This window comes from Rhodoferax sp., from assembly GCF_044236835.1.
GTDB lineage: Bacteria > Pseudomonadota > Gammaproteobacteria > Burkholderiales > Burkholderiaceae_C > Allorhodoferax.
Window position 1 is genome coordinate 1 of the sequence record NZ_JBIIGC010000005.1, and the last position, 56950, is coordinate 56950.

52 protein-coding genes and 1 pseudogene (1 of these 53 cut by a window edge) are annotated in these 56950 nt (G+C 61.1%); 34 read left to right on the forward strand and 19 right to left on the reverse strand.

Going from position 1 to position 56950, the window contains the following annotated elements; all coding sequences use genetic code 11:
- Positions 1–413: 413 nt before the first annotated feature.
- The 7 genes from ACILRC_RS04940 (at position 414) to ACILRC_RS04970 (ending at position 5309) form a co-directional block, all read left to right on the forward strand.
- Positions 414–884: a hypothetical protein gene (locus ACILRC_RS04940; protein ID WP_395668246.1), complete on the forward strand. Its 471-nt coding sequence runs from the start codon at positions 414–416 to the stop codon at positions 882–884.
- A gap of 9 nt (positions 885–893) precedes the next feature.
- Positions 894–1490 carry an RES family NAD+ phosphorylase gene (locus ACILRC_RS04945; RefSeq protein WP_395668247.1) on the forward strand — a complete coding sequence of 199 codons (597 nt, stop codon included), beginning with the start codon at positions 894–896 and terminating at the stop codon, positions 1488–1490.
- Positions 1491–1558: 68 nt separating this feature from the next.
- Entirely contained in the window at positions 1559–1879 is a 321-nt protein-coding gene (locus ACILRC_RS04950; RefSeq protein ID WP_395668248.1) for an AbrB/MazE/SpoVT family DNA-binding domain-containing protein, read from the forward strand.
- Positions 1876–2334 carry a putative toxin-antitoxin system toxin component, PIN family gene (locus tag ACILRC_RS04955; RefSeq protein ID WP_395668249.1) on the forward strand — a complete coding sequence of 153 codons (459 nt, stop codon included), beginning with the start codon at positions 1876–1878 and terminating at the stop codon, positions 2332–2334. The genes ACILRC_RS04950 and ACILRC_RS04955 overlap by 4 nt, the downstream gene beginning before the upstream one ends.
- A 109-nt stretch (positions 2335–2443) precedes the next feature.
- Complete coding sequence (locus ACILRC_RS04960) at positions 2444–3103, forward strand: hypothetical protein (RefSeq protein ID WP_395668250.1); 660 nt, start codon at positions 2444–2446, stop codon at positions 3101–3103.
- Positions 3096–3776 carry a hypothetical protein gene (locus ACILRC_RS04965; protein ID WP_395668251.1) on the forward strand — a complete coding sequence of 227 codons (681 nt, stop codon included), beginning with the start codon at positions 3096–3098 and terminating at the stop codon, positions 3774–3776. Before ACILRC_RS04960 ends, ACILRC_RS04965 begins: the two co-directional genes overlap by 8 nt.
- Positions 3777–3794: 18 nt before the next feature.
- Positions 3795–5309: an N-6 DNA methylase gene (locus tag ACILRC_RS04970; protein ID WP_395668252.1), complete on the forward strand. Its 1515-nt coding sequence runs from the start codon at positions 3795–3797 to the stop codon at positions 5307–5309.
- 81 nt (positions 5310–5390) lie between these two features.
- On the opposite strand, the gene ACILRC_RS04975 is transcribed toward ACILRC_RS04970, so the two are convergent.
- Positions 5391–6827: a DUF3999 family protein gene (locus ACILRC_RS04975; RefSeq protein ID WP_395668253.1), complete on the reverse strand. Its 1437-nt coding sequence runs from the start codon at positions 6825–6827 to the stop codon at positions 5391–5393.
- Positions 6824–9658 (reverse strand): DUF2339 domain-containing protein, encoded by a 2835-nt coding sequence (locus tag ACILRC_RS04980; protein WP_395668254.1) that lies wholly within the window; start codon positions 9656–9658, stop codon positions 6824–6826. Before ACILRC_RS04980 ends, ACILRC_RS04975 begins: the two co-directional genes overlap by 4 nt.
- Positions 9659–9907: 249 nt before the next feature.
- On the opposite strand from ACILRC_RS04980, the gene ACILRC_RS04985 reads away from it, so the two are divergent.
- The 8 genes from ACILRC_RS04985 (at position 9908) to ACILRC_RS05020 (ending at position 17945) form a co-directional block, all read left to right on the forward strand.
- Complete coding sequence (locus tag ACILRC_RS04985; protein WP_395668255.1) at positions 9908–11029, forward strand: TRAP transporter substrate-binding protein; 1122 nt, start codon at positions 9908–9910, stop codon at positions 11027–11029.
- A 72-nt stretch (positions 11030–11101) separates the two neighbouring features.
- Positions 11102–11728 (forward strand): TRAP transporter small permease subunit, encoded by a 627-nt coding sequence (locus ACILRC_RS04990; RefSeq protein ID WP_395668256.1) that lies wholly within the window; start codon positions 11102–11104, stop codon positions 11726–11728.
- Positions 11725–13752: a TRAP transporter large permease subunit gene (locus ACILRC_RS04995; protein ID WP_395668257.1), complete on the forward strand. Its 2028-nt coding sequence runs from the start codon at positions 11725–11727 to the stop codon at positions 13750–13752. Before ACILRC_RS04990 ends, ACILRC_RS04995 begins: the two co-directional genes overlap by 4 nt.
- 52 nt (positions 13753–13804) lie before the next feature.
- Complete coding sequence (locus ACILRC_RS05000; RefSeq protein WP_395668258.1) at positions 13805–15028, forward strand: YjgN family protein; 1224 nt, start codon at positions 13805–13807, stop codon at positions 15026–15028.
- Positions 15029–15032: 4 nt separating this feature from the next.
- Positions 15033–16112 carry a M48 family metallopeptidase gene (locus ACILRC_RS05005; protein WP_395668259.1) on the forward strand — a complete coding sequence of 360 codons (1080 nt, stop codon included), beginning with the start codon at positions 15033–15035 and terminating at the stop codon, positions 16110–16112.
- Positions 16113–16310: 198 nt separating this feature from the next.
- The gene (locus ACILRC_RS05010; RefSeq protein WP_395668260.1) at positions 16311–16886 is read left to right on the forward strand and encodes a sigma-70 family RNA polymerase sigma factor; all 576 of its coding nucleotides are present in this window, start codon (positions 16311–16313) and stop codon (positions 16884–16886) included.
- A complete protein-coding gene (locus ACILRC_RS05015) occupies positions 16883–17110 on the forward strand; it encodes a zf-HC2 domain-containing protein (protein ID WP_395668261.1) in 228 nt (75 codons plus the stop codon). The genes ACILRC_RS05010 and ACILRC_RS05015 overlap by 4 nt, the downstream gene beginning before the upstream one ends.
- Positions 17111–17195: 85 nt before the next feature.
- Positions 17196–17945 (forward strand): GNAT family N-acetyltransferase, encoded by a 750-nt coding sequence (locus tag ACILRC_RS05020; protein WP_395668262.1) that lies wholly within the window; start codon positions 17196–17198, stop codon positions 17943–17945.
- On the opposite strand, the gene ACILRC_RS05025 is transcribed toward ACILRC_RS05020, so the two are convergent.
- From ACILRC_RS05025 to ACILRC_RS05055, 7 genes are all read right to left on the reverse strand, one after another.
- Positions 17935–18708, reverse strand: a complete 774-nt coding sequence (locus tag ACILRC_RS05025) for an NRDE family protein (protein ID WP_395668263.1) — start codon at positions 18706–18708, stop codon at positions 17935–17937. The two genes, ACILRC_RS05020 and ACILRC_RS05025, sit on opposite strands and share 11 nt — an antisense overlap.
- Complete coding sequence (locus tag ACILRC_RS05030; protein WP_395668264.1) at positions 18686–19228, reverse strand: hypothetical protein; 543 nt, start codon at positions 19226–19228, stop codon at positions 18686–18688. Before ACILRC_RS05030 ends, ACILRC_RS05025 begins: the two co-directional genes overlap by 23 nt.
- A gap of 23 nt (positions 19229–19251) precedes the next feature.
- A complete protein-coding gene (locus ACILRC_RS05035) occupies positions 19252–20379 on the reverse strand; it encodes a hypothetical protein (protein WP_395668265.1) in 1128 nt (375 codons plus the stop codon).
- A gap of 7 nt (positions 20380–20386) precedes the next feature.
- Positions 20387–20989: a DedA family protein gene (locus ACILRC_RS05040; protein WP_395668266.1), complete on the reverse strand. Its 603-nt coding sequence runs from the start codon at positions 20987–20989 to the stop codon at positions 20387–20389.
- Positions 20986–21471, reverse strand: a complete 486-nt coding sequence (locus tag ACILRC_RS05045; protein WP_395668267.1) for a DoxX family membrane protein — start codon at positions 21469–21471, stop codon at positions 20986–20988. Before ACILRC_RS05045 ends, ACILRC_RS05040 begins: the two co-directional genes overlap by 4 nt.
- A 41-nt stretch (positions 21472–21512) precedes the next feature.
- The gene (locus ACILRC_RS05050; RefSeq protein WP_395668268.1) at positions 21513–21971 is read right to left on the reverse strand and encodes a YHS domain-containing (seleno)protein; all 459 of its coding nucleotides are present in this window, start codon (positions 21969–21971) and stop codon (positions 21513–21515) included.
- A gap of 91 nt (positions 21972–22062) precedes the next feature.
- The gene (locus ACILRC_RS05055) at positions 22063–22491 is read right to left on the reverse strand and encodes a DUF4440 domain-containing protein (RefSeq protein WP_395668269.1); all 429 of its coding nucleotides are present in this window, start codon (positions 22489–22491) and stop codon (positions 22063–22065) included.
- A 388-nt stretch (positions 22492–22879) separates the two neighbouring features.
- Between ACILRC_RS05055 and ACILRC_RS05060 the strand changes: the two genes are divergently transcribed.
- The 3 genes from ACILRC_RS05060 to ACILRC_RS05070 all read left to right on the forward strand — a co-directional run bounded on the left by ACILRC_RS05060 (position 22880) and on the right by ACILRC_RS05070 (position 26372).
- Positions 22880–24391 (forward strand): S41 family peptidase, encoded by a 1512-nt coding sequence (locus tag ACILRC_RS05060; protein ID WP_395668270.1) that lies wholly within the window; start codon positions 22880–22882, stop codon positions 24389–24391.
- A 27-nt stretch (positions 24392–24418) separates the two neighbouring features.
- A complete protein-coding gene (locus ACILRC_RS05065) occupies positions 24419–25663 on the forward strand; it encodes an MgtC/SapB family protein (RefSeq protein ID WP_395668271.1) in 1245 nt (414 codons plus the stop codon).
- A gap of 64 nt (positions 25664–25727) precedes the next feature.
- Positions 25728–26372, forward strand: a complete 645-nt coding sequence (locus ACILRC_RS05070) for a formylglycine-generating enzyme family protein (protein WP_395668272.1) — start codon at positions 25728–25730, stop codon at positions 26370–26372.
- A 59-nt stretch (positions 26373–26431) separates the two neighbouring features.
- Here the strand turns inward: ACILRC_RS05070 and ACILRC_RS05075 are convergent, their stop codons facing one another.
- From ACILRC_RS05075 to ACILRC_RS05105, 7 genes are all read right to left on the reverse strand, one after another.
- Complete coding sequence (locus ACILRC_RS05075) at positions 26432–28513, reverse strand: sodium:solute symporter family protein (protein ID WP_395668273.1); 2082 nt, start codon at positions 28511–28513, stop codon at positions 26432–26434.
- The gene (locus ACILRC_RS05080) at positions 28513–28776 is read right to left on the reverse strand and encodes a DUF4212 domain-containing protein (protein WP_395668274.1); all 264 of its coding nucleotides are present in this window, start codon (positions 28774–28776) and stop codon (positions 28513–28515) included. Before ACILRC_RS05080 ends, ACILRC_RS05075 begins: the two co-directional genes overlap by 1 nt.
- Positions 28777–28847: 71 nt before the next feature.
- On the reverse strand, positions 28848–29522 hold the full coding sequence (locus ACILRC_RS05085; RefSeq protein ID WP_395668275.1) for a tetratricopeptide repeat protein: 675 nt from the start codon (positions 29520–29522) through the stop codon (positions 28848–28850).
- Between the two features lie 20 nt (positions 29523–29542).
- Positions 29543–29836, reverse strand: coding sequence for a hypothetical protein (locus ACILRC_RS05090; RefSeq protein WP_395668276.1), 294 nt, complete (start codon positions 29834–29836; stop codon positions 29543–29545).
- 371 nt (positions 29837–30207) lie between these two features.
- Entirely contained in the window at positions 30208–31395 is a 1188-nt protein-coding gene (locus ACILRC_RS05095) for an HlyD family efflux transporter periplasmic adaptor subunit (protein ID WP_395668277.1), read from the reverse strand.
- Positions 31392–33164: an ATP-binding cassette domain-containing protein gene (locus ACILRC_RS05100; RefSeq protein ID WP_395668278.1), complete on the reverse strand. Its 1773-nt coding sequence runs from the start codon at positions 33162–33164 to the stop codon at positions 31392–31394. Before ACILRC_RS05100 ends, ACILRC_RS05095 begins: the two co-directional genes overlap by 4 nt.
- Positions 33161–34540, reverse strand: a complete 1380-nt coding sequence (locus ACILRC_RS05105) for a TolC family protein (protein WP_395668279.1) — start codon at positions 34538–34540, stop codon at positions 33161–33163. The genes ACILRC_RS05100 and ACILRC_RS05105 overlap by 4 nt, the downstream gene beginning before the upstream one ends.
- A gap of 397 nt (positions 34541–34937) precedes the next feature.
- Here ACILRC_RS05105 and ACILRC_RS05110 point away from each other — a divergent pair, with 397 nt between their 5' ends.
- Entirely contained in the window at positions 34938–35636 is a 699-nt protein-coding gene (locus ACILRC_RS05110) for a DUF3047 domain-containing protein (protein ID WP_395668280.1), read from the forward strand.
- A gap of 95 nt (positions 35637–35731) precedes the next feature.
- Here ACILRC_RS05110 and ACILRC_RS05115 read toward each other — a convergent pair whose 3' ends face one another.
- A complete protein-coding gene (locus ACILRC_RS05115) occupies positions 35732–36295 on the reverse strand; it encodes a C40 family peptidase (RefSeq protein ID WP_395668281.1) in 564 nt (187 codons plus the stop codon).
- A gap of 185 nt (positions 36296–36480) precedes the next feature.
- Between ACILRC_RS05115 and ACILRC_RS05120 the strand changes: the two genes are divergently transcribed.
- From ACILRC_RS05120 to ACILRC_RS05150, 7 genes are all read left to right on the forward strand, one after another.
- Positions 36481–37089 (forward strand): isochorismatase family protein, encoded by a 609-nt coding sequence (locus tag ACILRC_RS05120; RefSeq protein WP_395668282.1) that lies wholly within the window; start codon positions 36481–36483, stop codon positions 37087–37089.
- Between the two features lie 213 nt (positions 37090–37302).
- Positions 37303–39249: a propionate--CoA ligase gene (locus tag ACILRC_RS05125; protein ID WP_395668389.1), complete on the forward strand. Its 1947-nt coding sequence runs from the start codon at positions 37303–37305 to the stop codon at positions 39247–39249.
- 204 nt (positions 39250–39453) lie between these two features.
- Positions 39454–42324: a 2-oxoglutarate dehydrogenase E1 component gene (locus ACILRC_RS05130; protein WP_395668283.1), complete on the forward strand. Its 2871-nt coding sequence runs from the start codon at positions 39454–39456 to the stop codon at positions 42322–42324.
- A gap of 17 nt (positions 42325–42341) precedes the next feature.
- The gene (gene odhB, locus ACILRC_RS05135; RefSeq protein ID WP_395668284.1) at positions 42342–43613 is read left to right on the forward strand and encodes a 2-oxoglutarate dehydrogenase complex dihydrolipoyllysine-residue succinyltransferase; all 1272 of its coding nucleotides are present in this window, start codon (positions 42342–42344) and stop codon (positions 43611–43613) included.
- A 153-nt stretch (positions 43614–43766) separates the two neighbouring features.
- Positions 43767–45194: a dihydrolipoyl dehydrogenase gene (lpdA, locus tag ACILRC_RS05140; protein WP_395668285.1), complete on the forward strand. Its 1428-nt coding sequence runs from the start codon at positions 43767–43769 to the stop codon at positions 45192–45194.
- An 11-nt stretch (positions 45195–45205) separates the two neighbouring features.
- Complete coding sequence (gene zapE, locus ACILRC_RS05145; RefSeq protein ID WP_395668286.1) at positions 45206–46309, forward strand: cell division protein ZapE; 1104 nt, start codon at positions 45206–45208, stop codon at positions 46307–46309.
- Entirely contained in the window at positions 46306–46668 is a 363-nt protein-coding gene (locus ACILRC_RS05150; RefSeq protein WP_395668287.1) for a hypothetical protein, read from the forward strand. The genes zapE and ACILRC_RS05150 overlap by 4 nt, the downstream gene beginning before the upstream one ends.
- A gap of 90 nt (positions 46669–46758) precedes the next feature.
- On the opposite strand, the gene ACILRC_RS05155 is transcribed toward ACILRC_RS05150, so the two are convergent.
- Positions 46759–47517 carry a PP2C family protein-serine/threonine phosphatase gene (locus ACILRC_RS05155; protein ID WP_395668288.1) on the reverse strand — a complete coding sequence of 253 codons (759 nt, stop codon included), beginning with the start codon at positions 47515–47517 and terminating at the stop codon, positions 46759–46761.
- A 193-nt stretch (positions 47518–47710) separates the two neighbouring features.
- Between ACILRC_RS05155 and ACILRC_RS05160 the strand changes: the two genes are divergently transcribed.
- Positions 47711–49744, forward strand: a complete 2034-nt coding sequence (locus tag ACILRC_RS05160) for an ATP-dependent DNA helicase (protein WP_395668289.1) — start codon at positions 47711–47713, stop codon at positions 49742–49744.
- On the opposite strand, the gene ACILRC_RS05165 is transcribed toward ACILRC_RS05160, so the two are convergent.
- Positions 49671–50474 (reverse strand): outer membrane protein assembly factor BamD, encoded by an 804-nt coding sequence (locus ACILRC_RS05165; protein WP_395668290.1) that lies wholly within the window; start codon positions 50472–50474, stop codon positions 49671–49673. The two genes, ACILRC_RS05160 and ACILRC_RS05165, sit on opposite strands and share 74 nt — an antisense overlap.
- Positions 50475–50489: 15 nt before the next feature.
- Here ACILRC_RS05165 and ACILRC_RS05170 point away from each other — a divergent pair, with 15 nt between their 5' ends.
- The 7 genes and pseudogenes from ACILRC_RS05170 to ACILRC_RS05200 all read left to right on the forward strand — a co-directional run.
- Positions 50490–51539, forward strand: a complete 1050-nt coding sequence (locus tag ACILRC_RS05170; protein ID WP_395668291.1) for an RluA family pseudouridine synthase — start codon at positions 50490–50492, stop codon at positions 51537–51539.
- A gap of 90 nt (positions 51540–51629) precedes the next feature.
- Positions 51630–52295, forward strand: a complete 666-nt coding sequence (scpB, locus tag ACILRC_RS05175) for an SMC-Scp complex subunit ScpB (RefSeq protein WP_395668292.1) — start codon at positions 51630–51632, stop codon at positions 52293–52295.
- Positions 52205–53578 (forward strand): annotated as a pseudogene (locus tag ACILRC_RS05180) (pseudouridine synthase); the annotation flags it as partial. The gene scpB and the pseudogene ACILRC_RS05180, both read left to right, overlap by 91 nt.
- A 73-nt stretch (positions 53579–53651) precedes the next feature.
- Positions 53652–54077: a nucleoside-diphosphate kinase gene (gene ndk / locus ACILRC_RS05185; protein ID WP_395668293.1), complete on the forward strand. Its 426-nt coding sequence runs from the start codon at positions 53652–53654 to the stop codon at positions 54075–54077.
- 9 nt (positions 54078–54086) lie between these two features.
- Positions 54087–55250 (forward strand): 23S rRNA (adenine(2503)-C(2))-methyltransferase RlmN, encoded by a 1164-nt coding sequence (gene rlmN, locus ACILRC_RS05190; protein ID WP_395668294.1) that lies wholly within the window; start codon positions 54087–54089, stop codon positions 55248–55250.
- Complete coding sequence (gene pilW / locus ACILRC_RS05195) at positions 55243–56067, forward strand: type IV pilus biogenesis/stability protein PilW (protein ID WP_395668295.1); 825 nt, start codon at positions 55243–55245, stop codon at positions 56065–56067. The genes rlmN and pilW overlap by 8 nt, the downstream gene beginning before the upstream one ends.
- Positions 56060–56950: the 5' portion of a helix-turn-helix domain-containing protein gene (locus ACILRC_RS05200; RefSeq protein ID WP_395668296.1), read on the forward strand. It continues 36 nt past the right edge of the window; 891 of the gene's 927 nt are visible here — the first part of the coding sequence; it begins with the start codon at positions 56060–56062; the stop codon falls past the right edge of the window. The genes pilW and ACILRC_RS05200 overlap by 8 nt, the downstream gene beginning before the upstream one ends.

A 56950-nucleotide genomic window follows, 5' to 3' on the forward strand; every position in this document is an offset into this window, starting at 1 on the left:
TGCCGCACTGCATCGCCAGTTAACTGGCGATGCAGTTCCCAAGAGCAAGACAGATACGCAGTTCAGTTAACCTTGCAAACCACGGACTTCTGGAATTTAGATTGGTACGGGGATTGGGGGCAGGTCACTCAGCATCTTCGTAGCCGACGGCAACCCCATCCGCCTCCAGCTTCACCACCACAGCTTCCATGCTTGTCACATGCGAATCCGGAACATTTGAAAAAATTCATATAAATCAACAGCTTACTATCACATGTCTGCTGGACATTGGATTCCTGAGGCGTTTCGGGGTAGTGACGTTTGGTCGAAATGAAAGAACTATTCAAAATTTACCAAGTTACCAAAACAATCTAAATGTACTAAACTTACGGCAGACGACCGGTATCACGGCCCTTCGGTGCACGGACCCACACATGAACACTTTGACCCTCACCTCACCAATTGCCCCCGAATCCACCCGACCGCGCAATGACGCTAACGCCAGCCCTTACGCCACCGCTGCGCAGACTGCTGCTGTGCTGCGCTCTGGCGCGCAATACCGCCGCGAGCGCATGGAGGCTGCCGACATGATCACCACCGACGAAGCCGCCACGCTGGCTGGCACCACACGGGTGACCATCAATGCCTGGATCAAGTCGGGCCGCTGTATTGGCGTTGCGCATTTGCGCCGTGGTTTCAAGCTGCCGCGCTGGCAGTTTGAGCCCGCGATTTGGCCTGCGCTGCAACCTGTTGCTAAGCAGTTGGGCACGACCGATGGCTGGCAGCTGCTGGCGTTTCTGGAGTCCCCCGCCACGGCGCTGGATGGCCAGACACCCCGCGCCGCTCTGGAGCAGGGCGCGCCGCTGCACCGCATCGTGGCACTGGCAACGGCTGAGGCACATTGACCTCAACCCATGAATTTCAAAACACCAACACTACTGGGCCACACACCGCCGATTCTTGAAATTCCCGCGCACCAGCTTTGGCATCGGGTACAACGCAAAACAGCCCTTGAAAACAGCGTGCGGCACAAGGGTTATGTACTGGCACCGCCCGGTGGGCTTGCCGGGCGCTTTGATCTGGCGGATGAAGCCACAGCTTATCTGGCCGACAGCCCGGAGACGGCGCTGTACGAAAGCCTCTTTCGCCGCGAAGTGCGCAGTTGCCACGTCAGCCGCATTGCGCAACGTGCGCTGTTGAGCTTTGAAACTACGTCGCCGCTGCGGCTGGCGGACTTGCGTGGTCTGGAGGCGCATTACCCTGTGCTGCAGTCCATGCGGTACGAGACGAGTCATGCGTTTGCAGCAGCTTGTCGGCAGCAAGGGCTGCATGGTGTGCTCTATGCGTCGGCACAGCACCCCAGCCACAGTTGCGTTGGTTTGTTCGGTACGGGCATTGACCGGACCAAGAGGGCGGCCGCTGTTGATCTGGTGCAGGCAGGCACCGGCTTGTTGCACAAAGCGGTCGTTCTGGCGGCGCGCGGTTCTCAAGTGCCGATACTGTCGGAATGAAGTTTCGCTGCTAGACAGTAGGCAGGCTTCTGGCTAAAGTAAGGAATCCTTACTTTAGCCAGAACACCATGCTAGCCAAGATCACTTCCAAGAACCAACTCACGCTGCCCAAGAGCGTGACGCAGGCCGTGGGTGCCACGGAGTACTTTGATGTGGAAGCCCGTGCGGGGCAGATCATCCTCACGCCGGTGCGCATCCAGCGTTCAGACGCGGTGCGGGCCAAACTGGCGGAGTTGAATTTGACAGAGGCCGACGTTGCCGATGCGGTGGCCTGGGCCAGAGCGCCACAGGCGGCACCCGCAATTGCTGCCGAGCCATTGGCCTCGTACGCGGTTGCCTCAGCCAAGGTCAAAAAGACCGCCGTCAAGAAACCCAAATCCAAGGCATGAACGCTCCACTGCGCGCGGTGTTGGACACCAACGTGGTCCTGTCGGCGCTGGTGTTTGGTGGAGCCGCCGCCGGGCAGGTGCGGCAGGCGTGGCAGCAGGGCGCGCTCTTGCCATTGGCCAGCACCGCTACCGTGCAAGAGCTGGTGCGGGTGCTGGCCTACCCCAAGTTCCGGCTTTCAGGCGAGGAGCAGAACGAGTTGCTGGCCGACTACCTGCTGCATACCGAGACAGTGCGCATTCCCCAGCCGCCACCCCAGGTGCCGGCGTGCCGCGATGTTTTTGACGTGCCGTTCATGCTTCTGGCACTGGCGGGTAAGGCGCAAGTGCTGGTGTCTGGCGACAGGGATCTGCTGGCGATCGCAACAGAGTTTGAGCAGGTAAGTCGTTGCCCAATTCTTGGCTTGGAGGCGTTTATCAGGCATCCGCTGGCGTTCGAGCTATTCCAAAACTTGTAACCCCTTGCGCAACATTCGCAAGGGCCTCGGATCAATTGCATTCTCAGCTTGCTTTTGCGCATCAACCCACTTACATTCAACATTCGCGATTCACGAATATTGAATGTAAGTGCAGCTCAAACCCCAAGACTTTCTGGTAGCCCTCAAGCTTGTCGCTTGGGGTGACCAACGCTGGACGTATGCGCGGCTGGCGCAGGAGCTCGGCATCAGCGTGTCCGAGGCGCATGCCTGCGTCAAGCGCGGGCTGCAGGCAGGGCTGCTTGTAGATACAGCCCTGCTGGCTCCACCGCCTGAGGCCTCCCCGGGAGTGCAAGAGCTTGTGGCGGTCTATCGCGTGCAGGCCAGGCCGCGCCGTGCCAAAGCGGCGATGGCCACCAATGCCGACAACCCGGCCCGTGTGCATAGTCGCAATTTGGCTGAGTTTGCAGTGCATGGGGCCAAATATGCATTCCCAGCGGACAAGCTGCCAGTCTCAGTGGGGGTGCCGACCAGCCATAGCGCGCCTGCCTTTGCGGGTGTGTTCGCCCCGGGTTCAGAAGATTGGGTTTGGCCGCACCCCAATGGCACGGTGCGCGGGCCGGGTGTGGAGCCTTTGCATCCCAGTGTGCCGTTTGCAGCCATGCAAGATGCCAAGCTCTACGAAATGCTGGCCTTGTTTGATGCGTTGCGTGTAGGCCGTGCGCGTGAACGCGGCATGGCGCTCAAGCGGCTGCCTATGTTGATCTACCCCGAGGGGCCTCGGCCCGCAGAGAGGCCCATGTATGGCTAACCCCAATACTGAATTGCTTACCTCCATTGCCTACGCGATGGGTGCGTTGCGCGAGCAAGTCGTGTTTGTGGGCGGTTGCGCTACCGGGCTGCTCATCACGCAGCCCTTAGTGGCAGACGCTCGGGCCACAGAAGACGTAGATGCGATTGTGGAAGTGGCATCGTTGGTCGGCTACTACGCGCTGTCCAGGCAGTTGATGGAGCAGGGCTTCAAGCAAACCATGGCCGACAACACGCCTCCCTTCCGTTGGTACTGGAATGGCATGCAACTGGACTTGGTGCCGCTCGACGAGAAGGTGCTGGGGTTCGCCAATCGCTGGTACAGGCCGGGGTTTGAATCGGCGGTCACGGCAATCCTGCCGTCCGGTCTGCAGCTGAGGCATTTGTCGGCCCCGTACTTCATGGCCACCAAACTGGAGGCATTTAAGGACCGGGGGAATAACGATGTTTACTTGAGCCACGATTTGGAAGACGTCATTGCCGTGGTGGACGGACGCGAAGAGTTGATCCATGAGCTCACCGCTGCGCGACCAGACGTGCGCGACTTTGTCGCACAAACCTTACTCGGCATTTTGCGTCAGCCGGATTTCACGAACGTGCTGCCCGGCATCGTTTCGCAAAGCACGCGCACCGGCTTGGTACTACAGCGGTTTACACAAATGTCAGAGCTGTAAAAAGCCACTAGAACACCTATGAACACCACCACCAACTCCCTCGTCCAGAAGCTCTGGAACTACTGCAACGTGCTGCGCGACGACGGCATGAGCTATGGCGACTACGTGGAGCAGCTCACCTACCTGCTGTTCCTCAAAATGGCCGACGAGCGCAGCGCACCGCCTTACAACCAGCCCAGCATCGTGCCCAAGGCATATGCATGGCCCACGCTCCTGGCAAAAGACGGCGACGAGCTGTTTGACCACTACCGCCATGCGCTGGAAAAGTTGGGGCAAGAAAAGGGCACCTTGGGCCTGATCTTCGGCAAGGCGCAAAACAAGTTCCAAGACCCGGCCAAGCTGCGCCGCGTCATCGTGGACCTGATTGACGCCGAAACCTGGACGGTGCTGGGCGCCGACGTCAAAGGCGACGCCTACGAGGGCCTGCTAGAAAAGAACGCGCAGGACACCAAGAGCGGCGCGGGCCAATACTTCACGCCGCGTGCGCTCATCCAGGCGATGGTCGATTGCATCGCACCGCAACCCGGCGAGCGCATCACCGACCCGGCTTGCGGCACCGGCGGCTTTCTGTTCACGGCGCACAACTACGTCACGGCCCACAACAAAAACTTGACCCGCGACCAACTCAAACACCTCAAAGAAAAAGCCTTCACCGGTTATGAGTTGGTGCAGGCCACCGCCCGCGTCTGCGCCATGAACATGATGTTGCACGGCATCGGCTCAGAGAAGGCGGTGCCGGTGGTGGTTGGCGATGCATTGGCCGCCGACCCCGGCGAGCGCTTTGAGGTGGTGCTGGCCAACCCGCCGTTTGGCAAGAAGAGCAGCACCGTCATCGTGGGGGAGGACGGCCGCACCACCACCGAAAAAGACACCATCGAGCGCGACGACTTTTGGGCCACCACCAGCAACAAGCAGCTCAATTTTGTGCAGCACATCAAGACGCTGCTGGAGAAAAACGGACGTGCGGCGGTGGTCCTGCCCGACAACGTTTTGTTTGAAGGCGGCGCGGGCGAAACCATTCGCAAGCGGCTGCTGCACGAATGCGATGTGCACACGCTCTTGCGCCTGCCCACCGGTTTGTTCTACGCCCAGGGCGTCAAAGCCAATGTGGTGTTCTTTGAGAAAAAGGGCGCCAGCGAAACACCGTGGACCAAGCAGCTCTGGATTTACGACCTGCGCACCAACAAGCACTTCACCCTCAAGACCAATCCACTAAGGCGCGCAGACCTGGACGAGTTTGTGGACCTGTACCAAGTGGGCAATCGGCAACAGCGGCAGGCCACCTGGTCGCCCGAGCCCAACGCAAGTGCGGGCAGTGGCCCCAACGGGCGGTGGCGCGCGTACAGCTATGACGAATTGGTGGCACGGGACAAAACCAGCCTGGACATCTTCTGGCTCAAAGACGACGCCCTGGCCGACGGCGACAACTTGCCAGCCCCCGGTGTCATTGCCGCAGAGATTGTGGAAGACCTGCACGCGGCCCTGGAGCAGTTTCGGTTGATTGCCAGTGACCTGGCCGAGCCAGCGGCGTAATTCCACCACGCTGACTCCCGCATCCGAAGCGTTGGCGGTGGTTGCGGCGTAGGACCGCCCACAACTCGCCATTGAATGTCTTCAGTTTTGTTTGGGTGTGTTGTCCTGGGTCGCGCCGGAACTGCGCAACAGTTGCAGTGCCACTGCGCCCAGCACCGCAGCGGCGGCGATCAGCACCGCCCACAGCAGTGCATTGCCTTTGTCAAAGCTTGTCAACACGCTGCGCCAGCGTTGGCCGCTGCCGGGCTCGGACAGTGGCTTGGGTAATTCCGTGAGCGTGGCCAGTGGCCAGGTCGATGCAGGCGACGCGGCTGCCAGCGCGAGTGAGGCTTGCGGCACCGCGCCCGGCGGGGCGTCTGCGCGCCCCACCGCCAGTGTGTAGGGCGCTTTGCCGTTGGTCAGCACCGCCAGTGTGACGGGCTGCACCCACAGCGTCGATTGCAGTCCGGCGATTTTTGGCGCGCCGCCCCCGGGCCATTCGGTGAGGCGCAGCGCGCGCCATTCGCCTGGCGGAAGCACGTGGGGCGGGTTGCGGCGCACTTCGCCGTTTTGCAGCACCTGGTAGACCACGACGGTGCCCAGCGGCTCCCAGGCAGCTGGGCGCTTTCGGTCGGGGTTGGCGCTGCGCTGACCTTGCAGGGAAAGCGTGTGCAGCTGGTTGGGTTGGTTGACACTCCATTGCATCGCATGGACCGACGCACCGACTGGCAAGGTCCACTGCAGCCCTTTGCTGTCCTGCGTTGCTGGGTCCTGGGGCAATTCCAGCGCCACCCAATCGTCGCCGGGCCGGTCGTCTACGGTGCGCACCCGCACGCTGCGCAGCGTCACACCGGGAACGGCGGGCCATTGCAGCAGCAAGAAGTTGCCTTTCATGGGTGTGGGGCTAGAGAGCCGAAGCTGCGAGTTGCGCGGCGCGCCTGGGCCTTCAAACACATAGAGCGGCCCCTGGTTGGACACGACTTGCCACTGCTGCAAGGTGCGGCTGACGCTTGCCTGCAAGTGCAGTGGTGTGTTCTGCGGGAGTGCTATATCTACGTCCAGTGCGCTGACCATGCCTTGCGTGTCCCGCAGGTCGAACAAGGCTGATTGCATGGGTTCGCCGGAGGCCGCAGGCGGCTCCCAACGTAGCTGCATGCGTTGGGTACCACGTTGGTTGTCGGCACGGACTTCCACGTTGGCAACCAAGGCTTTGTCGGTGGCGTTTTGGGTCGAACCCATCTGCAAGGCGCGCACAAGGGGGCCTTGTGTCTCGGTGCGGGGCGCAGACTCCTTTGCTATGACGGCGTGCGGTAGGGCGTTGCCGTCGGCATCAAAGACGCGAATGTCATCCAAGGATCTGCTTTGCAGGGCTGCCAACCCGCCGGCGGGGAGGTTGACCCGGATCAGCGGTGCATCGGCGGGAGCGTGCAGGGTGGCGTTCCAGGAAAAGCCGCTGGGCTGCAAAAGCGGTTGGGCTTGGGCATGTACCCCCGCCACCAGCACGCTGGTCCATAGGGTTGTCCATAGTTTGTGGTTCATGGCTGTTTTTCTTTGGAGCTGGCCTGGGCCGGAGGGATGGGGGCAAAGTAGCCCACCACCAGCATGAGTACGCCTACGCCAATAAACGACACGATACGTTCACCTCCGCCTTGGTTGGATAAATCAACCAGCAGCAACTTGAGTACGGTCAGGCCGAGCAACGCAGCGCCACCGATCCACCAATTCCGGCGATTGCGGCGGTGGGCTGTGACCATGAGACACAGTGCCAAAACGGCCCAAAGCAGGGAGTAGCCTGTTTGCACCAGGAACGAATCGAACAGCGCCTGGACATTCCAATCAACACCGCCGAAGTGGTGGCATACCCGCAGCCACACCGTGTTCAGGGCGACGAAACCCACCCCCAGCCAGAGTGTGTCCCACAGGCGCCGACGTGCCATGGCAGGCACCTCCAGTGTGCTCTCACGCAGACGTCGCATCCAAAGTGCCGCGACTGCCAGCGCGAGTGCCACGCTCAGATCGGTGGGGTTGAGCAAGGGGATGTAGGGCAGCGGTGCCGTGTTGCCGCGCGAACCCAAGGCCACCAGCAGCGCACCGGCGACCACGATCCAAGCCACCGGGGCAGCGCCACGCCAGGCGTAGGCCAGCGCATGGGTTTTCATGGGCCAGCGCTGGCGCCATGCTGAGGCTGCACCTAAGAGCGTGGCTGCGCTGACCCCCAGCAGCACCGCAGTGGCAGCACTGAGCAGGACCACAGACGCCCAGGCCGTATCCCACAAGCCTGCGCTTTGCACCCCGCGGTACAACAGATCGCCGCCCAGCACCACCAGCAGCCACACACCCGCGCTGTGCGCCCAAGACCAGGCGCGCTGTGGCGAAACACGATCGACGTTGCGCAGCGTGTGCAGGTGGGCAAGCGCCGCAAGCGGCCAGACCCACCAAGCGCTGGTGTAGTACGAGTTCTCCTGCGTGGCGAGTCCAAGCAGCGCGCAGATCAACAGGAGTGGCATGTTCAGTGCGGTTGGCAGGGCGGCGATCCAAAGTGGTTTGGCGCGCCTTGGCAAAGCCAAGAAGTGGACCAACCAGGCGCTCAACACCCACGCCAGCGCGCCGTAGAGAAAGGTGTTCGGCCAACTCGAGAGCAGGTCCGAAGGTTCGTGCACCAGACGCCTGATTTCAGTCCAAAGTGCCCACTGCCACCACAGGAAGCCGAGGGCGCCAAACACGGTTGGCCAGTGCTTCTCCGATTCGAGGTACGTTTGATTCCAGGAGGTGAATGGTGTGGAAGGTCCGCTGTAGGTGTGTGCGGTCCATGCAATGACCGCAGCGCCGGCTGCCAAAACGAGTGCGCTAATAAAGTCTGGGTTGACGATCGTGCTGGCTGGCGCGGCCCCAACTTCAAGACCCGACGCATAGAGGATTGCAGCGAAGATCTGCAGTGCTGCACCTGTCAGCCGCGCGAGCCAGCGTTGTTGGCGCAGGCCCATCCAGAATACTGCCCCACCCTGAATGGCCCAAGCGGTCGCAATCCAACGCCCGTCCAGTGCCAGCGGAACGGCAAGGGTCGCGAACCCCAGAGCCAAGGCGACGCAGCACTCCACCAGCCACTGCGCTGTCGGACTGGCAACGCGCTTGAGAGTTACGTAGCCAGCAAGCACATACCAAGCAGCCAGCCCCAGCGCGGCAGCGGCACTGGCGTAGGGGATGTCCCAGACCAAGTGCGCCAACAGGCCCATGGCCACAATGGGATTGCCGAACACCAGCGTGGCGTCGACCGCGCGTTGTTGGGGCAAACCGTGACGCAGGGCGTACCACCATGCGGCAAAAAAGTACTGCAAGAAGAACGCCAACAGAAATGGCAACGTGCTGTCCAGCTTCTCGGGCTGGTACTGCAGAGTGCCCCACAGCGTTGCAACACCAAAGGTGGCAAAGAAGCCGAGCAGGTTGATTGGCCGCCAAGCGCGCAGCGCTGCGATGGCAACCACGCCAAAGTTAACCAGCAGGTAATAACTAAACAGCCACACCGAATCGCCTTGCCCGTCGGACGCCAGCATTGGCGCCGCAAACGCGCCGAGCAACCCAATGAACGCCAGCGCTTGCGCGTTTTGCAGCAGCGCAATGGAGGTGGAAAGCACGCAGACGGTGGCCAGCAAGATGAAGGTGGTGCTTGGGGGGAGCAGTTGGTAGAGCCCATAGGCCGCGAACACGGTGAGGTACAAAACGCCGACACCCGCGCCCTGCAAACTCAGCCCGAAGCCGCTGCCCTGTGGGTTGGCGCGCTTGCGCCAACCCACAATAAAAAGGACCAACCCGGTGGCGCCGATACCCGCCAAGCGCACCGAGGGCGGAAACAATGCGTTTTCGATCGAAAACTTGGCAAGAAGCGCCAACCCGATGAAAAGCAGCAACAGACCCAGCCGCAGCACCGTGTTGCCGCCCAACAGCACTTCGCGCAGCTTGTGCATGCTGTCCGCGACCGTGGTGTCCGTGTCAAGCTCAGGCTCCCACATTCTGGGCTTGGCCGTGGCGGGAGCGGTGGAGGCGGTGGGGGCGGGCGCAAGGACAGATGCCGAGTTGGTAGGCGCATGAACTCGGGCCGTATCCTGCATCCGCACTTCTGATGGCGGTGGCGCGCGGGGTGGCGCCGGAACGGGAACCGGAGAATCTGATGCAGCGAGGGTGCGCTGCACCTGCCCCAACGACGCCATGCGCCGACCGACCTCGTCTTGGACGGCCTTCTCCACCGTCCTGCGGATGTTGTGCTCGAGGATCCATCCCCCAATCCCGCCGATGACCGCGCCACCGATCGCTCCAAAAATCCCATCCATTAACGCGCCGGCAATCGCTCCAGCGGAAAGCAGAAAAGCAAGCATTGATGTCCTTGTTCGCAAATCCAGTCGGGTCCAGTGTAGCCACGCAAGCGTACCGATCACTAGGGTATGCCCCGGCGAACGAGACTCCATGCTCTGCCAGAGGCGCCAACCGCACAAAGCACCGGCTGGCGAATTAGTGGCGCGCAGGTCAAAGCTGTGGATACCGGGTGAAAACCCTAGCGAGGTTGGAATGCCCGCGAGTGGAGAATGCCCGGTGTTTTTTTCATTTTTATAAACGGAGACGCCACGATGACTGAACCCAAAGCCCCCCGCCGCCGCAACCTACTCAAGGGCGCAGCTGTTGCAGCAGGCGCACTGTCTGCGCCCATGATCGCCAAGGCGCAAACCGGCCCGATTTCCATGCGTTGGCAGAGCACCTGGCCGGCCAAGGACATCTTCCACGAGTACGCCCAAGACTACGCCAAGAAGGTCAATGACATGAGCGGTGGCGACCTCAAGATTGAGGTGCTGCCCGCGGGCGCCGTGGTGCCAGCGTTTGGTTTGTTGGAAGCGGTGTCCAAGGGTACCCTGGACGGTGGCCACGGCGTGCTGGGCTACCACTACGGCAAGCAAAACGCGTTAGCCCTGTGGAATTCGGGCCCCGCGTTCGGCATGGACGCCAACATGATCTTGGCTTGGCACAAGTACGGCGGTGGTGCCGAGTTGCTGGCCAAGTTGTATGCATCCATCGGCGGCAATGTCCAGTCCTTCTTGTACGGCCCTATGGCTACCCAGCCCCTGGGCTGGTTCAAAAAGCCCATCACCAAGGCCTCCGACTTCAAGGGCCTGAAGTTCCGCACCAACGGCTTGGCCATTGACCTGTTCACCGCCATGGGCGCTGCTGTGAACGCCTTGCCCGGCGGCGAAATTGTGCCCGCCATGGACCGCGGGCTGCTCGATGGCGCGGAGTTCAACAACGCCAGCTCCGACCGTCTGCTGGGTTTCCCCGACGTCTCCAAGGTGTGCATGCTGCAAAGCTACCACCAGAGCGCCGAGACCTTCGAAATCATGTTCAACAAGACCAAGTACGACGCGTTGCCGTCCAAGCTCAAGGCCATCATTGCAGGCGCCACCGAGGCAGCGTCTGCCGAAATGTCCTGGAAGGCGATCGACCGCTACTCCAAGGACTACATCGAGTTGCAGACCAAAGACAAGGTGAAGTTCTACAAGACGCCCGACGCCATCTTGCAAGAGCAGCTCAAGTTGTGGGACGCGATCCTTGCCAAGAAGTCGGCCGAGAACCCCTTGTTCAAGGAAGTGGTCGAGTCGCAGAAGGCATTCGCCGAGCGCGCAGTCAAGTGGGACCAAGACACCTACGTTAGCCGTCGCATGGCGGTGAGCCACTTCTTCGGAGCCAAGAAGAAGGCTTGATTTCCCTCGGGTTTTCCACCCGCAGCCCTCCAACCCCCGTTGGAGGGCTGATTTTTTTACTGGGCCGCACTTATGCAGAAACTGCTTCTCACGGTTGACAAGATCAGCACACTGATCGGTCAGTTTTTTTCCTGGCTGATTCTTTTTCTTACCTTGATGATTTCTTGGGAAGTTTTTTCGCGCTATGTGCTGGACAGCCCGCACCCTTGGGCCTTCGACGTGATGAGCATGATGTACGGCACGCTGTTCATGATGGCCGGTGCCTACACCTTGTCCAAGAACGGCCATGTGCGCGGGGATGTGCTGTATGGTTTTTTTCCGCCGCGCTTGCAAGCCGGTCTGGACCTGACCTTGTACCTGCTGTTTTTCATTCCGGGCGTGGTCGCGCTGGCCTGGGCGGGCTACAACTTTGCGGCGGAGTCGTGGGCGATCAATGAGCATTCCAACGTCACCGCTGACGGGCCGCCGGTGTACCCGTTCAAAACCATTATCCCGATTGCGGGCGCTTTGCTGTTGGCCCAAGGTTTGGTGGAAATCGTGCGCTGCGTGGTGTGCCTCAAGAACGGCGCGTGGCCCAAGCGGGGCGAAGATGTGGAAGAAGTTGATGTGGAAAAACTCAAAGAAATGGTGCATGTGAAAGACGAAGACATTGCCAAGCTGGACGCCCTGGTGCTCGAACCCAAAGGGAGCCACAAATGAAAAAAGAAGTGTGGTTTGGCCTGACGATCATGGCCTTGGTGGTGTTGGCAGCATTTATCCTGCTGCCGCCCGCTGCCCAAATGACCAACGGTCACCTGGGTCTGTTGATGCTGGCATTGGTGGTGGTCGCCATCATGCTGGGCTTTCCGACCGCCTTTACCCTGATGGGCATGGGCATGTTGTTCGCGTGGATCGCCTACCGCAGCCAAAACCCCGACCTTGCGGTGCAGCAAACCCTGGATTTGATGGTGCAGCGCACCTTCTCGGTCATGTCCAACGATGTGCTGATTTCCATCCCGCTGTTCGTGTTCATGGGCTACCTGATTGAGCGGGCCAACCTGATTGAGAAGCTGTTCAAGAGCATGCACCTGGCGACTGCCCGTGTGCCGGGCTCGCTGGCGGTAGCCACCATCATCACCTGCGCGATTTTTGCAACCGCCACTGGCATTGTGGGCGCGGTGGTCACGCTGATGGGCTTGCTGGCTTTGCCGGCGATGCTGCGGGCGGGTTACAGCGTGCAGCTCTCCGCTGGCGCGATCACCGCCGGCGGTTGCTTGGGTATCTTGATTCCGCCCTCGGTCATGCTGATCGTGTACGGGGCCACCGCCGGCGTGTCGGTGGTCAAGCTCTACGCTGGCGCGTTCTTTCCGGGGTTGATGCTGGCGGGCTTGTACGTCTTGTACGTGGTGATCGTGGCCAAACTCAAGCCGAGCATGGCGCCTCCCATGTCCGAGGCGGACCGCCATGTGCCGCTCCCCGCGTTTGCAGAGCAGGTGTCTGCCAACGTCAGCAACAAAGTGCTGCCCGGCCTGATTGGCGCGATCAAGGGCAAGCGCAACGCGCAAGTGCCCATGAAGGACTTGCTGAGCCATTTGGGCATTGCCCTGTTGCCCGCGATTGCGGTGGCGCTCATCATGGGCTTCATTTACTTCAAGCTCACTGCACCAGTGGTGGAAGTCTCAGGGGCGGAAGTCGTCGCCATGGGAGGCTCCAGCTTCGACGAAACCGAGGAAGCCACCGAAGAGGAGGGCGGGCTTGCCGCCCCGCCCCAGGAAGAGGACGGTCTGAGCACGCCGCCTGCCGAGGGTGAGGCCAAGCCGCTTGGCGCAGAAGGTGCAAGCGCATCCGAAGGCGCAACGCCGGCCTCTGGCGGCGCGGCCACTGCCACCGAAAGCGCAAGTGCCAACGCCACAGCAGCTTCCGGGACTACCGAGGCAGCGGCCCAAGCCGCAGCGGCACCCGCCGCAGACGCCGCCACGCTCGAGCGGCTGCCCGCGCCCTTGAACTTCTGGATTGCGCTGGCCAGCTGCGTGGTCGCTTTGGTCTTGTTCTACGCGTTCTTCAGCTTCACCCGGCTGGAGATCTTCAAGATGCTGCTGGGGTCGTTTTTCCCGCTGGCCGTCATGATTTTGGCGGTGTTGGGAACCATCGTATTTGGCTTGGCAACGCCGACCGAGGCTGCCGCCATGGGGTCTCTGGGCGGACTGTTTCTGGCCGGTGCCTACCGCCGCCTGAACATGACGGTGATGCGCGAGTCGGTGTACCTGACGGCCAAAACCAGCGCCATGGTGTGCTGGTTGTTTGTGGGCTCCAGCATCTTCTCGGCCGCGTTTGCGCTGCTGGGTGGGCAAGAGATCATCAACCAATGGGTGCTGTCCATGGACCTGACGCCGGTGCAGTTCATGATCTTGGCGCAGGTGGTGATCTTCTTGCTGGGCTGGCCGCTGGAGTGGACCGAGATCATCGTGATCTTCATGCCGATCTTTATTCCGCTGCTGCCGCACTTCGGTATCGACCCGCTGTTCTTTGGCCTGCTGGTGGCCTTGAATTTGCAAACCGCCTTCTTGAGCCCGCCGGTCGCCATGGCCGCGTTCTACCTCAAGGGCGTGAGCCCCCCGCATGTCACCCTGAACCAGATCTTTGCCGGCATGCTGCCTTTCATGGCGATTCAGGTGTTTGCCATCTTCTTGCTTTACCAGTTCCCAGCGATCGGAATGTGGCTGCCGGAGGTGCTGTACAAATAGCGGAGTGGGTGCGACGCAAGACGAAAGAACAAAAGCAGATCAAGGGACTCACATGACAGAAGAAAACGGCCCCTCGAGGGCCACAGAAGACGCGCCGGAAACCCACGTGGCTGCTGCGCAGCCTTACAGCGTGCGCTTGGAGTTCACCGGCTCGGGCAGCGAGTACTTCCGCATCTGGATCGTCAACCTGCTGTTGACTGTGTGTACCCTGGGCCTGTACTACCCATGGGCCAAGGTGCGGCGGCTGCGCTACTTCTATGGCAACACCGTGGTGGATGGCCAGCCACTGGGATTCCATGGCGACCCCAAGCAAATGCTCAAGGGCTATTTGCTGGTGGTGGCGCTGTTTGCCAGCTACTCGGTAGCCCAGCAGGTTTCGCCCATTGCCGCTGCACTTGCCTTCGTGTTGCTGGCGGCCTTGTGGCCGGCCTTGTGGAAGTCCTCGATGCAGTTTCGGCTGGCCAATACCAGCTGGCGCGGGTTGCGATTTCAATTTGCAGGTGCTTTGCCGGGTGCCTACAAGGCAGTAGCGCTCTTTTGGGTGCCACTGGTGCTGTTGATTGGTTTGGGTGCGTTCTGGGGGGGTACCCAAGCCGGGGGCGAAGGCGCCATCATGACGGGGCAGGCTGTGTGGCTTGGCCTGGCGTTCATGGCGGCGGTGTTTCTGGGCTCGATCGTACTGATGCCATTTTTGTTCTGGAACTTGAAAAGGTACCAGCACAACCACTATGTGCTGGCAACGCAGCAAAGCCAGTTTGGGGTCCCTCTGTGGGACTTCTACAAGTTGGCTTTTAAGCTGGGTGGGCTCGGATTTGTCTCCTTGTTGGTGGTGATGGGCGTGGTGCTGCTGGGCGTCTCTGTGTTGTTCAGCGGCGGGATGTCGACACCTTCGAACTCGTGGTTTGGTATTGGGATGTTGTTGATTGGCGTGTACGCCCCGATCGTGGCGGCAATGACATCCCTCAAAGCGATGGCAGCTGCCATGGTTCAGAACCTGGTCTGGAGCAACACAGCCAGCAGCCACCTGCGCTTCCACAGTGACTTGGAGGCCCTGGGGTTGATGGGGCTGGCATTGAAAAACTTCGCCCTGACGGTGCTCACCCTGGGCCTGTACTGGCCCTTTGCAGCAATCGCAACCCAGCGCATGCGTTTGCAAGCGGTGACGGTTGCCTTCTCACTCGCGCCGGACGAACTGGTACTGGCGGCTTTGGGTAAGCAAGGCGATACCGCAGGCGATGCCGCAGGTGACATCTTGGGTATCGACATCGGGGTCTGACAGCGTGGATGCCGCGGCCCCCCCGGATATCGCGGTGCGCTACTTTGATGGCCGCTCTGGCAAGCCGGTGGCGGCACGCCTGACCCGGCAGAACGACCAGTTGTGCGTGGTCGCCCAGGGGCTGGAGGTGCGCGTCCCCATCGACCAAGTGCAGTGGCCAGAGCGCGTCCGGCACGGACCGCGCGTGGCGCACTTTTCGGCGGGTGGGTCGGTGCAGCCCGAGGATGCTGCGGCGTGGGACCTTTGGCTTGCCTGCTACGGACCGCGCGAGTCATTGGTGGTCAAGATGCAGCAAAGCTGGCGCTCTGTGCTGGTCAGCGCCGTGCTGCTGATCGGTACGCTGGCCGCTGCCTACGGCTGGGGTTTGCCGGTGCTCAGCGACGCGTTGGTCGCCGCCGTACCGTCCAGCGTGGACCGCGCACTGGGCGAGTCGTCGTTGGTGGCGTTGGACGCCCAGATGATGCGGCCCAGCAAGCTCAGCGCGGCCCAACAGCAGCGGCTCCAGCAAAGCTGGCAGCAGGTGACCCAGGCACTGCCCGTGCAGCAAGTCCCACCTTGGCAACTGATTTTTCGGGACAGCCAGATCGGCCCAAACGCCTTTGCGCTGCCCGGTGACACCATGGTTATGACCGACCAGTTGGTGCAACTCGTCGACGGCAATCCAGAGGTGCTTGTTGCGGTGCTGGCCCATGAACTTGGCCACTTAAAGCACCGCCACGGCATGCGCATGTTGGTGCAAGCGGGCGTGCTGGGCACCGTCAGTGCGGTGGCATTGGGCGATTTCAGCGGCTTGTTGGGCGCAGTACCTTTGCTGCTGGGCCATGCCCACTATTCGCGCGAGGCCGAGCGCCAAGCCGATGCATTTGCTGTGCAGGTGTTGCACGCCGCAGGCATTTCGCCGCTGGTCATGCTCACCCTGTTCGACAAGCTGGAGCAACACCGCAAGAAAGGTGGTGATCGGCCGGACCAGGAGTCCCTGCTCGGCATTGCTTTTGCCTCGCACCCCAGAGACGCCCAGCGCATCGCGTTCTTTCAGCAAGCTGCCGAACAAGGGCCGCGCGCTGCTGGCAGCGCCAAACCTTAGGGTTCACCGCTTCATCGGGTTGTGTATTTTTGCGAAGCAGGGGGTAAGGTTGGCAGATGCCAAACCCGCAGCAGCACCGCCAGCGCAGCGGGCAAATGCGGCGGCTACATGCAGTCCAAGCGGACCCGCCTGGCGGTAACAGCTGGTCGGTACACTGACGCGCCCATCCGCCACACCCTCCCGACGCCGCAGCCGACCATGCCACCGCCCACCCCCACCGACTTTGAATCCGAAGTGGCCGCCCAGCGCAGCTACCTGATGCGGTTTGCGCGCCTGCAACTGCGCAATGACACCTGGGCTGAAGATGCCGTGTCGGAAACCGTATTGGCTGCGCTGTCCAAACCGCTTGCGTTTCAGGCGCGCTCCCAGCTCAAGACCTGGCTGGTGGGCATCTTGAAGCACAAAATCATCGACTCGATGCGCCAGCGCCAGCGTGAAGTGGTGCTGGATCATGGCGACGAGGACGACCAGGCCGATCCTTTGGAATACATCGCCTTCACCCAAGACGGGCACTTCGCGCAAGCGCCTGCAGAGTGGGGAAACCCCGAACAAGACCTCCAAAGCCGCCAGTTCATGGCCGTTTTGGACGCCTGCGCTGAAAAGTTGCCTGCGGTACAGGCCAGATTGTTTTTGATGCGGGAGTGGTTGGAGCTCTCCAGCGAGGAAATTTGTAAGACGCTCGCGCTGACGCCGACGAACCTGTACGTCCAACTCCACCGCGCCCGCCTGCGCTTGCGCGAGTGCCTGGAGTTGAATTGGTTTATTGCACGATGAACGCGTTCAAAAAAACTTTTCTGCTGCAACGCACCTGCAAGGAGGTGACGGCCCTGGTGATCGCCCGCGAAGACCGGGTGCTGCCGCTGGCGGAGCGCTTGGCGTTGCGTTTTCACATGGTCATTTGTCAGGCATGCCCCCGATTCCAGCGGCAGGTACTCACCATGCGCAATGCAATGACGCAATGGCGCAACTACGGATCTGGCGAGGACGCGAGGGATTGAATTGGGCCCTTGGGCATCGGTAAGAAATGGGCGGCTGCCACGACCACCCAGTTTGGACCTACCGAGTCGCCCGCCCATGACAACCATGCAACTGCTGTCTGCCACGCAAGTGGTCGGCAACTACCGATTGGACTTCGCTACCACCGAGGCCGATGTGGCGCGAGCCCAGGCCTTGCGGTACTCCGTGTTCAACCAGGAGATGGGCAGCGGCTTGGTACAAAGCGCTGCGACCCAGCGCGACGTGGACGCTTTTGATGCCGTGTGCGACCACCTGTTGGTCTGGGACCAGCGCACCGACCAGGTGGTGGGCACCTACCGCATGCAAACCGGCGTGGTCGCCCAGACCCACCTGGGCTACTACTGCGCGCAAGAGTTTGACCTGCAGGCCTTCGATGCCTGCCGCGCCCAGACGCTGGAACTGGGTCGGGCGTGCATCGACAAGGCGCACCGCAACTTCCAGGTGCTGAGCATGCTTTGGCGTGGAATCGCCAGCTACGCGCAAACACGCGGCGCGCGCTACCTCATCGGATGCAGTTCTCTCACCTCGCAGGATCCGGCAGTTGGCCATGCAGCGGCGGCGATGCTGGATGCCTACCTGGCGCCCCAGCGATTTCGCACGCAACCGCACCCGGTTTGTGCGCTGCCGGCCCAGACGCATCCGGTACCTGCGGCGAAGCTCCCCAAGCTGCTGGCAGCCTATTTGTCGCTGGGTGCATGGATTTGCGGCCCGCCTGCGATGGACCGCGAATTCAAGTCCATCGACTTTTTGACACTGATGGATCTGCAGTCCGAGGGCATGCGCCTGCGCCGACAGCGCTTTGGCATCAGTAGCTGAAACGCAGCTCGCCCGCTGGGCCGTTTGCATCGAAACGCCGCTCCCATACTTCGCAGCCGGTGCGTGTCTGGCGCACGACGGTGCTGGCGCGGGTTCCGTATTCGGGCGTCTGAATGAATGCCGCAGAAAGCGCGCGTTCGCGCTCCAGGGCAATACCGGTGTGCGGCAGTTGCTCGTCCTTGGCCACCTCGCGCCGTTGCAGCATCTCAAAGAGTACCGATGGGTCGACAGCGCCGGGGTCGCTGGTCTGCGCCAAATCCTGGGTGAGGCGGTGCAGTTTGGGCCAAGGGGTGTTGAAGTCGGCGTTGGAGACCGCGCCCACACCGGGCTCGATCAGGAACCCGCGCTTGCTGCGGCTTTCCAGCCCCATTAGCTGGTGGCCGTCACTGACCAGCAGGTTGAACGGGTTGTAGTCCTCGCTGCGACTGGTCAATGCAGACAGGTACTGGGATGGTGTGCACTGCGCCTGCAAAAACTCGGTGACCAACTCGCCGCGGGAGCGCAGCTCGTTGCGCGGGCTTTCAGGGGTTCGGAAGTTGGTAATAGCAGCAAATCTGCCGCTGCGGCCCAGGCCCAGCCAACTACCGCCAGCGTGCAGGTCCCGGCCCGCCAAGATGTCCGCGCCAGCCCACCAATGCATAGCCAGTGTGGGTCGGGCGTAAAACTCGTCGCGGTTGGCTACCACCACGAGTGGCACATCCGCATCGGGCTGCCAGCGCCAGGCGATCAGGCACATGGGTTCAAGCCGCAGCCAGGCGTTCAAAGGCGCGGGTTGCGGGGGCCTTGCCAAAGTCCTGCTCCGGCTCCACGCCCGCCGCGCGGCAGTACTGCGCCACCAGCGCAAAGTGGTGCACCGTGTGCGAGGACAAGAACAACAACTCCCGTCCCAACGTCGTGGGCACCACCACGCTGTGCTCACCGCTGGCGCCAGCTTGCAGGCAGGTGTGTAGCGCTTGCCCCAGCGCGCTTGTAGCGCCGCACTGGTGGGCCAGGGTCGACCAGCGTGCCTGCAGGTCCCGTAGCAAATCCAATGCGGCAGTGGCTTCGTTTTGCACACGCATGTCTCTTCCTCTGGCGTCGTATTGCACCACTGGATCGGCTTGCACCAAAGCGTCCAGCAAGGCGGTGTAGTGCTCCATGATATGGCGCAGGTGGGGTCCCACCGCTTGGCCGTATCGGAAGCTGGGAGCGGCCGCGTCTTGCAGCCGCTCGACCAGGTGCTGGGCCTGTTGCAGCAGTCGCTGGTTGTCGTTCCACAGCGGTTCGGCGCAGGATTCGCGCATGGGCGTGCCTTTCTTTTGTAGGTTTAGTCGGTAGGTGGATAGAGCGGGGTGAGCTGCTTTTCGCGTTGGTGCCAGCGCCGAAATTCCGCCAGGCTCAGGGGCTTGAACCCTCGGTCTCGGTTGGCGCGGCCAATCTGGAACAGCAGCTTGTACTGCGTGAGCAGGTCCGCCCAGGCCTTGAAAATGCTGGTGCCGCGGTCCCAAATGTGGGTGCTTTCCGCGCCTGCGCCGTTGACTTCTAGGATCGTGAAGCCGTGGCCCTGGCGCACCGCTTCGAAATCGGCAAAGCGAATGTCGTAGCGGCCGAAGTAGAACTCCGGGAGCCGCTGAGAGATCTCGTCGAAGCGTTGCTCCATTTCCGGCGTGACCCAATGCGTGCCATTGCGAAAAATGGCACCGCGACTGTGGCTGCCGGCAAACGCGAGCCGGATCGCCTCGCCCGGCCGCGGGATGTTGTCGAGTCTAGACGCGTGGCGCCGCAGGTACAGGTGCGAGAGGGCGCCGGCCCGGGGGTCGGCCATGATCAGTTCACGTAGCGTGTGCTGGCCGTCGCCGTACACATAGGGGAAGTATTTGAGCGTGATGGAAATGATGCGCCCTTTGGCTGCATGCGGATGGCGGCAGTAGAAGATGCCTGCCTCGCCCTCGAATGGCACGTACTTTTGCAGCAAGAGCCGGGCTCCTTCTGGGAACTTGCGCAAGTACGCCGCTAGCGCCGCTTCGTCACGAACCAACACCACGCCGGCACCACGGCAGCCCAAGTCGGGCTTGGCCACCACCGGCAAAGCCAAGCCCTTGTCGGTCAGTTCGGCAAGCACCTCGCGCAGCACCTTGTGCCTCTGCTGGGGATGGTCCAGGCCCGCAGGTCGCTCGACCGTGATGAAAGGCGCCACCCATTCGGGAATGTGTTGGACCGCCAAATCCAAAATGGCCGCCTTCGACTCGCCATAGAAACCGCCTCCCGGGAACGACGGGTTGGCTACCGTGGGCAGCATGGCGCCCCGAAAGCGCAGCATCAGCCACAAGACGTAGAGCAACACAGGGGGATAGAAAGCCCACATGGGCCAAAACTCAAAAAAGCTCAATGGCTTTCCGGTTTGGTCGAACGGCGGCATGCCGGCGTGGGGCGCTTGGACTTTGGGTACTTGCATCAATGACTCAAGAAAAGAACCGTTGTCTAAACCAACGAAATAGTGGAAACACCAGCGCAATGGCCACCACCGGCAGCGCCACTGCCAGCGGCGCCGACACGCCCAGCTTTTGCACAATGTGCGCACCAGCCGCAGCACCGAGCCACATCAACCCACCCGTCCACGCTGCCACGGCCACCAATACAGCCGCGGAAAACTTGGTTAGCCCCACGCGGGCAAAGCCGCAAACTGTGTAGGTGACAAGACGCAAACCCGGTACCACGCGTGCCAGCATGACCGCCTGCCACAGGCGTGACTCCAGCCGCCCGCGTAGCACCGGCGCACGCCCGGCGATGTAACGGCGGTATAGCCAAGGCACCTTGCCTGCTGCCCGTCCGAGGGCATACAGTCCCAAGTCCCCCAAGGCAATGCCACCTGCTACCGCGATAAAGGCCGCCTCCCAGGAGATGCTTCCGGCCGCCGCCAGTGCTGCCCCGGCGGCGATGGCAAGGTCCTCTAGCAACAAGGTGCTCGCTGCAAGCAGCAGCAAGATCTGCCAGGGCGCTGTACCCGATTGCAGCGCGGCACCCAAAGGGTCCCAGGCTGCGGTGATCCATCCAGCGTCGGTCATCGCGAAAGCGCTGCTCGCAGGGCGCCGCGGCCCAGGTAGATCAGTACGGCCGCGCTGCACCACACGCCACAGGCCAGGGCGAACAGCACACCGCCATCCAGCGTTCCATCCACGTTGCGGACCTCCACACCCAGGGGTGTGAAAAGGTGAAAGAAGATCGCGCCGCTGATGACACCCAGCGCCAGCAGCGCACCGGCGGTGTGCAGCAGGCGCTGCGAGGTGAAAAGACCAAGGAGCATCATCACCGACGCGACCAGCTCGGTGCTGCCCACCACGTACTGGCTGAAGATGCCGGAGGGCGCAAACAGGCCGGGAAAGCCCAGGCTGGCGCCCCAGGCGTCCAAGGTGCCAAAGATGTACTGCGTCTCCGGCGAGTTGCTGAACTTGAAGAACAAGGACTGCAAGAACACAAAGGCGATGTACACAGTCAACGCTGGCACGGCGAATCGGGCCCAGCGGGGTGGATGGGGGCGGTTTTGCATGGCAGTTCCTTTGGCTTGGACAAGGGTGGGTGGGTCGGGCGCTACTTTTCCAGCACTGACGGCCAGTTGGCATTTGCCGCTTGTACAAATCCTGCGATGTTGGTCTCCCACTTCTTCTGAACGTCTGCGTCGTAGTTCAAGTAGAGCTTGTCGTTGACGATCTTCCAGCGCAGCGGGTCGGCCGAAGCGGTGTAGCCCTGCGCTACCGCCCAGGCGCAGTAGCCACCATATTGGGGCGCGTAACGCTCGGGCGCGGCCTGGAATTTGTCGCGGTTTTCGGCGCTGGCAAAGCGCCATTGGACGCCGTTGTGGGTGACGGTGAACTTGGTGTCACCCTTGGTCGGCTTGCCTTCGGTGAAGTAGGCGACTGTGTCGTAGCCGCTCACGGCGGCCTTGCTAAACAACGGGGTGTACACGGCGGGCTCTTTGGCATGGGCTGGCGAGGCGGCCAGGGCCATGAAGCACAACGCGGGGGCGATGGCGTGGCGAAGAATCTGCAAGATAGGCTCCTTTTTGGTCGGACAGTGCCCACCCGGTGCATCGGGTGTAGCCTTAAGTCACGCGCAGCCTGGGTTTCTTACAGTTTTTTCGCTAAGGGGTCTCAGTTTCTTTGATGATGCGCCACTGCCCGTTGGCATTGGCGAGGCGCAAATCCTTGGTGCTGGAGACCGACAAGGTTGGTGCGCGGTACTCCTGCCGAAAGCGGGCCACCGCGTGCGCCCCCGCCACCCGAACCTCAAGCTGGCTGACCCGTACCTCGATGGCGCTGTTCCTGAGGATGCGGGTGCGCCGTTCTCGCTCCCATTGGCTACGTTGCTGTTTGACTGTCGGAACGAAATCGCCGGCATAAAAACCCAGGTAAGCATCGACATCTCTGGCAGACCATGCAGCTGCCCAAGCGAGTACGGTGGCCTTGACCGCTTGGATGTGTTGTTCTGTGTTGCTTGCCGCAGGAGGCGCAGGACTGGGAAGGGGAGCAGGTTGCGGCGCATCAGCAATTTGGGGGGAAGGCGCCACCATGGTTTCTGTGGAAAGCGGCGGTGTGTCGTCCGCAAGTGCTGGGGGAGAGGAAGTTACCGCTTGAGGCGCCGCCGCCTGCGGGGCCGCGCGCTTCATCAAGACCTCAATGCTAGGCGGTGGAGGCACAGGTGCGAGCTGGGACGCGTTGGCCAAGGCGCTATCCGGTAGCAGAGCGGCGAGGATCGCCGCGCTTGCGCTGCAACGCAGGATGTTGCGGGTCGCCCAAGGCGACGCAAGGTAGGTCGGGCAGACGAACAGCATCGCCCAAATTCTTGCATACAAGCTCCCAACGCTGGCTAAACTATCCGGCGGCGATTGGCGTGCCATTGCCACTCAACCATCTATACATACAGGGGTTCGCATGAAGTTGATGTCCATGGGCATGCTAATGGTGTTGGCGCTTGCCGGATGCGGCGGCGGCGGCGGTGGAACGGCCAGTACGGGGGTTAGCACCGGGGGCACTACCGGAGCGACTTCGGCGGCCCAGCTGGCTCAAATATGTTCCGCCAACAATCCGTTCAGAGCGGATGCGCTAGAGCCAACCAGGGCGGGTTCCTTGGCTGACGAACGCAATTGGATCAGAGCCTATTTCGACGAACGCTACCTTTGGTACAGGGACGTACCAGCGGTCAGCGCCAATGCGGACAAGTACAACGTCACTACTTACTTCAATCCGTATTCCAACTTTGTGGAGTCGATCAATAACTACTTTCAGGACTTGCGCAACCCTGCGTTCACCGTGACCGGCACAAAGGTCGATAAATTCAGTTTCCTCACCTCCACCAGTTACTGGAACGACTACTCGCAAGGGGAGGCGCTAGGTTATGGGTGGCAATTGAGCGATCAAGGGACTCTCGCAACACGCCGCGTGCGGGTTTCCCACGTATTTCAGTCCACCCAGACCGGCTTCGCGGCCTTGGCAAGTGTCCAGCGCGGAGATGAAATCCTCAGTGTCAACGGTAACCCGGTCAACAGCACCAGTACGTCCATTCAAAATGTTGTGAATCAGGCGTTGAGCCCAAGCGCAGCCGTCAACACCACCTTTGTGATTCGGCCAGTGGGCAGCGTAAGCACACGTACTGTCACTTTGACGGCTGCTAACGTGGTACTACCGCAGGCGGAGCACAAGGTGGTGATCGACCAGGGCGTCAAGTGGGGCTACTTGTTGTTCAACGCGCATATCGATTCAGCCGAGGCGCCGTTGCTGGCGGCCATGACTGACTTTCAAGCGCAGGGGATCGATCAGCTGGTGCTGGACCTGCGTTACAACGGTGGTGGCTACCTGGCGATGGCCAGCGCGGTGTCGTACGCCATCGCAGGAGTCGCACGAACCCAAAACAAGACCTTCGAAACCCTCAGGTACAACGACAAGCGCTCCGGGGGAAATCAAAGCGTGCCGTTCTACAGCACCGGCCGGAACTCAGTAGCTCCATTCGCCACACTCAATCTTTCTAAGGTGTATGTGCTGACCACGGCTGACACATGCTCGGCCAGCGAGTCCATCATCAATGGATTGCGTGGCATCGATGTGGAGGTGGTGCAGATCGGCAGCACCACTTGCGGCAAGCCCTATGGATTTGTGCCACAGGACAATTGCGGGATCACTTATGCGGCCATGGAGTTTGAAGGCGTCAACGACAAAGGCCTAGGCGGTTTCTCCGACGGTTTTGTGCCCCAGTGCGCAGTGAGCGATGACTTGTCGTTCCAGCTGGGCGTCACGACAGAACCCATGTTTGCCACCGCCATCGCGCGCCACCGCGGTCTGCCGTGTACATCCCCTAGCGCAAGCAGTGCTCTGTCGAGCGCGAACCTGCGTGGCATGGGCGCGAGCACCCAACGCGTGATTCGTCCGCACTGGCAGGAGGCGAAGATTTTGAAGCCTTCGGCCACCGCCCCTTGATTGCATCGGCATGCTCATAATGCGCACATGCAGGTCGACCGAATTGCACTTCTCTATCCATTCTTTACGAGCCTTGCGATTGGGCTGTTGATTGGGTTGGAGCGCGAGCGCTCCCCTGCGGCCCGTGCCGGATTGCGCACGTTTTCGCTGGTGGCGCTGGCGGGCACCTTGGGCGCGGTGCTTTCAGAGAAGACTGGGGCGCCATGGTTGCTGGCTGCGGGGTTGCTGGTTTTGGGCGGCATGATGGTGGCCACCTACTGGCGTGATCCGGCAGAGGGTGACCCCGGCACCACGACGGTTGCTGCTGTGGTGGTGTGTTATGCCCTGGGTGCTTTGGTGTGGTTTGGCATGGAGCAGCTCGCTGTGACGCTGGCGGTTGCGACCACCGCGCTGCTGTACTTCAAGCCCGAGCTCAGCGGGGTATCGCGCAGCCTCACCCGGCTCGACCTGGTGTCCATCCTGCAGTTCGCGGTGCTGTCCTTCGTGATACTGCCCATCCTTCCGAACCAGAACTACGGCCCGTACAACGCACTCAACCCGTACCAGATTTGGTGGATCGTGGTCCTCATCTCGGGTCTGTCACTGGCGGGCTATGCGGCCCTGCGGGTGGCCGGCCAGCGCCACGGCACCCTGCTGACGGGCTTGTTCGGTGGGATTGCATCTAGCACGGCCACGACGCTGGCGTTTTCGCGCCACGGGCGCGATTCGCCGCAATTGGCTGGCATGGCAGCCTTGGTGATTTTGTTGGCGAATTGGGTGGTTCTGGCGCGCTTGTCAGTGCTCATTGCGGTGCTTGCACCCACGCTCTTGTTGTCCGTCTTGCCGATGTTCCTTGGCGGCGCCTTAGGAGGCTTGGTGGTGATCTATCTGGCGTGGCGAAACCTGGACACCCGGGACGACGCACCGCGCCTGGAGATGAAGAATCCGACAGAGATCCGCGCAGCACTGAGCTTTGGCGTGTTGTATGCAGTGGTGCTGTTTGCTGCGGCTTGGCTGTCTGACCTGGTGGGCAGTCGTGGCGTGTACGCGGTGGCGCTGGTATCTGGGCTGACCGACTTGGATGCCATCACGCTGTCGAGCTTGCGGCTGTTCAACCTGGGCAACCTGCAGGCACACCAAACCGCAACTGCGATTTTGCTGGCGATGCTCGCCAACACGGTGTTCAAGAGCAGTCTGGCAGTGGTAATTGGCGGTGCCACGCTGGCACGCAAGGTGCTGCCAGGCATGTTTGCCGTGGCCGCCGGGCTGGTGCTGGGCTGGTTGGTAGGGTAGGGCGTTGATGGGCCAACCCGGTCGGAAGTTGGCGTGGGTCTCGGCCCTGCTGCTGAGTGCGCCCGTGTCCCATGCCCAAGTGGGTGAGCGGGTGGTGCTGGAGGGCTTGGCTTGGGACCGCACCGAGGTGACCATCGCGCAGTTTGATCGCTATGTGCGGGCCACAGGCGTGGTCACCCGCGCGCAGCGGGAGGGCGGAGGCTTTGAGTACCGCGCGGGGTGGGAGCGCCGTGCCGGCTGGAACTGGCGCCGCCCGCAAGGCGAGCCCGTCGACATGAACATGCCCGCTGTGCACCTGGACTACAGGGAGGCGCAGGCCTACTGCCGTTGGGCCGGTGGGCGTTTGCCGACAGGTGCCGAGTGGCAAGCTGCCGGTTTCACCGAGATGCGTGTGTCCCCGCCAGCGCCTTGGGTTCGAGGCCGCACTTACCCATGGTCCACAGGCGACAGCCCGCAGGGCGCAAACACCAACGGGGCAGACCCCTGGCCCGCTGCAGCACCGGCTGGTGCCACCCGCCAGGGTGTCAATGGGCTGTACGACATGGGTGCCAATGTGTGGGAGTGGACCAGCGACAGCGATGGTTCTGGCCGCCGCACCGTGGGCGGCTCGTGGTGGTATGACGAGGCACAGATGCGGGCGCAAGTTCAGGCCTACAAGCCGCCTGACTTTTATGCTGTGTACATCGGCCTGCGCTGCGTCTACCCATAAAAAAACCCCGGTCAGATTTGTATCTGCCGGGGTGAATCCATTACAGATTGCTCTGTGCGTTACTTGGCAGGTGCCAGGTTGGGGTAGCGCACATGTTCGACCAAGTCTTGCACCTCTTTTTCAGGTGCCTTGGTCAGCAGCGACACGATGATCATGACCGCCAGCCCCACGGGCACGCCGAAGATACCGGCAGCAATCGGCTGGATGTCCCACCAAGTGGCATCCTTGACCGGGGTGGTCACTTCAAACACCTTGCGCAGCCAGGGCTGGGTCATGGCCATGTAGTAGCCGGTGACCAAGAAGCCGCTGACCATGCCGGTGGCAGCGCCCCATTTGTTGGCGCGCTTCCAGAAGATGCCCAACACCAGCGCCGGGAAGAAGCTTGCCGCAGCCAGCGAGAACGCAGCTGAGACCAGGAACAAGATGTCCGCGATCTTGAGCGAGGCCACGTAGGCAGCCAGCAGCGCCACGATCAACAGCAAGACTTTGGACACCGTAACGCGGCGCGCAGCCGATGCATTGGGGTCAATCATCTTGTAGTACAGGTCGTGCGACAACGCATTGGCAATCGTGAGCAGCAAACCGTCCGCAGTGGACAAGGCCGCAGCCAAACCACCGGCCGCTACCAGGCCAGAGATCACATAGGGCAGTCCAGCGATCTCGGGGGTGGCCAACACAATAATGTCTGCGCCGATGCGAATTTCACCGAGCTGCAGCAGGCCGTCCTTGTTGATGTCAGAGACCGACATCAAAGTCGGATCCACCGCTGCCCAACCCGACACCCACGCCGGCAACTTGTCAAACGGTGTGCCCACCAGCACATTGAAGACCTCGTACTTCACCAACACGGCCAATGCGGGCGCCGTCAGGTACAGCAAGCAGATGAAGAACAGCGACCACGCCACCGATTGGCGCGCTTGCCGCACCGACGGAGTGGTGTAGTAGCGCATCAAGATGTGGGGCAGGGCAGCCGTACCGACCATCAAGCAAAACACCAGCGCAAGGAAGTTCTTGCGAGCGATGTTCTGGGCCTCTTCGGTCGCTCCGGGGAACGCAGTGGCGTGGGCTGGCATACCACCCAGCGGTCGAGAACGGGTTTCGTTCAGCGCCCGTGCGGCGGTATAAGCCTCGCGGGCCGCAGCTTCGGTCTTGGGCAGGGCAGCGACTGCCGCTTCAGCCTTGCTGATGTCAGCGGCGGGACCATTGCTGGCCTTCAGATCTGCCACCCGCTTCTCAGCGGCTGCCAGGTCCGCAGCCATGGCAGCGGGAACGTCCTTGAGCTTGGCTTCAAGGTCAGCAGCGCGCTGCTTGAAGATCGCCCGAACTTCAAGTTCCTTGGGATCTTGGGTCAGCTCTTTTTCGCGCTCAGTCACTTTTTGCAGCTGGAAACCGTAGATCGCCTGCGGCACCGGAATGCCAGTGTGCTTGATCGACAACCAGGCCACGGGAATCAGGTACGCAATGATCAAGATGATGTACTGGGCCACCTGCGTCCAGGTCACGGCCCGCATGCCACCCAAGAACGAGCACACCAGGATGCCACCCAAACCTACAAACACGCCCACCAGGAAGTCCACACCAGACAGACGCGCGGTGATCAGTCCGACGCCGTAGATTTGCGCCACAACGTACACAAACGACACCGCGATCGCCGCCAAAATGCCGATGAAGCGAACCAAGTTGCCGCCGTAGCGTGCGCCCAGAAAGTCAGGGATGGTGAACTGGCCGAACTTGCGCAGGTAGGGTGCCAGCAGCAGAGCCACCAAGCAGTAGCCGCCAGTCCAACCCATGATGAACGCCAAGCCGCCATAGCCTGACAGGTACAGGGTACCTGCCATGCCGATGAACGATGCAGCAGACATCCAGTCTGAACCGGTAGCCATGCCGTTGTACATCGCTGGAACCCGGCGACCAGCAACGTAGTATTCGGCAGCATCGCTGGTGCGGCTCATGAAGCCAATACCGGCGTACAGGAACACGGTTGCGGCAAGGAATGCGTACCCAATGAAGGCGCGTGGCAATCCCATGAACTCTAGCGCGCCCAGCACCACCAGGAAGATGGCAAAGCCGCCGATGTACCAGCCGTACACCTTGTTGAGTTGCTTCGAAAACGCGCGCCCGGATGCAGATGTATCAAACATTACTCGTCCTCCTCTTCTGCCACGCCGAACTCGGTGTCCATCTTGTTCATGGTGCGTGCGTAGTACCAAATAATGAGCATGTACACGATGAGAGACCCTTGGGCACCTACCCAAAACGAGAAGGGCCAGCCCATCAGGGTGAACGTCAAGTCACGGGCGAAAAAGCCCACAACAAACGTCACCACAAACCAGACCGCCAGCAGAACGCCGGTGATTTGGAGGTTCTTTCGCCAGTACTGTTCCCGGCGTTCTGATATGTCCATAGATGTGACTCCTGGGTGCTATTGAAAATCCACTGGTGGTGGGGGGGTGCCTTCGCTGGGCGGTGCTTTTTTTATGGGGTTGGGGCCACGGCAAGCGACTCAATTTCGCGCTGCAGTTGGCCGGAGATCTTGGGGTCGAAGGTTTTGAGGTGCACCAGCACCTCGCGCGCCTTATCTGCTTTGCCCAGCGTGTGGTACGTGCGCCCAAGCTGGTACCAGGCGTAGGGGCTCATGGGCTGTATCTTGGTACAAGCTTTAAGGCATGCAACTGCTTCGCGGTGCTGGCCTTGGGCAATCAGCTCCAGCGCCAGGCCATACCAGGCGCGGTCCAACTGAGGGTCGAGCTCGGTCGCACGCCGCAGGGCCGCATCGGCATGCACGCCTTGCGCACTGCGCTGCGTAGCGGGATGCTGCTGCAACAAAAAGCCCAAATTGAACCAGGCGTTGGCGCGGTTGGCGTCCTGCGCCACCAGGTCGCTTAGCAGCGCGACCGCCTGCTCGGTGCGCCCCCGTGCGGCATGGCAAAACGCCAGGCCTTCCACTGCGTCGCCCCACTGCGGCCAGCGCTGCATCGCATGCGCGTAGACCGCCGCAGTTTTCTCCGGTTGTCCCAACACATTCCACCAACGAACTTGTTGCACCACCCACCACTGTTGCAGACCACTGGGGCGGCTAGGCTTTACCAGAGCACGCTGGGTCACCATGTCGGGCACGGCTACAGGTTGGGATGTGGTGGAGTGGTTCATGGGGTTGGGGGGTGAGGCCCTTAGCGGCACTGGGCCATGCCTGATTCAAGGCAGTAAGACAGCTTGGCTTGCAAGGCGATCAGCCAAATAAACGCGGTGATAAAAAATGCAGCCAGGGGAATGTGGCGGTCCAGTACCGCTTTGGGGGATATCCAACGCGCGAGCTTCAATGGGGGCCGCGCGATCAAGTCGAGGAGCTGCCAGAATGGATTGCGCTCGCGGTTGGCACCGGCCAGCAAGCCAACCACAAAGCGTGCGACCAAGGCCATCAGCGCAAGCTCAGCTACCGCTTTGAGAATGACAAACCAAATCACCTAGCGTCTCCTTGGATTAAGCCCGGCGGATTTTAGGAATACCCCCAAAATTTCTGGTATTCCATACCCGACGCGGGGTTTTAGTCAGGATCAGGGGTGTATCGCGGTCCATTAGAAGGCTGTATCACTCGGGAACTTGATAAAGCTTACGCAACACTTACGCAGAAAAAGCCCTGGTTGGCACCAAAAATGGGCGTCTTTTTCCCTGCAAACTAGGGAAAGTCCTAGCCATGTCGGCGAGACCTTTTGAAGTGTCGAGCCATTGGCGCGTTGCCAAAGGCATCTCGGACACCAAGTTCGGGCCAGGTTGGGCGGGGTCTCAGGTGGGTTTTCGGAGCAATGCCATGGCGCCGCGCGACGTGTGTGCAGCGTTACCGTTCGCCAAGGGAGTCCGATAGCGTTTTGGTAACTGGTTTGGTGAGGTACGCGAGCACGGTTTGGGAACCGGTGACAATTTCCACCGTGCTGGTCATGCCGGGCTGTATTTCGATGGGCCTGGCCGGGTGCATTTGGTTGCGGGCCACGAGGGCGTTCGGGTCGATCTCAATTTGCACCCGGTAGTAAATCGCCTCACCGGAAGCAGTTCGCTCGCTCAGGGCATCCGGGCTGATGTAGCGCACTTTCCCTCTGAGCACGCCGTAGACACTGTAGTCATAGGCGTCGAGCTTGATGGCAGCAGGCAAGCCCGCACGCACCCATGCAATGTCTGCCGGCCGTAGCTTGGCCTCGATGACCAGAGCACCGCCCGTGGGTAACAGCTCCATGATCACGTCGCCGGGTCGCACCTTGGCACCCAAGGTTGTGAGGTGGATTTTGTTGACCAGCCCGTCGGTGGGTGCCAAGATGTCCGTGCGCTCCAGCACGGTGGAGCGTTCTGCCAGCGCTTGTTGTTGGGTCGAAAGGTCTTCCTCGGCCTTGGTCAGTTCGGCTTGCGCGTCTTGGAAGTATTTGTTGCGCCGGTTGGTGATTTGGCCTTGCAGGTCGGCCACTTGTTTTTGCAGGCGCAGTACCTCGGTTCGGCCCATGTCCCCGCTGGCCAGCAGGCTTTGGCTCAACGCGAGCTCTTCGCGCACCAAGGCCAGACCTTCCTCGAAGGCCGCCACTTCTTCTTGCAAAGCAGCTTGTCGGCGTTGAAAGAGTTCCGTTTGGTTCTGCACGAATGCTGGGTGGGACAGCAATTCAGGGGGGAAGCGCAGGGGCCGCCTGTAGACCTCGGATTCGAGCCGTGCCAATGCGGCTTTGAGCGCTGCCACCTTGCCCAGGCTGTCGCGCCATGCCGCCTCGGCCTGGCTGCGGTCCAGGCGGGCGAGCAATTGGCCTTTCTTGACCCGCTCGCCTTCGTGCACCCCAATGGCATCGATCAGTCCGTCGTTGGCCGACTGAATCACCTGGGTGCGCGCCGTGGCGATGACTTGTCCTTGGGCGCGCGCAATCTGGTCGATTTCTGAGTGGTTTGCCCAAACGCCAAGAATGGACAGGCTCACGAAGCCCAGCGCCACCACCCAGAGGCTGCCGGACAACCGAGTGTGGGGCAGTGTGGGTCTGGGGAGATCGTTCATGCCACCACCTCCATGGCCGCAGGCCTGAATGCACGTGGCGGCGCAGCGCTACGGCGCAATCGCTCAATCATCAAGTCCCTGGGGCCGTCCATGGCGACACCCTCGGGGGTCAACACCACGATGCGGTCGACGATGTCTAGCAGCACTGGCTTGTGCGCAACCAAGATCATCGTGTGCTGTGGATGCATGGCGGCACGCAAGGCTTCCAAGGCCTGATGTTCGGAGTGTTCGTCCATGGCCGACGTGGGTTCGTCGAGCAACCAGACGCAAGGGCGCACTAGCAGCACACGCGTGAGGGCAATGAGTTGCTTTTGCCCGCCAGAGACCCCGCGACCGCCCTCGAAGATGGGGAGGTCGAGTCCTTGGGGGTGGGTAGCCACCAGACCTATCAAGCCTGAACTTTTGCAAGCGGCCAGGATGTCGTCGTCACTGGGTCGGTCGTCCAAGCCTGACGTGAGGTTGTCGCGCAGTGTGCCGGACAGCAGTTTCGGGTCTTGCGAGAGGTATCCAATCGCTTTGCTAAGGCGTGCGCGCTCAATTTGCTGGATGTCGAGCCCGTCAAGCAGCACCTGACCGCGTTGCGCTGCGTACAACCCTGCAAGAATTTTGAGCAGAGTGCTTTTGCCAGCACCGATGGTTCCAAGCAGGGCAACCTTGCTGCCTGGAGCCAGTTGTAGTTGGTCTACCCGCAATGCCGCCGCCCGCCTGGGAATTGGCCCGGGGTATGCGAACTCAACTTGTTGCAAGCGATATCCGCCGTGCACGGATTGCGGATTGAGGGCCTTCGCAATCCCGTGGTTGTCACATTGCAGCGCAAACACTTTCTCTAAACCTTCCAGTGCCGCGCGCGCATGCGCCCACTGAACGATCAGTCCTGGCAAGGCAGCCACCGGTCCCAGTACCCGACCCGAAAGAATGGAGCAGGCAATCAGACCGCCGGTGGTCAGGTTGGTGGTGCTTGCTGCGACCCAGGCCCCCATCGCTACGATGCAGACGTAACTCACTTGCTGGATAAAGCCGGCCCAGTAAGTGGCTTGTTCGCTGTAACGGCGGATATCGATATCGTCGTCAATGGTTTGCCGGCACAGGTTGTTCCAGTGCGCCATCTGCGCTGGCGCAGCGCCAGCAGCCTTGATGTTTTCTGCGCTCTCTACAGCCTCGACCAACAGCCCGAGCTTTTTGTTCGAGGCGGCGCTACTGCTCTTGGCGTGGCGCGCAATACGGGCTTTGTAGAACAGCCCTATGGCCACTGCGATAACCAGAAACACTGCAGGGATGGCCGCAAGAGACACGCCGGCGAGCAGTGCGATGACCGCCAAAAACAGCAAGGCGAATGGCGCATCCACCAGTAAGTACAGCGTGGCCGAGGAGGTGAAGCCGCGTATGGTTTCGTAGCTGCGCAACTGGGCCGCCAGCGTGCCTACGGTGGCCGGAAACTGGTCCATACGGAGCCGCAGCAGCCGACGAAAAATGGCGTGGGATAGTTCGATATCCATGCCCTTGACCGCACTTTCAAGAATGTAGGCACGTGCAACCTTTACCACCAGCTCCAACACAGCGGCAATCAAGACGCCCACAGTGAGCACCGTTAAGGTGGAAAGCCCTTGGGTGGGGATGACGCGGTCGTACACCTGCATGCTGTAAAGCGCCGCAAACAGCGAAAGGCTGTTGGCCAGCAAGGCCGCCGCTGCTGCTTGTACGAACAGGTGGCTTCTGTCCACCAGAGCATCGCGAAACAGCGTGCGTGCAGAACTAGGGTGCGTGTTCATGTGGGTGCCTTGGTGGATGTTTGCAGCAATTTGCCGGTGTGCAGCCGCAGCCGGTAGCCTGCTGATTCAGCGAGTACCCGGGCATCGAGCAGCGCAATTTGGGTGGCTGTGACGTCCCGTGCAATGTTGAGTACTTCGAGCCAGCCGCGCCTGCCTGCAATCAACAGCCGGTCATACGAAGCCAGCACCGCCCGGTTTGCTGCAAGGGTACGCTGCAGACTAACCGCGCGGGACAGGCCCTCTTGGTAGTCCTCATGGTCTGCTAGCAGCTGCTGATGGAAGTCCCGCAAGTAGGATTCGCGACGATCTTGCTGCATGGCCGCTCGAAACTGGGCTGCCGAAATTGCGGAGTTCAGTGCAAGGCCAGCGTCTGGGGCGTATTCCATGGTGAGCGCGATGCGGCTGTCACTGGAGACCGCATGAGGGCTGTTTGCGTGGCGCCGCTGGTGCTCCAAGCGGACATGGAGGCTGGGCAGGAGTCCGGTGCGCCTGAGATCGACTTCATAGCGCATTGCCTCGATCTCAAACTCCAGGCGACGTAACGTGGGCGAGTAGGCGGTGGCGTCTTGTAGTAAACGTTCGTGAGAAGAATTCGATGGGAGGAGCAACGGGAGTTCGAGAAGGTGCAGGTCGTTGGGCAGCAGCGCCTCAATATCAACTCCGCCAGGGGTGTGGTCAGTGACCTGCACGAGTTGTGCGCGGGCAAGCCGTCGCGCTGCCCGGGCACTGGATAAATCGCTGCGCGCTTGTTCCAGTCGGGCAGCTACCAATTCACCGTCAACGGCTGCTGAGGCGCCCCCTGCAATACGCCTGGAGACACTTTCGGCGTACACCGTAAGCAGTGCAACGTTGTCTACATGGGCGCGTTCTCGGCCCAACGCCTGGCGCAAAGCTGTCCAGGCGGCAAGCACCCGCAAACTGAGGTGATAGCTTGACTCCTGAACAGCCGAGCTGGCAGCACGTGCCCGGCGATCGGCGAGATTGACCGCTGCGGTAAGCCTACCTCCTGTCCATACCGGCTGGGTGAGAGAGGCCACGGCCACTTGACCTTCGTTGTCGTTGCGCAGCTGCATGGCAGGGCTTGGAAAGCGCCTTTGGTTTGCCACCTCCAAGTCTGCTTGTGTTGCAAGCTGTTCTGCGCGCGCCGCGGCAATGTCGGGATGTCGGTCTATGGCCTGAATAATCAGAAGCTCCAGACCAGAAGGCGTGGCAAGGGCATCCGATTGGGAGTAGGTTTGTGCATGGGCACCCAAGGATGCCCCCATGGAACAAGCAAGGGCTAGCGCTGCGCCGCGCCGCCATGGGACACCAAGTTCGAGGAAGAAGCGGTGCTGGGCCAATGGAACGTTGGCGAGTTGATGTTGTCGAATGTTCATCGGTTGGGTGTGTTCGTCTGACGACGCAGGCCCGGCTGGCGCGGATGCCGTCGATGGGCAGGCGTCGGCCGCCAAGCGACCGGACGAATGTATGAATGCACACTTGCGCCACCGTCCACCAATGTTCAATCCGGCACACTTTTACTCGCATGGCGGTGGGGATGCGGAATTTGTTCGCAAAGGCCCGCGAAAAGCTCATCCTGCGATGGGTTCTAAAGGCCCAAAGCTTCAAAGGCTCAGGCGCGCCAGTATGGGTGGCTTGTCGATTGCAGCCCTTGCGGTTGCTATCATCCTCGCACTCGCTCGGCGCAGGGATGACTTTGCGCGCACCACAACCATGTCTTTTGTTGCTCGCTTGCTTGTTGTTTGCTTCGGTACCTCCCTGATAGGGTGCGCTATGACGCCCCTGTCTGAGAGCGACGGTGCGCATTCGGCGAATGAGTACAAGGTTGCGCAGCCTGCGCGCCTGATTTGGGCCGATGCTGTGGTGTGGCATCACAAGCCATTCCCGGGTAAGCGCCCCAGTGAGTACCGCCGTGTGAGGCATGAGGGCCGCGATGCGGTGCTCGTGCATGCTGAGGGCTCGGTGAGCATGTTGCGCAAGTCGGTGCACGTGGCCCCTGCTGAATTAGGAAGGTTGCGCTTTTCGTGGCACGTACCGTCGTTGATTGATACCGCCAATCTGGCGTCACGTGAGCATGACGATTCTCCTGTGCGTGTCGTGTTGGCGTTTGACGGCGACCGGTCGGTCTTCTCTGCCAAAGACGCGATGCTCTCCGAGCTATCGACAGCACTGACCGGCGAGCCTATGCCAAATGCCACGCTGATGTACGTGTGGAGCAACCAAAGCCCGGTAGACGCTGTTATTCCCAACCCCCGAACCGACCGTATCCGCAAGATCGTCGTTGAGTCGGGTACACAGCGCTTAGGACAGTGGCAAGCCTATGAACGCGACGTGCGTGCCGATTTCGAGCGGGCATTCGGCGAGGCCCCCGGAAACTTGGTGGGTATCGGCATCATGACCGACAGCGACAACACCAAGTCAGTGACCCGCGCCTGGTACGGACCCGTGGTGTGGGTGGGGAAGCAACCTTAGGCGGCCGCTGACCTACCTACGTGGCCCACGCATTCGTAGCTTTGGGCGCCATGCGGTGCACCGTCAAAATGAGTGAGGATGGGCAGCCAGCCAGATCAGGGCAGCGAGGACAGGTCTGTGGCTGCTTGGGTGGAATTCGGGCTTGGCACCCGCCGCGCACCGTCGAAGCGACTCGACCAGTAGGTTACGCCCATGTCTTCTACCCGCACCTGTGCTCCAGGCTTGGGTGAATGGATGAACTTGCCGTTACCGACGTAGATGCCGACATGGCTGAAGGCACGGCGCATGGTGTTAAAGAACACCAAATCGCCAGGCTTGAGGTCGGCACGGTCTATCTTTTGAGTCGCTGCGGCCTGCTGCTCCGCCCGGCGCGGCAAAACCAGCCCCACGGTTTGCTCGTACATGGCTTTGACGAAGCCGCTGCAATCAAAGCCGGTTTCCACGCTGTCGCCCCCACGTCGGTAAGGCACACCCAAAAACCCCAACGCACTGACGACCAGTTCGGACGCTTTGGATTCGACTTTGCTACCCACCTCACTTATGCGCTCCATCAGGCGGCGCTCCGCCACAAATTGGCCGAGCTCGTCGCCCGAATCCGCCGGGGTTGCATGCAAGGCCGTTGCAGATACCAGCGCCAGTAGGGGTAGAAGCTTTCGCATGTGGTCCAGCTTAGCCAGCGCAATCGGGGCTGTCAAGCAATGTAATGCAGTCAAAGTGTGCTGTAAGCCATTGATTGGTATCGTTTTTCGCATGAGTGCTGTCGCATGCTTGGTTCGGGCGCGTTGTCGCAAAAGTGGGGCGGCGCCTTGGTTATGCTTGGGACTTTACGCTTCAAGGCTCGGCCATGCGCTTAGAACCCGAAACTTCCCAGCTTGTCTTGGTGGACTACCAATTGCGCTTGATGCCAGCGATGCAAGATGGACCTGCCGTGGTGGCCAATGCGGTGCGTCTGGTGCAAGCCGCAGCACTGCTCCAGGTCCCAGTGTTCGCTACCGAGCAAAACCCTTCCAAGCTGGGTGCCAGCGTGCCTGAGTTGGGGGAAGCGCTGCAGCGAGTCCAGGCGCGGGTGCTGAGCAAAATGCAGTTCAGCGCGGTCGAGGAGGGCTTGGGCGAGTGGCTGCGGCCGCAGCCCCCGGCGGTGCAAGGCAACGCGCGCAGCTTGCCCAAGCATCTGCAAAAGCCCGTCGAGACCCGCCGCGAGAGCATCGTTTTGGCAGGGTGCGAGGCCCATGTGTGCTTGTTGCAGACCGCGATCGATCTGCTGGAAGACGACTTCGAAGTCTGGGTCGTCACCGACGCGTGCAGTTCGCGCACCGAGCGCAATCGCGACGCCGCGTTTGACCGCCTCGCCGCAGCGGGTGTCGAGTTGGTGACCACCGAGATGGTTGCATTTGAATGGTTGCGCACCGCCGAGCACCCCGCGTTCAAGGCCGTGATGGCCCTCATCAAGTAAAGCAGACTCTTCGTTGGGCTGGCCGTGCGGCGCATTTCGCGATGCGGCGGCGCCCACCGGTGGTTGGCTGCGGTGGGATGTCAGGCAACGCTGTTGGCGCTCGGTCGCGCCAGGTCGGTATCAAGCCCAGCCGATCTCGCCCATCCCGTGTGCATACGTTCGGCGGATAGGGTGGCGGCTGCCTAGATCAAAAAGTCAGGTCTGTGCAAGTTGCTGCTTCATAATTATGAATTCAGTTTTCACCACCGTTCGGAGACGCGCCCCATGACCGCCTACGCAGACTTTCACCGCCAATCGATCCAAGACCGGGACGGCTTCTGGTCCGAGCAAGCGAAGATGGTGGATTGGAAAACACCACCCACCCAGGTGTGCGACTACAGCAACCCACCGTTTGCGCGATGGTTTGTAGGAGGCACCACCAACCTGTGCCACAACGCCATCGACCGCCACCTCGGCGACCGTGCGCAGCAGCCGGCGCTGATTGCGGTATCCACCGAGACCAACACTGAAAAGTCCTTCAGCTTTGCCGAACTCCACACCGAAGTGCAGGCGATGGCCGCCACGCTGCTAGCGCTTGGGGTGAAAAAGGGCGACCGGGTGCTGATTTACATGCCGATGGTGGCCGAGGCGGCCTTTGCGATGCTGGCTTGCGCGCGCATCGGCGCCATCCACTCGGTGGTGTTCGGTGGATTTGCCGCAGGCTCGCTGGCTTCGCGCATCGAGGACGCATCGCCCACGCTGATTGTCAGCGCCGACGCCGGCTCTCGCGGCGGGAAGGTGGTGGAGTACAAGCCCCTGCTGGACGAGGCGATTGCCACCTCCAGCCACAAGCCCTCTGCCGTGCTACTCGTGGACCGCAAACTCGCGCCTATGCAATGGGTACAAGGTCGCGACCACCCGTGGGAGGTGCTGCGCCAAAAGCACCAGAGTTCGGTGGTTCCCTGCGAATGGGTGGACTCCACCCACCCCAGTTACACCCTGTACACCAGCGGCACCACAGGCAAACCCAAGGGCGTGCAACGGGACACGGGCGGCTATGCCGTAGCCTTGACTGCGAGCATGAAGCACATTTTTTGTGGCAACGCGGGCGAGACGTTTTTCTCCACCAGCGACATCGGCTGGGTGGTGGGCCACAGCTACATCATCTATGGCCCGTTGCTGGCGGGCATGGCGACCATCATGTACGAGGGCTTGCCCACCCGTCCAGACGGCGGCATTTGGTGGAGTTTGGTTGAGAAGTACAAAGTCACGGTGATGTTCAGCGCACCCACGGCCGTGCGTGTGCTCAAGAAGCAAGACCCGGCCCTGCTGTCCAAGTACGACCTGTCGAGCTTGCGCGCACTTTTTCTGGCGGGGGAGCCGCTGGACGAGCCCACGGCCGCCTGGATCAGCGAGGGTCTGGGCAAACCCATCATCGACAACTACTGGCAGACCGAAACCGGCTGGCCCATTCTCAGCATCGCCAACGGCGTGGAGAAGGCCCCGAGCAAGTTTGGCAGCCCCGGCGTCGCCATGTACGGCTACGACGTGAAACTGTTGGACGAAAACACCGGAGAGGAGTTGACCGGCGCCAACCAGAAGGGTGTGGTCGCCATCGAAGGTCCGCTGCCACCAGGCTGCATGCAAACGGTTTGGCGCGACGACGATCGCTTCGTCAAAACTTACTGGAAAAGCATCCCCGGCAAGCTCATCTACAGCACCTTTGACTGGGGCGTGCGCGATGCCGACGGCTACTTCTTCATTCTGGGGCGCACCGACGATGTGATCAACGTCGCTGGCCACCGACTAGGCACCCGCGAGATCGAGGAGAGCATCTCCGGCCACCCTAACATTTCGGAGGTTGCAGTGGTTGGCGTGGCCGACCAACTCAAGGGCCAGGTGGCCATGGCGTTTGCCGTGGTCAAGGACGCCAGCGGTTTGGTCGATGACGCAGCGCGCTTCAAGCTCGAGGGCGAAATAATGAAGGTGGTGGACCATTCCATCGGCGCCGTGGGCCGCCCGGCCCGTGTGCGTTTTGTGACCGTGCTGCCCAAAACCCGCAGCGGTAAGCTGCTGCGGCGTGCCATCCAGGCGGTGTGCGAGGGGCGCGATCCGGGCGACCTGACCACCATGGAAGACCCCGCAGCTTTGCAACAAATCCGGGATTTGGTGTCTCTGTAGGCCCCAGCGCTACGCCAAGCTCGACAGCACAGCCTGCACAGCTTGGTGTTTGCCCAAGTTTCAGTGGCACAATCCGATCCGCAATGAAGGCCCTTCCCATGCCACAGTCGCATCCGCCAATCGGTTCAGCCGTGTCGCGGAAGGTTAATTAACCAAGCTTTAACCAGCTAATGTTCCCTCAAGGGGAACGGAGGTCAGCGCAATATGAGTGATTCAGCGTCGTCTGTGTACCAGGCGTACCAAAACAACACCTACCTGTTTGGTGGCAATGCCCCGTACGTCGAAGAGATGTACGAGAACTACCTGGCCAACCCCGGCAGCGTCCCCGATTCCTGGCGCGAATACTTTGATGCCCTGCAGCACGTGCCTGCGCTCGATGGCTCCAACGCCAAAGACGTGCCGCACATGCCGGTTATCAACGCGTTTGCCGAGCGGGCCAAGGCCGGCGGCACCAAGGTCGTCCTGGCCAGCGCCGACGCCGAGATGGGCCGAAAGCGCACCGCCGTACAGCAGCTGATCGCCGCGTACCGCAACGTGGGCCAGCGCTGGGCCGACCTGGATCCCTTGAAGCGTACCGAGCGCCCGGCCATTCCCGACCTCGACCCCGCGTTCTACGGCTTCACCGACGCCGACCAAGAAACCGTGTTTGACACCAGCAACACATTCTTCGGCAAAAACAGCATGTCGCTGCGTGACTTGCTCAATATGCTGCGCGAAACCTACTGCGGCACCTTGGGCGCCGAGTACATGTACACCAGCGAGCAGGCCGAGAAGCGCTGGTGGCAGCAAAAGCTCGAATCGATTCGCAGCAAGCCCAATTTCACCGCCGAGCGCAAGAAAGCCATCTTGGAGCGGCTCACCGCCGCCGAAGGCCTGGAGCGCTTTTTGCACACCAAGTACGTGGGCCAGAAGCGTTTCTCGCTGGAAGGCGGCGAGAGCTTCATTGCGGCCATGGAAGAACTCATCCAAAGCGCTGGCAGCAAGGGCGTGCAGGAGATCGTGATCGGCATGGCCCACCGTGGCCGCCTCAACGTGCTGGTCAACACCATGCGCAAGATGCCAGCCGATTTGTTCGCCGAGTTTGAGCACACCGCACCCGAAGACCTGCCCGCAGGCGACGTGAAGTACCACCAAGGTTTCAGCTCGGACGTGTCCACCCCCGGCGGCCCAGTGCACCTGTCACTTGCGTTCAACCCCTCGCACTTGGAGATCGTCAACCCGGTGGTGGAAGGCTCGGTGCGCGCCCGCATGGACCGCCGTGGCGACCAAAAGGGCCGCCAAGTGCTGCCCGTGCTGGTGCACGGTGACTCCGCGTTTGGCGGACAGGGTGTTAACCAAGAAACCCTGGCGCTGGCCCAGACGCGCGGCTACACCACGGGCGGCACGGTGCACATCATCATCAACAACCAGATCGGCTTTACCACCTCCGACCCACGCGACATGCGCTCGTCGGTGTACTGCACCGACATCGTCAAGATGGTGGAAGCGCCGGTTTTGCACGTCAACGGCGACGACCCAGAAGCGGTGGTGCTGGCGACCCAGCTTGCGCTGGAGTACCGGATGACCTTTAGCAAAGATGTGGTGATCGACATCATTTGCTTCCGCAAGCTCGGTCACAACGAGCAAGACACGCCTGGACTCACCCAGCCGCTGATGTACAAGAAAATTGCACAGCACCCCGGCACCCGCAAGCTGTACGCCGACAAGCTCAGCCACCAAGGTTTGGGCGAGACGGTCGGTGACGACATGGTCAAGGCCTACCGTGCTGCGCTCGATGCGGGCAAACACACTGTGGACCCGGTGCTGACCAACTTCAAGAGCAAGTTTGCGGTGGATTGGGCGCCGTTCTTGGGCAAAAAGTGGACCGACGCAGGCGACACCGCGATTCCGATGTCTGAATGGAAGCGTCTGGCCGAGAAAATCACCACGATCCCGGCCAATGTGACGGCCCATCCGCTGGTGAAAAAGGTATTGGACGACCGCGCCGCCATGGGCCGCGGTGATATTCCGGTGGACTGGGGCATGGGCGAGCACATGGCGTTTGCGTCCCTGGTGGCCAGCGGCTACCCGGTGCGTTTGTCCGGCGAAGACAGCGGACGCGGCACATTCACCCACCGCCATGCTGTGATTCACGACCAAAACCGGGAGAAGTGGGACACCGGCACCTACGTGCCCCTGCAAAACGTAGCGGACAACCAAGCGCCGTTCGTGGTCATCGACTCCATCCTGTCTGAAGAGGCGGTGCTCGCATTTGAGTACGGCTACGCATCCAACGACCCGAACACTTTGGTCATCTGGGAGGCGCAGTTCGGCGACTTTGCCAATGGCGCCCAGGTGGTGATCGACCAGTTCATCGCCTCGGGCGAGGTGAAATGGGGCCGCGTCAACGGCATCACCCTGATGCTGCCGCACGGCTACGAGGGCCAGGGCCCGGAGCACAGTTCAGCGCGTCTGGAGCGCTTCATGCAGTTGGCGGCAGACACCAATATGCAGATCGTGCAGCCCACCACAGCCAGCCAGATTTTCCACGTGCTGCGCCGCCAGATGGTGCGCAACCTGCGCAAGCCGTTGGTCATCATGTCGCCCAAGTCCTTGCTGCGCAACAAGGACGCCACCTCGCCACTGTCGGAGTTCACCAAAGGCGGCTTCCAGACCATCATCCCCGAGCAGCGCGAGATCAAGGCCGACAAGGTCAAGCGCGTGATTGCATGCTCTGGCAAGGTCTACTACGACCTGGTCAAGAAGCGCGAGGAGAAGGGCCACGACGACGTGGCCATCCTGCGCGTGGAGCAGCTCTACCCGTTCCCGCACAAGGCGTTTTCTGCCGAGCTGAAAAAGTACCCCAACGCCACCGAGGTGGTGTGGTGCCAAGACGAGCCACAGAACCAGGGCGCCTGGTTCTTTGTGCAGCACTACCTGCACGAAAACATGGCGGAGGGCCAGCGCTTGGGTTATGCCGGTCGAGCCGCATCGGCGTCTCCTGCCGTCGGTTACTCGCACCTGCACCAGGAGCAGCAAAAAGCGCTCGTCGAAGGTGCCTTCGGAAAACTCAAGGGCTTTGTGCTCACCAAGTAAGAACGGAAAGAATTGATATGGCCATCGTAGAAGTCAAAGTCCCACAGCTCTCTGAATCGGTTGCAGAAGCGACCATGCTGCAGTGGAAGAAAAAGGTCGGCGATCTGGTGAACGCCGACGAAACCTTGATCGAAATCGAAACCGACAAGGTGGTGCTCGAAGTCCCCGCGCCGTCGTCGGGCGTGTTGTCCGAAATCTTGGTCGCCGATGGCGGTACGGTGCTGGCGGAGCAACTGATTGCCCGCATCGACACCGACGGCAAATCGGCGGCGGCACCATCGGCCGCGGTTGCTCCTGCGGCTGCAGCCGTGGCTGCAGCGCCTGCGGCGCCAGCCATTGTTTCGGCCGCGCCAACTTCGCAAAGCAAGGCCGGAGTTGCGATGCCTGCCGCTGCCAAGCTGATGGCCGACAACCAACTGGCCGCTGGCTCGGTCGCTGGCACCGGCAAGGATGGCCGTGTGACCAAGGGCGACGTGCTGGGCGCAGTGGCCGCGGGTGCCACCCAGGCTGCACCGGCCGCGGTGATTCCTACCGGCGTGCCCACCAAAGCCCTACCGCAAGTTGCAGCGCCCAGCGTGAACTTGGGTGACCGCCCCGAGCAGCGCGTTCCCATGACCCGCCTGCGCGCGCGCGTAGCCGAGCGTCTGCTGCAGTCGCAGTCGACCAACGCCATCTTGACCACCTTCAACGAAATCAACATGGCCCCGGTCATGGAGATGCGCAAACGCATGCAAGAGCGTTTCGAAAAGGAGCACGGCGTCAAGCTCGGTTTCATGAGCTTCTTCGTCAAGGCCGCAGTGCATGCGCTCAAGAAGTTTCCTGTGCTGAACGCCTCGGTGGACGGCAACGACATCGTGTACCACGGTTACTTCGACATCGGTATCGCCGTGGGTTCACCGCGCGGGCTGGTGGTGCCCATCTTGCGTAACGCCGACCAGATGAGCTTTGCCGAAATCGAAAAGAAGATCGCCGAATTTGGCCAGAAGGCCAAAGATGGCAAGCTCGGCATCGAAGAGATGACGGGCGGCACGTTCTCGATTTCCAACGGCGGCACCTTCGGCTCCATGATGTCCACGCCGATCATCAATCCGCCCCAGTCGGCCATCTTGGGCGTGCACGCGACCAAAGACCGTGCCATGGTGGAAAACGGCCAGGTCGTGGTGCGTCCGATGAACTACTTCGCCATGTCCTACGACCACCGCATCATCGACGGCCGCGAGGCTGTGCTGGGCTTGGTGGCGATGAAAGAGGCGCTGGAAGATCCGGCGCGCTTGCTGTTTGACATTTGACGCTCGGCTGCTGTGCGGCTGTTGGACTGGGTTGCGGGTCGTGTTCTGCCGATTCATGCGTAACGCTATCGCGTTGCCGTGGGCTCACACCCCCGCCTGGTCACGGCGCCGCGCGTCAGCGTGCACCAGCGCGTTCACTTCATAAGGATTTCCATGAGTAAAACATTCGACGTCATCGTCATCGGCGGCGGTCCCGGTGGCTACATCGCTGCCATCCGGGCGGCGCAGCTCGGTTTCAACACCGCGTGCATTGACGCGTGGAAGAACGAGAAGGGCGGTCCTGCGCCCGGTGGCACCTGCACCAACGTGGGCTGCATCCCCAGCAAGGCACTGCTGCAGTCCAGCGAGCACTTTGACCAAGCCAACCACCACTTCGCCGAGCATGGCATTGAGGTGAAAGGCGTGGCCATCGATGTCGCCAAAATGATCGCCCGCAAGAACACGGTGGTGAAGCAAAACAACGACGGCATCTTGTACCTGTTCAAGAAAAACAAGATCGCGTTTTTTCACGGGCTGGGCGCGTTTGCCAAGGCGACCGACGCTGGCTACGAGATTGTGGTCAGCGGCGCGACAGAAGAGACCATCACCGGCAAGCACATCATCGTAGCCACCGGGTCGAACGCGCGTGCCTTGCCCGGTGCACCGTTTGACGAGGTGAACATCCTGTCCAACGATGGTGCGCTCAACATCGCCGCGGTGCCGAAAACGCTGGGCCTGATTGGCTCCGGCGTGATTGGCCTGGAGATGGGTTCAGTCTGGCGCCGGCTGGGCGCCGAAGTCACCATCTTGGAGGGTTTGCCAACTTTCTTGGGTGCAGTCGATGAACAGGTTGCCAAAGAAGCGCACAAGGCGTTCACCAAACAAGGCCTGAAGATCGAGCTGGGCGTGAAAGTCGGCGATATCAAGTCCAGCAAAAAAGGCGTCTCGGTGGCCTACACAAACGCCAAGGGCGAGGCGCAGTCGCTGGACGTGGACAAGTTGATCGTCTCCATCGGGCGGGTGCCAAACACCACAGGTTTGAACGCGCAGGCGGTGGGCCTCAAGCTCGACGAGCGCGGTGCCATTGAGGTCGATTCGGATTGCAAAACCAACCTGCCCAACGTCTGGGCGGTGGGCGATGTGGTGCGCGGGCCCATGCTGGCGCACAAGGCCGAAGAAGAAGGCGTGGCGGTAGCTGAGCGCATTGCTGGCCAGCACGGGCATGTCAATTTCAACACCGTGCCTTGGGTGATCTACACCAGCCCTGAAATTGCCTGGGTGGGCCAGACCGAACAGCAGCTCAAGGCCAGCGGCCGTGCCTACAAGGCGGGCTCGTTCCCCTTCCTGGCCAACGGCCGGGCGCGTGCTTTGGGGGACACCACCGGTTTTGTGAAGTTTTTGGCTGATGCAAGCACCGACGAGATTCTGGGCGTGCACATCGTGGGACCGCAGGCCAGCGAGCTGATCGCCGAGGCGGTGGTGGCCATGGAATTCAAGGCCAGCGCCGAGGACATTGCCCGCATTTGTCATGCCCATCCGTCCTTGAGCGAAGCCACCAAGGAAGCCGCTTTGGCGGTGGACAAACGCACACTGAACTTCTAGGCACCAAGCCAGTGTCCGCAAGCGTCCAACAGACGTACGAGGCGGAGCTAGCCAGCCGCGGGTATGTCGCGGATCCGGCGCAGTTGCGGGCGGTGGAAGCGTTGGATCGCTGCGCCAGCGAGTGGGCGCAGTACAAGGTCAAGCGCTCGAACGCGTTCAAGAAGCTGATTAACCACCCGGACATTCCGCGCGGCGTGTACATGTACGGTGGGGTCGGGCGGGGCAAAAGCTTTTTGATGGATTGCTTCTACAACGCAGTTCCGCTCAAGCGCAAGACGCGGCTGCATTTTCATGAGTTCATGCGTGAGGTGCACCGGGAGTTGGCGGATTTGCAAGGCACCGCCAACCCACTGGACGTGTTGGGCCAGCGCATGGCAGAGCGCTACAAGCTGATCTGTTTCGACGAGTTCCACGTGGCCGACATCACCGACGCCATGATCCTGCACCGGCTGCTAAGCGCGCTGTTTGCCAACGGGGTGGGGCTGGTAACGACATCAAATTTCAAACCTGACGACCTCTACCCTAATGGGCTGCACCGTGACCGTATCTTGCCCGCGATTGCGCTGCTGAACGCACAGCTGGAGGTCCTCAGCGTGGACAATGGCACAGATTACCGTAGTCGCACGATGGACGCTGTCCAGCTGTACCACACGCCCTTGGGTCCGCAAGCGGATGCGGCCATGATGAAGGCTTTTGATGCCCTGGCCGAGCAACAGGATGACGACCCGGTGCTGCACATTGAATCGCGACAGATTCGTGCCTGGCGGCGGGCTGGCGGGGTGGTGTGGTTCAACTTCAAAACGCTGTGTGGCGGCCCGCGTTCGCAAAATGACTATCTGGAGTTGGCCTCGCAGTTTCACACCGTTTTTTTGAGCGACGTGCCCCACATGCCAGTGCGGATGGCGTCCGAGGCGCGCCGCTTCACCTGGCTTGTGGATGTGCTGTACGACCGACGGGTCAAGCTGATCGTGTCGGCCGAGGTACGTCCGGAGGATCTCTACACCGAGGGGCCGATGGTGCATGAGTTTCCACGCACTGTGTCGCGCCTTAACGAAATGCAGTCCAAGGCGTACATTGCGCAGGAGCGCCGCTTGGTGGATACCCGCCTGACATGATGTGGCGAGGCTTCGCGTTGGCCATGTTGCTGGTGTCGCAGGTCGCCAGCGGTCAGAGCGTCCCGCCTGCGGTCCCATCGGATCCCGCAGTTGAGCGTGAGCGCATTGCCCAGACTAGGCAGCAGGTCTCTGCGCAGTTCGATGCCGAGCGACAGGCATGTTTCCAGCGGTTTGCGGTGAATTCTTGCCTTGCCGACGTTGCCGCGCGGCGGAGAAGCGCAGTGGGTGTGCTGCAGCACCAAGAGCACGCGATCAGCCAAGAGCAGCGAGCGCAGCGCGCTGCACACCGTGTTCGTGTCAACGAGGACAAGGCACGTGCGCGCCAAGCGCGTGACTCGGAAGGCGCGGCAGCTGAGTAAGTAGCGCTGGCGGCGTTCGCAAGGATGAGCCCATCCGAAGCCGCTGCGGCTTTGGCCAAGCCGGCGCCGGTGCCTTCATGAAAGGAGCGGTCACTCCAATGGCTGGAGCTTCACAATCACTAACGAGAGGTTGTCGCCCACGCCGCGTGCGCGGGTGCGAGCCTTGCCAATCAGTAGTTCGCTAGCTTCCCGGGGTGTGGAGTCGGCCAGGATTCGACCCATTTCTTCGTTCTTGAAGTAGTGCCATACCCCATCAGTGCAGGCCATAAGCACGTCGCCGGGCACAAGTTTTGTGACGGTGTGGTGGGACACGGGTGGGTCGTTTTCCATGCCAAGGCAACCCAACAGAACGTTGGACTGGGGGTGCACTGCAGCCTGTGCCTCAGTGAGTTCGCCGCGGTCTACCAAAGCTTGCACATACGAGTGGTCCGCGGTGCGGTGGACCAAAACTCCGGTGCGGAAGTGGTAGATCCTGGAGTCACCCGTGTGGGCCCAGTGGCTGTCACCCGCAGGGTTGACCAGGAATGCGGCCAAGGTGCTGTGAGGCTCTTCTTCCGCCGAGATAGCGGTGAGCTTGATGATTCGATGCGCTTCATATGTGATCTGCTGCAGCATGGCGCGCGGATCGTCACCGTGCGGGTCGTAGCGCTCAAACAATTGGCGGGCGCTCAACATCACTTGGTCCGATGCCTTGCGCCCCCCACTTCGCCCACCCATCCCATCGGCAACGACCGCCAAGAGGCAACCACTGTGCCGGGTGTGCTGAATAAGTGCAACCTGGTCTTGCTGGTAGTCCCGATCGCCTTTGTGGATGCCGGTGGCGGCAGTAAGTCGGTATCCTGTGGCCATGTGCTTCTAGTTGGGTGCCTCGCGCAGGACAATGCGCTCAAGTTCATCAGTCTACCTCCCATCCATCGATGCATTACCAGTTCCACCACGCCACGCCACGCTGCCGTGCCAGCGCGCCCGCTCTGGCCTGCGTCTATGGGGCGGATAGCGCCGTGCCAAACCCCCGCAGACCGCTTGCTGGATGTGAGAGTAGATGATGGACTTCGAAGCGCGCGTTACTGAGTTTTTCGAACCCGGCGGAGCCCTGTCCCAATCCGTGCCGCAGTACCAGCCCCGTGCGGGACAGATCGAAATGGCTGGCGCGGTGGCACGCACCATCGAAGCGGGCGGGGTGCTGGTGGTAGAGGCTGGCACTGGTATCGGCAAGACCTATGCCTACCTCGTGCCAGCGCTGATGAGTGGCCAACGGGTCATGGTGTCGACCGCAACCAAGGCCTTGCAAGACCAGCTTTTTGCACACGACTTGCCGCGTTTGACTGATGTCTTGAACCTGCCAATGAAAATGGCGCTGCTCAAAGGGCGAAGCAGTTATCTGTGTCTGGACCGTCTCGCCCGAAACGTAACAGAGCAGCCGCTCCAGGGCGCGGCGGTCGCCCAGTTGGCCCGCGTGCAAATCTGGGCCAAGTCCACGCAGACCGGCGATTTGTCCGAGGTCGCTGGTCTGGAGGAGGCCCCACATTGGCTGCCGACAATTACCTCCACCCGAGACAACTGCTTGGGGGGGCGTTGCAGCGAGGCCGAGCGTTGTTTTGTCAACCGGGCGCGCCGGGAGGCACTGGCTGCAGACCTGGTTGTGGTCAACCACCACCTGTTTTTTGCTGACTTGCAAGTGCGTGAGTCAGGTGTGGCAGAGCTCCTGCCTCATATGGCATGCGTGGTGTTTGATGAGGCGCACCAGCTCAACGAAATCGGTGTCCAGTTTTTGGGGATGCATATTGGCAGTGCGCAGCTTGAAAGCTTGGGTGCCGACGTGCTGCAGCTCACCCAAGCGCAGGCGCGTGGCTGGGCCGATTGGCAGGGGCTGACGCAGGCTGTTCGCAACAACGCCAATGATTTACGGGTGTATGGCGGGCGCTTTCGCGCTGGCAAAGTGCCCTGGGACGCCTTTGTTTCCGACGTGGTTGGGCAGCAATTGCTGCAGGCGTGTGCGCACGCGCTGCAGGCGATGGGCCAAGCGCTCGAGGGCGTGGCGCAGGCCACGGCGGAGTTGCAGTCGATGCGCAAGCGTTGCCAGACCTTTGAGGATGGCGTGACTGCTTTGTGCCGACCCTGTGCGCCAGGGGTGGCGCGTTGGATGGAGGTGGGTACGCAACTAAGGTGGGTGGAGGCGCCTCTCACCATTGCTGCCGCGATGCACGCGTGCGTTCAGAGCGGCGGCTCCCAAAGGTCTTGGGTGTTTACATCGGCCACACTGGGGCACGACCACGATCTTTCGTGGTTTGTCGGAAGCTGTGGTCTACAGGGCGCCCAGGTGTTGCGCTTGGAGAGCCCGTTCGATTACGCCCGACAAGCCCGGCTTTACTTACCGACCGATTTGCCGCAACCGGCCCATCCTGGTCACAGTGCGGCGGTGGCTGAAATGGCGTTCTCCGGTGCGTTGGTATTGGGCGGACGCACCATGGTCCTCACCACCAGTTTGCGCGCCATGCATACCGTTGGCGATGTATTGACCAATTTGTGTGCGCAGCATGGAGCTCTGGAGGTGCTGGTGCAGGGCCAGATGCCCAAGCGTCTGTTGTTGGAACGCTTTGCCCAAAGCGACGTGGGCACGTATGGGGGTAAACAGCCGGGTTGTGTTTTGGTGGCGTCGGTGTCTTTCTGGGAAGGCATAGACGTTCCCGGTAATGCCCTGCAACTGCTGGTGATCGACAAGCTGCCGTTCAGTCCGCCGGACGATCCGATGCACCAGGCACGCGGCGCTTCCTTACAGGCTGAGGGCAAAAATGCATTCAAGCACTTGCACCTGCCCCAGGCCGCTGTGGCCCTCAAGCAGGGAGCGGGACGCTTAATTCGCAGGGAGACTGACCAGGGCGTGCTGGTGGTGTGCGATGTTCGACTCGCACGTAGCAGCTACTCCAAACTGCTTCTGTCAGCACTGCCACCCATGGCGCGCTTGTCCGGCCACGCGGCCTTTATCACCCACTTGGCTGACATCACCAAAGCTTCCACCATGGATCGGTGTTTGGACGGCCTCCCAGCGTCAGAAACTGGGTCTTGGGATAACTAGACAGCAACACGCGCTTTGCGTCGTCACGCAGTGACGCCATGCCCAACGCGTCATACGACTTGTAAACAATAAAGAGCGCTTCCTCGAGGGCCGGAACTTCACGGTAGTCAGCAATCGCAGTTTGCGCCCGATTGATAGCCGCAAGGTAGGCGCCTCGGCGGTAGTAGTAGCGGGCCACATGCACCTCGTACTGCGCCAGCGAGCCAACGATGTAAGTCATGCGCTGGCTGGCATCCTGGGCGTAGGGCGATTCAGGAAAACGGGTGACCAACTCACGGAAGGATTCAAACGCTTCTTTGGAGGCTTTTTGGTCGCGCTCGGAGAGGTCTTGGCGCGAAATCGCAGAGAACATGCCCAGGTCGTCGTTAAAGTTGATCAGTCCTTGAAGGTACAGCGCATAGTCCATGGCTGGGCTGGCGGGATGCAACTTCATAAAGCGTTCCAGGGTCGCGAGTGCTTGCGCGACTTCGCCGGACTTGTGGTGTGCAAATGCCTTGTCCAATTGGGCCTGCTGAGCCAGCGGTGTGCCTGCGGCGCGGGCCTCGAGTTTCTCGAGGTAGGGGATGGCCTTGTCCCACTGATTCCCGTCCATCAGCTCCTTCGCCTCTGAATACAGCGCCTTAGGACTCATACCAATGGTCTTGTCCTCGGTGACGGTCGAGCAACCCACCAAAAACACGGTGCACGCCAAAAGCGGCGTCGCACAAACAACGGATAATTTGACACCCATGGTGGAACCACTTTCTTGAAACAAGCCGAAGAAATTATATCGACCGTGCTTGTAGAGGCTGCTTCGGACTTTGGCGAAGAGATCGCGCCGCTGACTGAAACACGGTGTATTGCGGTACCTGTTGCCCGCCACGGCGAACGGCTGGACAAGGCCGTGCTCGATGTCGCCTCGGAGTTCTCACGCAGCTACCTGCAGCAGCTCATCGAAGAGGGTCTTGTTGCCCTCAACGGTTTGGTCACTACTAAGGTGGCAACCAAGGTCAAGGCAGGGGACCAACTCTGCATTGAGCTACGTGAGACCCCTCAAAGTCAAGCCTTCAAGCCGGAGCCCATTGCGCTAGACGTGGTCTACGAAGATGCCGATTTGGTGGTGATCAACAAGCCAGCGGGTCTCGTGGTGCACCCCGCGCCAGGCCATTGGAGCGGAACCTTGCTCAATGGACTGTTGGCCTACCACCCGGACTTCCTAGCGGTTCCACGTGCAGGCATCGTGCACCGGCTTGACAAAGACACCAGTGGCCTGATGGTGGTGGCCCGTAACCGCTTTTCCATGGAGGCTTTGGTCAAAGGCATTGCTCAGAGGGCTGTTTCGCGCCAGTACCTTGCCTTGGCCCAAGGCACATGGTCGAACCAGCCTTTGGTCACGAGTGAGGCGCCCATTGGCCGTGACCCGCGCAATCGGTTGCGCATGGCAGCGGTAGATTTAGCCCAGCACGCGGGCAAGGCCGCCAAAACCGACTTCGTTCGATTGGGGCAAGCCCCGGGGCACTGCCTGCTGCGCTGCATCCTGCACACCGGCCGGACCCATCAGATTCGAGTGCATCTATCGTCCTTAGGCCACCCCTTGGTGGCTGATGCTACCTATGGCGGCGCTGCGGGCCTGGGCATGGTTCGGCAAGCGCTGCACGCAGTCCAACTGGGCTTTGCGCACCCCCGTACCGGATTGCCACTGATTTTTCAGGCGGAGTTACCGCAGGACCTGCGCAATGCGCTCGACCAACTGGGGCTGCGATACAATGATTCTGTCTCTACCTTGACGCTCGCGCCGTCATCCGGCGCACCCTAGGCCCTGTGGACCTCTGCCGCATCAGCCACCCGAAGAATCTTGTGTGATCAGTTGCCCCGTTTGGGTGACGCCTCCGGAAATTGCCTGACTATGAACCTGGTGGACGCAAAGCGTGTCCTGGAGACCGCATTGATTTGCTCTCAGCAGCCCCTGCCGGTCCGGGATATGAGGGCGTTGTTTGACGACTCCGTCGGAGCTGACACCATCAAACAATTGCTCGAGGAGCTTCAGCTGGACTGGTCTGACAAGGGCGTGGAGTTGGTTGCTGTGGCCACCGGATGGCGCTTTCAGAGCCGAGCAGAAATGCGTGAGTATCTGGACCGGCTGCACCCTGAGAAGCCGCCCCGATACACGCGTGCGACCCTAGAAACCCTAGCCATCATCGCCTACCGCCAGCCTGTGACCCGTGGTGACATGGAAGATATTCGCGGCGTGGCCATCAGTTCGCTATTGATCAAGCAGCTTGAGGACCGTGGCTGGGTCGAGGTCATCGGACACCGGGAGTCGCCTGGGCGGCCCGCGCTGTACGCAACAACTCGAAGTTTTTTGGATGACTTGGGACTGCAGTCGCTGGACCAATTGCCCATGTTAGATGGACCCACATCGGACGACTTGACATTGGACTCGATGGTTAACAGCCTGCCTGATGCGTCCGATCCTTCGCCCGGTCCAGACCTGCAGGCCGATCACGCCACGCAAATGGATATACCCCTGGAGTTGGAGGGCGCGCAACAAGCTCCCCCCGTGGAGCCATGACCGACATGAATGACGCAGTTAACGAAGTCCCAGTTACCGATCCTACGGCGCCATCGGAGCAACCGCCAAGGCCTCCGACAACCGAGCAGTCCTCAACGCCCCTCCCCGTAGCAGAGACCAACAGATTTGTTGACGTCATCTCGGGCAGGTTTGATGCGGAAGAGGAACTGCCCGACGCGGCGGTGCCCAAGCGAGTTTTACAGCCTTTGGCCGAGACCCCCAAGCTGCACAAGGTACTGGCGCAAGCAGGCATGGGTTCGCGCTTAGAGATGGAGCAACTCATTTTGGAGGGCCGGATCTCTGTCAACAACGAACCCGCTCACATAGGCCAGCGTATCCAGTTTGGTGACAGTATCAAGGTTAATGGCAAGCCGATCAGGGTGCGCATCGACCCGCCGCCCGCCCGCGTCATCGCCTACCACAAGCCCGTAGGAGAAGTAGTCACCCATGACGACCCGCAAAACCGGCCCACTGTGTTTCGCCGCCTACCCAAGCTGCAGCACGGCAAGTGGCAGTCGGTTGGGCGTTTGGACATCAACACTGAAGGTTTGTTGCTGTTTACCAGTGCAGGTGAACTTGCGAATAACTTGATGCATCCCCGCTTCGGCCTAGAGCGCGAGTACGCGGTGCGTGTGCTGGGCGCCTTGAGTGCTGAAGAGAAAAGTGCGCTGTTGCATGGAGTTCAACTGGACGACGGCATGGCGCAGTTCGGCGCAATCGAAGACGGCGGCGGCGAAGGTGCCAACCACTGGTATCGCGTCACCATCTCCGAGGGCCGCAACCGGGAGGTGCGCCGCATGCTGGAGTCGGTGGGACATGCAGTGAGCCGCTTGATTCGGATTCGCTATGGCGCGATGGTGCTACCGCGCGGGCTCAAGCGCGGCGCTTGGATGGAGCTCGACGAGGCGGACATTCGCTCCCTGGTGCTTGCCGCTGGCGGGCGTACACACCACAAGGACCGAGCACAAGAGCACGGGACATCTGAGGGACGAGGTTCCAAGCGGCCGCCGCGGGGCAAGCGTGGGCCCTTGGGGAGCAATGGACCACGCGGCGCTGTCAGCCCCAGTGCGGGCGGCCCTAATTCAGCTCGGGCGCGCCCAGGGCGCGGTGGCGGCTGGGCCGATGCTGCGCAAGACCGCAGGCCTGGCGCCACCCAGCCCGACCCCATGAAGACGTCGCTGGGCTACATCGGTGCCGACAGCCTGACCCGCCAGCGCCGCGACAGCAACCAAGGCCCGCGGCCAGGAGGGAAAGCCACACGCCGTTCAGGGCGCGGACGGTAATGGGCCGATGCTAAACTCCAAGGCTTTGCTCAGGTGAGCAAAACTTTCACACCGAGACTTGGAAAAAATCACTATGACGATCGAACGTACCCTGTCAATCATCAAGCCCGACGCTGTAGCCAAAAACGTTATAGGCCAAATTTATGCACGTTTTGAAGCTGCCGGCTTGAAAGTGGTTGCATCCCGCATGGCGCATCTCTCTCGCGCCGAGGCAGAGGCCTTTTATGCGGTGCACAAGGCGCGCCCCTTTTTCAACGACTTGGTCAGTTTCATGGTCTCTGGTCCCGTGATGATCCAGGTATTGGAAGGCGAAAACGCGATTGCAAAAAACCGCGATCTGATGGGCGCAACCGACCCCAAGAAGGCTGCGCCTGGCACCATCCGCGCTGACTTCGCCGACAGCATAGACGCCAATGCGGTGCACGGCTCCGATGCCACCGAGACCGCAGCGCAGGAAGTCAGCTTCTTCTTCGCCGGCATGAACATCTACCCACGCTAGTGGTTTGCGATGGCGACCAACCTTCTGGATTACGACCTTGAGGGTTTGGCCGCGCTGTGCGACCGGCTGGGTGAGAAGCGGTTTCGCGCCACCCAGTTGTTCCGCTGGATTCATCAAAAGGGGGCCCGCCATTTTGATGACATGACGGACCTCGCCAAGTCACTTCGCTCCAAGCTAGCGGGCCAGTTTGAGATCCGCGCACTACCCGTTGTATCGGAACACATCTCAGCCGACGGAACCATCAAATGGTTGTTTGATGTGGGTTCGGGTGAAGCGGTGGAGGCTGTTTTCATCCCGGAGGCCGACCGGGCCACCCTGTGTATTTCATCGCAAGCGGGTTGCGCCGTGGGGTGCCGGTTTTGCTCTACCGGTCACCAAGGCTTCAGCCGCAATCTCACCGTGGGCGAAATCGTTTCCCAGCTGTGGTTTGCCGAGCATTTTTTAAGAAGGCATCTGTCCACCAACGAGCGGGTGATCTCCAATGTAGTCATGATGGGCATGGGCGAGCCGTTGCAAAACTACGCTGCGCTGGTCCCCGCGCTGCGGGTGATGCTTGACGACCACGGCTATGGCCTTTCGCGCAGGCGGGTCACGGTGTCCACCTCGGGTGTGGTGCCGATGATCGACCGGCTCGGTCAGGACTGCCCGGTGGCGCTCGCCGTATCTTTGCATGCACCCGACGACGCACTGCGCGACAGTTTGGTTCCACTTAACCGCAAGTATCCGCTTTCTGAGTTGTTGGCAGCGTGCCGGCGCTATCTTGCGTTTTCCCCGCGCGACTTTTTGACGCTGGAGTACTGCATGCTCGATGGCGTCAATGACACCCCGCAGCACGCCCGCGAACTCGTAGCTTTGCTCACGGCCGACCACCGTGGCACGCAATGGTGCAAGATCAACCTGATTCCATTCAACCCGTTTCCAGCGTCAGGCTTGAATCGCTCATCGTCCCCGGCCATTGTGGGTTTCGCCAAGGCCCTTTCGGACGCGGGTTTCGTGACGACGGTGCGCAAGACACGAGGTGATGACATCGACGCCGCTTGCGGCCAGTTGGCGGGCGATGTGCGCGATCGCACCAGTGTGCACCGCAGAATCTCGGTACAACGCAAGGTTGCGCTGGTACCTGTTGCTGGTACAGCCGCTGGCCAACCCGTAGGCGCAACAAGCAATGGCTGATGGAATGCCGCTTTGGATGATCTGGCGCTGGTGCATCGCCAGTTGTGTGCTCGGCGCCATTCTGTCGACGGCCGGCTGCAGTTCTGCGCCTGCCCAAGATCCGGTGGCGCCCACTGAGGCATTCACGGAATCGGATGTGCCAGAGGCTCGAAAGCGGGCAACGAACCGCCTGAACCTGGCAATCTTGTATTTTCAGGACGGAAAGAACAGCATTGCGCTGGACGAGGTCAAGCAGGCGATTGCGGTCGACCCCAATTGGTTCGAGCTTTACAACATGCGCGGGCTCATCCACATGCAATCCTCAGAGTTCGCCTTGGCCGACGCCAGTTTCCAAAGGGCGCTGTCCATCAACCCCAGCTCCTCTGAAGTCAAGCACAACTACGCTGTGCTGCTGTGCAAACTAAAACGCGTACCGGAGTCGATTGCGATGTTCCAGTCCGCGCTCGCCAACCCAGCATACGGGCAGGCCTCTAACAGCCTGATGGAATTGGGACTTTGCTATCTTGGAGCGGGGCGAAAGCGCGAGGCTGAGACCAGTTTTGTCCGCTCGATTGAGGTTAACGCCAGCAACTCCAGTTCCACCTACCACTTGGCTGCGCTTTTGTTCGAGCGGGGTGAACTGGTGCGGGCGCAGTTGTATTCTCGGCGCCTCAATAACAGCGAACGTGCCACAGCGGAGTCGCTTTGGCTCGGAATCAAAGTGGAGCGCCGGCTAGATAATCGTGAAGCGGTAAGTCAGCTCGCAGACCAATTGCGCAAGCGGTTTGCGCAGTCCCGTGAAGCCGCTGCTTTTGACAGGGGTGCATTTGATGAGTGAGCGTCTTTTGGCCCAGGCGACGCAAACTGAGGCCGTTTCTGGTCCGACGGCCGGTGGCTTGCTGCGCCAAGCTCGCGAGGCGTCTGGTCTGCATGTGGCTGCGCTGGCGGTTGCCTTGAAAGTTCCCGTTCGCAAGCTCGAGGCATTAGAGGCAGACCGGCTTGACTTGCTGCCCGACCCAGTGTTTGTTCGTGCGCTGGCGTCAAGCATGTGCCGAACCCTGAAGGTAGACCCGGCACCCATTTTGCGGCTCCTGCCCCAAACCACCCCCCCCCGCTTGGGTGTTGAGCAAGGTAGCTTGAATACTCCGTTTCGCGGAGCAGGTGAAGCCCGCAGCCCCGCGCTGGTAGGCTGGACGCGCAGGCCAGTGGTACTTGCGGTTGTGTTGCTGCTGGTGGGTGCCGCCGTCTTGTTGATGTACCCGAAATCGGTGCCTGATAGCGTTGTGGACGGGGTTGACACTGTCTTGGCGCGTGATGTCCCGCTGGTGGCGGGCTCCGCATCCAACGGTACGGTCTCAGAGCCGGCAGCTCCCGCTGCTGCTCCGATTGCTTTTGCGCCACCAGGTGCAGTCCCACTTGTTGCGGAAACCGTTGGAGCGGCCCTGGCTGCACCGGTGCAGTCCGTGTCGGTGCCGGTGCAGCCGGTTCCTGTTGTATCCGCCGCACCGGGCGGCCCGTTGCCGGGCGTGCTGGTCCTGCGCTCCAAGGGCGAAGCTTGGGTGGAGGTCGTGGACGCTCAGGGCCAGGTGCAGGTTAGACGTACCTTGGCACCTGGTGAGTCGGCGGCCGTATCTGGTCCACTGCCCCTGTCCGTGGTGGTTGGACGCGCCGATGTGACCGAGGTAGAGATTCGCGGCAAGGCCTTCAGCCTGGACGCCATT

Coding starts and splice junctions, on each gene's coding strand:
- ACILRC_RS05160 (WP_395668289.1), top strand. CDS start 47,711: ATGATGGACTTCGAAGCGCGCGTTACTGAGTTTTTCGAACCCGGCGGA.
- ACILRC_RS04985 (WP_395668255.1), top strand. CDS start 9,908: ATGACTGAACCCAAAGCCCCCCGCCGCCGCAACCTACTCAAGGGCGCA.
- ACILRC_RS05045 (WP_395668267.1), bottom strand. CDS start 21,471: ATGCAAAACCGCCCCCATCCACCCCGCTGGGCCCGATTCGCCGTGCCA.
- ACILRC_RS05010 (WP_395668260.1), top strand. CDS start 16,311: ATGCCACCGCCCACCCCCACCGACTTTGAATCCGAAGTGGCCGCCCAG.
- ACILRC_RS05115 (WP_395668281.1), bottom strand. CDS start 36,295: ATGCGAAAGCTTCTACCCCTACTGGCGCTGGTATCTGCAACGGCCTTG.
- ACILRC_RS04970 (WP_395668252.1), top strand. CDS start 3,795: ATGAACACCACCACCAACTCCCTCGTCCAGAAGCTCTGGAACTACTGC.
- ACILRC_RS05130 (WP_395668283.1), top strand. CDS start 39,454: ATGAGTGATTCAGCGTCGTCTGTGTACCAGGCGTACCAAAACAACACC.
- ACILRC_RS05085 (WP_395668275.1), bottom strand. CDS start 29,522: ATGAACCACTCCACCACATCCCAACCTGTAGCCGTGCCCGACATGGTG.
- ACILRC_RS05020 (WP_395668262.1), top strand. CDS start 17,196: ATGCAACTGCTGTCTGCCACGCAAGTGGTCGGCAACTACCGATTGGAC.
- ACILRC_RS05110 (WP_395668280.1), top strand. CDS start 34,938: ATGACGCCCCTGTCTGAGAGCGACGGTGCGCATTCGGCGAATGAGTAC.
- ACILRC_RS05055 (WP_395668269.1), bottom strand. CDS start 22,491: ATGGTGGCGCCTTCCCCCCAAATTGCTGATGCGCCGCAACCTGCTCCC.
- ACILRC_RS04950 (WP_395668248.1), top strand. CDS start 1,559: ATGCTAGCCAAGATCACTTCCAAGAACCAACTCACGCTGCCCAAGAGC.
- lpdA (WP_395668285.1), top strand. CDS start 43,767: ATGAGTAAAACATTCGACGTCATCGTCATCGGCGGCGGTCCCGGTGGC.
- ACILRC_RS05080 (WP_395668274.1), bottom strand. CDS start 28,776: ATGGACATATCAGAACGCCGGGAACAGTACTGGCGAAAGAACCTCCAA.
- ACILRC_RS04995 (WP_395668257.1), top strand. CDS start 11,725: ATGAAAAAAGAAGTGTGGTTTGGCCTGACGATCATGGCCTTGGTGGTG.
- ACILRC_RS04980 (WP_395668254.1), bottom strand. CDS start 9,658: ATGCTTGCTTTTCTGCTTTCCGCTGGAGCGATTGCCGGCGCGTTAATG.
- pilW (WP_395668295.1), top strand. CDS start 55,243: ATGGCTGATGGAATGCCGCTTTGGATGATCTGGCGCTGGTGCATCGCC.
- ACILRC_RS05035 (WP_395668265.1), bottom strand. CDS start 20,379: ATGCAAGTACCCAAAGTCCAAGCGCCCCACGCCGGCATGCCGCCGTTC.
- ACILRC_RS05120 (WP_395668282.1), top strand. CDS start 36,481: ATGCGCTTAGAACCCGAAACTTCCCAGCTTGTCTTGGTGGACTACCAA.
- ACILRC_RS05015 (WP_395668261.1), top strand. CDS start 16,883: ATGAACGCGTTCAAAAAAACTTTTCTGCTGCAACGCACCTGCAAGGAG.
- ACILRC_RS04975 (WP_395668253.1), bottom strand. CDS start 6,827: ATGAACCACAAACTATGGACAACCCTATGGACCAGCGTGCTGGTGGCG.
- ACILRC_RS05030 (WP_395668264.1), bottom strand. CDS start 19,228: ATGCGCGAATCCTGCGCCGAACCGCTGTGGAACGACAACCAGCGACTG.
- ACILRC_RS05075 (WP_395668273.1), bottom strand. CDS start 28,513: ATGTTTGATACATCTGCATCCGGGCGCGCGTTTTCGAAGCAACTCAAC.
- ACILRC_RS05065 (WP_395668271.1), top strand. CDS start 24,419: ATGCAGGTCGACCGAATTGCACTTCTCTATCCATTCTTTACGAGCCTT.
- ACILRC_RS05150 (WP_395668287.1), top strand. CDS start 46,306: ATGATGTGGCGAGGCTTCGCGTTGGCCATGTTGCTGGTGTCGCAGGTC.
- ACILRC_RS05040 (WP_395668266.1), bottom strand. CDS start 20,989: ATGACCGACGCTGGATGGATCACCGCAGCCTGGGACCCTTTGGGTGCC.
- ACILRC_RS05155 (WP_395668288.1), bottom strand. CDS start 47,517: ATGGCCACAGGATACCGACTTACTGCCGCCACCGGCATCCACAAAGGC.
- ACILRC_RS05095 (WP_395668277.1), bottom strand. CDS start 31,395: ATGAACGATCTCCCCAGACCCACACTGCCCCACACTCGGTTGTCCGGC.
- scpB (WP_395668292.1), top strand. CDS start 51,630: ATGAACCTGGTGGACGCAAAGCGTGTCCTGGAGACCGCATTGATTTGC.
- ACILRC_RS05100 (WP_395668278.1), bottom strand. CDS start 33,164: ATGAACACGCACCCTAGTTCTGCACGCACGCTGTTTCGCGATGCTCTG.
- ACILRC_RS05105 (WP_395668279.1), bottom strand. CDS start 34,540: ATGAACATTCGACAACATCAACTCGCCAACGTTCCATTGGCCCAGCAC.
- ACILRC_RS05060 (WP_395668270.1), top strand. CDS start 22,880: ATGGTGTTGGCGCTTGCCGGATGCGGCGGCGGCGGCGGTGGAACGGCC.
- ACILRC_RS05165 (WP_395668290.1), bottom strand. CDS start 50,474: ATGGGTGTCAAATTATCCGTTGTTTGTGCGACGCCGCTTTTGGCGTGC.
- rlmN (WP_395668294.1), top strand. CDS start 54,087: ATGGCGACCAACCTTCTGGATTACGACCTTGAGGGTTTGGCCGCGCTG.
- ACILRC_RS04990 (WP_395668256.1), top strand. CDS start 11,102: ATGCAGAAACTGCTTCTCACGGTTGACAAGATCAGCACACTGATCGGT.
- ACILRC_RS04965 (WP_395668251.1), top strand. CDS start 3,096: ATGGCTAACCCCAATACTGAATTGCTTACCTCCATTGCCTACGCGATG.
- ACILRC_RS04955 (WP_395668249.1), top strand. CDS start 1,876: ATGAACGCTCCACTGCGCGCGGTGTTGGACACCAACGTGGTCCTGTCG.
- ACILRC_RS04945 (WP_395668247.1), top strand. CDS start 894: ATGAATTTCAAAACACCAACACTACTGGGCCACACACCGCCGATTCTT.
- ACILRC_RS05000 (WP_395668258.1), top strand. CDS start 13,805: ATGACAGAAGAAAACGGCCCCTCGAGGGCCACAGAAGACGCGCCGGAA.
- odhB (WP_395668284.1), top strand. CDS start 42,342: ATGGCCATCGTAGAAGTCAAAGTCCCACAGCTCTCTGAATCGGTTGCA.
- ndk (WP_395668293.1), top strand. CDS start 53,652: ATGACGATCGAACGTACCCTGTCAATCATCAAGCCCGACGCTGTAGCC.
- ACILRC_RS04940 (WP_395668246.1), top strand. CDS start 414: ATGAACACTTTGACCCTCACCTCACCAATTGCCCCCGAATCCACCCGA.